This is a genomic window from Streptomyces sp. NRRL S-118 (assembly GCF_000716335.1).
Taxonomy (GTDB): domain Bacteria; phylum Actinomycetota; class Actinomycetes; order Streptomycetales; family Streptomycetaceae; genus Streptomyces.
Genome location: NZ_JOBL01000104.1, coordinates 56385 through 111093, shown reverse-complemented (window position 1 = coordinate 111093; position 54709 = coordinate 56385). Strand labels below are relative to the sequence as shown.

Genomic DNA, 54709 nt, shown 5'->3' with positions numbered 1-54709 from the left:
TCCTCGAGAACCTGGTCGAAAGCGCGGATGAAATCGAGCTGCCGAATGTCTCCGATTTGCGTGAGGGACGAGGAGACGCCGCGCCGGTAGAAGAGGGAGAGCGAGCTCACCGCCGCGAAGGAATCCGCTTCCCGGTGCAGCCGCCATATCCACGGCCGGTCCTCCGCGGTCCGCAGTCCGTCGGTGAAATGCAGCAGCCCCCGCTCGGCGAGGCGCCGGTGGTACATGCCGGCCCAGGCGTACGGGTAGTCCACCGAAGTGGACCGCCCGGTCGGCAGGATCGCGTCCCTGGGCCGCAGCACCTCCCCGCGCCGGCCCACCGGGACGCGGTGCACCGTCCGCGTCCTGCCGGTGCACTGCACATGGTCCGTGCGGACGAAGTCGCACCCCAACTCCTCGATGGCGGCGAGGAGTCGGGCGAAGTGGCCGGGCGCCAGCCAGTCGTCGCCGTCGAGGAAGGCGAGGTACTCGCCGCGCGCCGCGTCGATGCCGGTGTTGCGGGCGGTGGCGAGCCCGGCGTTGCGCGCGTGTCTCAGCAGCACCGCGCCCGGGACCTCGCGGGCCGCGCGCTGCAGGATCTCCTGCGTTCCGTCGGTCGAACAGTCGTCGACCAGGAGGAATTCGAAATCGTCCCGCGCATTGGCACGCAGGCTTTCGAGGGCGTCGGGAGCGTATGTCTGCACGTTGAAGAACGGCACGACGACGGAGAGCTTGACCACTCGCGAGACGGTAGGGGGCCGTTCCGGCATTCGTCCTGGCCGGTGGACGGATGTGCGGTGAACACTGAGCGGCGCGCTTATTAACCGGATTGCTGCCAGGTGCTGTTCACCGTTTGTTGCCGCCCAGTTGGGCCGCGAAGCGGAACGCCTTCCTAACGTCCTCGGCGTGCCATCACGAACCAGTGCAGCGGTGCGGATCGCGGTTCTCGCGGATTCCGACACCCGATGGAAGTGGGGCGCGCTGACGGCGCGCCGCATCGCCCCCGAGGACGGCCGGGTCACCGGCTTCGTGCTGCGCGGCCGCGCCACCCCGACCGCGCGCCAGCTCGCCGAGACCGGCGCCGGCGTGGGCGCGCCGCGGGAGGTGACGGGAGCCGGGTTCCTGCGGGTGCTGCGGGAGGAGGCGTACGACGTCGTCGTCCTCGCGCTCGTCGGCGGCACCGTGCAGGCGATGCTGCACGCCCTCGCCGGGGCGCCGCCGCACCCGCGGCCGGTCGTCGTCACCGGGTACGTCGGCGTCGTCTACGAGAAGCTCGCCGACGGGCTGCTGCTGCGGCACGGCGCGGACCTCGTCCTCGCCAACTCGCGCCACGACGCCGAGCGGTTCCGCGCCGTGTACGAGGGCGTCGGCGCCGACCCCTCGGCGGTGGTCGAGGCGGCGCTGCCGTTCCTCGGCGGGGCGCCGTACACGCCCCGCGAGGACCGCGACACGGTGGTCTTCGCCGCGCAGCCCTCCGTACCGGCGACCCGCGAGGAGCGCGCGTACCTGCTGCGCCGGCTGACCGGGCACGCCCTGCTGCACCCCCACCGCGAGGTGCTGCTGAAGCTGCGCTCCCGGCCCGGCGAGCACACCACGCACCTCGAGGAGCACCCGTACCAGAAGCTGGCGCGCGGCCCCCTGCCGCCCAACCTGAGACTGGTCCACGGCCACATGGGCGAGGTCCTCGACCGTACGGACCTGCTGGTCACGGTCTCGTCGACGGCCGCGCTGGAGGCCCTGCACCGGCGCGTCCCCACCGCGGTGCTGACCGACCTCGGCGTCCGCGAGGCGCTCGGCAACCACCACTTCATCGGCTCCGGGCTGCTCACCTCCTGGGACGCCCTCGACGGCGGGCACCGCCCGGTGCCGGACGAGGCGTGGCTGGCGGCGCAGGGCGTCGCGTCGCACGGCGCGTACGAGCGGGCCTTCGACGCGGCCCGCGCCCGGGTGCTCGACCTGCTCGCCGGGCCGCCGCTGCCGCCCCCCGCGCCCTGGTACACGCGGGCGACGGCCCCCGGCTACCTTCCCGGCGTCCTGGCCCGCCACCGCCTGGACAGCGCGGCCGCGGCGCCCGCCGCCGGCCCGGTTCGGCGCGCCCTGCGCGACGCGGCGCGCTCGGTGTACCGCCACGGGGTGCAGCGCGTGGCCCCGGTGGTCCGCCGGCTGGGGGAGCTGTGAGCCGCCCCGGGACGCGGGACGCGGGGGACGGGCGTCCCACCGTGCTGGCCGTGATCCCCGCCCGCGGCGGTTCGAAGGGCGTGCCCGCCAAGAACCTCGCACCGGTGGGCGGCGTCCCGCTGGTCGCCCGTGCCGTGCGCGCCTGCCGGGGCGCCCGCCTCGTGACGGACGTCGTCGTCTCGACCGACGACCCCCGGACCGCCGCCGCGGCGCGCGCCGCGGGCGCCGAGGCCGTACCGCGCCCCGCCGCCCTGTCCGGCGACACCGCGACCAGCGAGTCGGCGGTGCTCCACGCGATGGACGCCTTCGAAGCGCTGCACGGCCGCCGCGCCGACGTGGTCCTCCTGGTCCAGTGCACCAGCCCGTTCCTGACCGCGGCGGACGTCGACGGCGTGGCGGCCGAGATCCTGGACCGCGGCGCCGACACCGCCCTGACCGTCGCCCCGTCGCACGCCTTCCTGTGGCGGCGGTCCGCCGCCGGGCCGGACGGCTCCCGCGGCGCCCTCGGCGTCAACCACGACACGGCGCGCCGTCCCCGCCGGCAGGAGCGGGAGCCCGAGTACCTGGAGACCGGTGCCGCGTACGGCATGGAGGCGCGCGGCTTCCGTACGCACCGGCACCGGTTCTTCGGACGCACCGCGCTGGTCGTCACCGACCCGGCCCGGGTGCTGGAGATCGACGACCCGCACGACCTCGCCCGCGCCCGCGCGCTCGCCCCGCTGCTGGACGAGCCGGCCACGCCGACCGCCGCGGACGTCGACGCCGTCGTCCTCGACTTCGACGGCACCCAGACCGACGACCGGGTGCTCGTCGACGCCGACGGGCACGAGTTCGTCGCCGTGCACCGCGGCGACGGCCTGGGCATCGCCGCGCTGCGCCGCGCGGGTGTGCGGCTGCTGATCCTGTCCACGGAGCGCAACGCGGTCGTGGCCGCCCGCGCCCGCAAGCTCGCCGTGCCCGTCCTGCACGGCGTCGACCGCAAGGACCTCGCACTCAAGCAGTGGTGCGACGACCACGCCATCGATCCCGGGCGCGTGCTCTACGCCGGGAACGACGTCAACGACCTGCCCTGCTTCGGACTCGTCGGCTGGCCCGTCGCCGTCGCGAGCGCCCACGAGGCCGTACGGGCCGCCGCCCGTGCCGTCACCGGAGCGCCGGGCGGCGCCGGGGCGATCCGCGAGATCGCCGGCTGGCTCCTCGGACCCGAGCTGCAGACCCTCCCCACCACCTAAGGAACCATGACCGTGAACTCCCGCCTGCGCACCCTCGGCCGCAAGACCGTCGGCCCCGGCAGTCCCGTCTACATCACGGGCGAGATCGGCATCAACCACAACGGCGACCTCGACAAGGCCCTCGCCCTCGTCGACGCGGCCGCCGACGCCGGCTGCGACGCCGTGAAGTTCCAGAAGCGCACCCCCGAGATCTGCACCCCGCGCGACCAGTGGGACATCGAGCGCGACACCCCCTGGGGCCGGATGACGTACATCGACTACCGCCACCGCGTCGAGTTCGGCGAGGACGAGTACCGCGCCATCGACGCGCACTGCCGCGAGCGCGGCATCGACTGGTTCGCCTCCCCCTGGGACACCGAGGCCGTCGCCTTCCTGGAGAAGTTCGGCCCGCCCGCCCACAAGGTCGCCTCCGCGTCCCTCACCGACGACGAGCTGCTGCGCACCCTGCGCGCCACCGGCCGCACGGTCGTGCTGTCCACCGGCATGTCCACCCCGCGCCAGATCCGGCACGCCGTCGAGGTGCTCGGCAGCGACAACATCCTGCTCTGCCACGCCACCTCCACCTACCCGGCGAAGGCCGAGGAGCTGAACCTGCGGGTGATCGAGTCGCTCATGCGGGACTACCCCAACATCCCCATCGGCTACAGCGGCCACGAGACCGGCCTGCAGACCACGCTCGCCGCCGTCGCCCTGGGCGCCTGCTTCGTCGAGCGGCACATCACCCTCGACCGCGCCATGTGGGGCTCCGACCAGGCGGCCTCCGTGGAGCCGCAGGGCCTCACCCGGCTCGTGCGCGACATCCGCACCATCGAGACCGCGCTCGGCGACGGCGTCAAGAGGGTGTACGAGTCGGAGCTGGCCCCCATGAAGAAGCTCCGCCGCGTCGTGGCCGCGGTATGACGGCCGCCGACCCGGCGGCGGCAGCGAACCTGGCCTTCGTCGAGAGCCCCGTCCAGCTCCTGAACGTCCTGGAGTGGAGCCACCACACCGGGCGGCGGGACCTGACCGTCGTCGTCCTGTCGCCCACCGACCCCATGTCCCGCGGTCAGCTGCGCCGCATGGCCGGGATCGCCCGCGACGAGGGCGTGGCCGTCCGCTGGCAGGAGGCCCGCGCCGGGCGGGGCTCCCTGCCGCGGACCCTGCGGGACCTCGCGCCGCTGCTGCGCGCCGCCGAGCGCGTGATCGTCGGCGACCCGTTCTCGCGGTACGTGCAGCTGCTGCTGACGCTCTTCGGGCCGCGCGCGCTCACCGTGGTGGACGACGGCACCGCGACGATGGAGTTCACGGCGCAGCTGGCGCGCGGCGAGCGTCTCGTGCGCTGGCACCGCCCCGGTGGCCTGCGTGCGCCGCGGGAGCTTGCCCTCGCCCCCGTCACGGCACTGGCGCGGCGGCGGCTCGCCCCCGCGGGCCGGCGCAGCGTGGAGGTCTTCACGGCGCTGCCGGTCGAGGCGCCGCCGGGCACCACCGTCACCCCCAACCGGTTCGCGTGGACCCGCGCCCGCTTCGGTCCGCCCCGCCTCACCCGGGGCGCGGACCTGGTCGGCACCTCGCTGGTCGAGACCGGCGTGGTGGACCCCGACCGGTACGCGCAGGCGGTCGCCGCCCTCGCGGCGGCGCACGGCGCGACCCGGTACTTCGCCCACCGCCGCGAGAGCGTCGAGAAGCTGCACCGGATCGCCGTCACGACGGGCCTGGAGATCGTCCGCCCCGAGCTGCCGCTGGAGCTGATCGCCCGGCGCGGCCCGATCGGGCGCACGGTCCTCAGCTTCCCGTCCACGGTCGTGCACACCCTGCCGCCGGCGCTCGCCGGCACCGGGATCACCATCACGGTCTGCGCGATCGCGCCGGAGTGGCTGCGCGCGACCGCTTCCCCCCGGGCGCGGGGCTTCCTGGCCGGGGTCACGGAGTCGGCACGCAGCGCGCACGGGCTGTCGCTGACGGGTGCGTGACGCCCGCCCGCCTACCACCGAACGAAAGATCGACAAAAGGCCGAAAAACCGTGAGCTTACCCACTTGGTGTGCCGCTCAAGCCCGTCCAACCAGGTTTCTTTCCCCTATCGGGCTGAAGTTTTGTAGATCACACGTTAGTTGAGGGCGAAACGCGCCTACCCTTTCAGGGGTGAACAAGTTGATGTCCCGCGACCCCGAAACCGACGTTCCCGGCGAAACGCCCCTCCTCGGTACGCTGCCCGAGCAGCTGCGTGCCGAGCTGATCGCGTTCCGCCGGGATGTGCACATGCATCCCGAGCTCGGTTTCCAGGAGTTCCGTACGACGGCCGCGCTCAAGACCCGCCTGGAGGCGGCCGGGCTGCGCCCGCGGGTCCTCCCGGGCGGTACGGGGCTCACGTGCGACATCGGCACCTGGGACGGCGTACGTCCCATGCTCGCCATCCGGGCGGACATCGACGCGCTGCCCATCCCCGACACCAAGACCGACGTGCCGTACCGGTCGACCGTGCCCGACCGCGCCCACGCGTGCGGCCACGACGTCCACACCACGTGCGCCCTGGGCGCCGCGCTGGTCCTCGCCGACCTCGACCGCCAGGGCCTGCTGCCGAACGCGGTCCGGGTGGTCTTCCAGCCCGCCGAGGAGGTGCTGCCCGGCGGTGCGGTCGACGCGGTCGAGGCGGGCGTCCTGGACGGCGTGGGGCGGATCATCGCGGTGCACTGCGACCCCCGGGTGGACGCCGGGCGCATCGGGTTGCGCACCGGGGCCATCACCTCGGCGTGCGACCGCCTGGAGGTCACCCTCGCCGGTCCCGGCGGCCACACCGCCCGGCCGCACCTGACGACGGACCTCGTCACCGCGGCCGCCCGCGTGGCGACCGACGCGCCCGCCGTGCTGGCCCGCCGCATCGACGCCCGCGCGGGACTCGCCCTCACCTGGGGACGCATCGAGTGCGGTCACGCCCCCAACGTCATCCCGCAGCACGCCGAACTCGGCGGCACCGTGCGCTGCCTGGACCTGGCGGCCTGGCGGGAGGCCCCCGACCAGGTGTACGCCGCCATCGACGAGGTGGCGACGCTGCACGGCGCCAAGTGCCAGATCGAGTACGTGCGCGGCGTCCCGCCGGTCGTCAACGACCCGGCGGTCACGGAGCTGCTGCACGACGCGATGGCCGAGCGGTGCGGGGCGTACGCCATCGAGGACACCGAGCAGAGCCTCGGCGGCGAGGACTTCTCCTGGTACCTGGAGCACGTGCCGGGCGCCATGGCGCGCCTGGGCGTCCGCCGCCCGGGTGACCCCGCCAAGCATGACCTGCACCGCGGCGACTTCGACGTGGACGAGTCCGCGATCAAGGTCGGCGTCGAACTCTTCACGGCCGCGGCCCTCCTCGACGGCCGCCGCCCCTCCTGACACGGGCGCGGGGGCCTCCGGACCGGCCGGCTCCGGCCCGGTGCCGGAGGCCGGTTCCCGGCCCCGCGCGCCCGCCGAGCGCCACGCGGCGTGGCCGCCGGGTGACACTGTGCCGCACGGCCGAAAGGGTTCGAACGCGTGTCGCCGCGTCCTCGATCCCCCGCGGCCATCCGCTGTTCGCGTCGATCTGGTAACGGCTACCGAACAGGCCTTTACCTGACATCTACGCGCGTTACGATCGCCGCGAAACCAGCGCCGAAGTGGCGCTTCGGTCAGGTCGAAGGAGCCCCCCTTGCGCCGGATCACCAGGATCGCAACCGTGAGCGTCGCGTCCGCGGCACTCGCGCTCAGCGCCACCGCGTGTGGCGGAAAGTCGTCGGACACCGCTTCCGACGGCGAGCCCAAGGCAGCCATCGCGTACGACATCGGCGGCCGCGGTGACCAGTCCTTCAACGACGCCGCCTACGCCGGCCTGGAGAAGGCCGAGAAGGAGCTGGGCGTCAAGGGTGCCGAAGCCGAGCCCAGCGAGGGAGAGGGCGACCCGGACAAGGTCCAGCGCCTCACCGAGCTGGCCCGCGCCGGCAACAACCCCGTCATCGGTGTCGGCTTCGCCTACGCGCCGGCCATCGCCGAGGTCGCCCCGAAGTTCCCGAAGACCACCTTCGGCCTCATCGACGACACCTCGAAGACCGGCAAGAACATCGCCAACCTGGTCTTCAACGAGGAGCAGGGCTCCTACCTGGCCGGCGTCGCCGCCGCCAAGGTGACCAAGTCCAACACCGTCGGCTTCATCGGCGGCGTGGAGACCCCGCTCATCAAGAAGTTCGAGGCGGGCTTCGTCCAGGGCGTCAAGGACACCAACAAGAGCGTCAACGTCAAGGTCCAGTACCTGACGCAGCCGCCGGACTTCGGTGGCTTCTCCAAGCCGGACCTCGGCAAGGCCGCCGCGCAGGGCCAGATCGACGCGGGCGCCGACGTGATCTACGCGGCCGCCGGTCTCGCCGGCTCCGGCTCCATCGAGGCCGCCGCCAAGGCCAAGAAGTGGGCCATCGGCGTCGACTCCGACCAGTACAACCAGAAGGGCCTCGCGGCCTACAAGGAGTACATCCTCACCTCGGTGACCAAGGACGTCGCGGACTCCGTCTACAACCTGATCAAGTCGGTCAAGGACGGCAAGCCGCAGTCCGGTGAGATCCGCTACGGCCTGGACAAGGACGGCGTGGGCCTGGCCACCTCCAACCCGGCCTTCACCAAGATGACCGACGTGACCGCCGCGGTCGACAAGGCCAAGGCGGCCATCATCGCCGGCACCATCAAGGTCAAGACCGCCCCGTAACCGCGCGGCCGGTACCGGTACCGCGGGTCCGGAGAGCGCGGCGAGAGCCGCCTCTCCGGACCCGGACCACGTTCCGGCCCCGCTTTTTCCCCTTCGTTGTCGCTACGCGCGTAGAGCCCCGTGCCGCGCGGTAACTTCGGCACCTGCCCACCCGCCCTCCGCTCCTGAAGCTCCTTTCCCGCCAAGGAGAGTGCGTCATCAACGCGTCCAGTCCGTCATCGCCGCCGGCTGCCGCCGCCGTAGAACTGCGCGGCATCACCAAGCGCTTCCCCGGCGTCGTCGCCAACCACGACATCGACATCACCATCCGCAAGGGCACGGTCCACGCCCTGATCGGTGAGAACGGTGCCGGCAAGTCGACCCTGATGAAGATCCTCTACGGCATGCAGAAGCCGGACGAGGGCACCATCACGATCGACGGCAAGCAGGTCTCCTTCTCCAGCCCCGCCGACGCCATCGCCATCGGCATCGGCATGGTCCACCAGCACTTCATGCTGGCCGACAACCTCACCGTGCTGGAGAACGTCGTCCTCGGCAGCGAGAAGCTGTACGGCATCGGCGCCAAGGCCCGTAAGAAGATCATGGAGATCTCGGACGCGTACGGGCTGAACATCCGCCCGGACGTCCTCGTGGAGCAGCTCGGCGTCGCCGACCGCCAGCGCGTGGAGATCCTCAAGGTCCTGTTCCGCGGGGCCCGCACCCTCATCCTGGACGAGCCGACCGCCGTGCTCGTCCCGCAGGAGGTCGACGCGCTCTTCGCCAACCTGCGCGAGCTCAAGGCCGAGGGCCTGACGGTCATCTTCATCTCGCACAAGCTGGGCGAGGTGCTGTCCGTCGCCGACGACATCACCGTCATCCGGCGCGGCACCACCGTCGGCACCGCCGACCCGCGCACCGCCACCACCAAGCAGCTCGCCGAGCTGATGGTCGGCGCCGAGCTGCCGTCGCCCGAGACCCGCGAGTCCACGGTCACCGACGTACCCATGCTGACGGTCGAGGACCTGCGCCTCACCGAGACCGACCCCGACGGCATCGTCCGCGAGGTCCTCGCCGGCATCGGCTTCACCATCCACAAGGGCGAGGTCATGGGCATCGCCGGTGTGGAGGGCAACGGCCAGACCGAGCTCATCGAGGCGCTGATCGGCCTGCGCGCCCTCGACGGCGGCGTGATCACCCTCGACGGCGCCGACATCTCGCAGGCGCCGACCCGCAAGCGCCGCGAGGGCGGCATCGGCTACATCCCCGAGGACCGTCACCGCCACGGCCTGCTGCTGGAGTCCCCGCTGTGGGAGAACCGCATCCTCGGCCACGTCACCGAGGCGCCCAACAGCAAGCACGGCATCCTCAACCTCAAGGCCGCCCGCAAGGACACCGAGCGGATCGTGCGCGAGTACGACGTGCGCACCCCCGGCATCGAGGTCACCGCGGCCTCCCTCTCCGGCGGCAACCAGCAGAAGCTGATCGTCGGCCGTGAGATGAGCCACGCCCCCAAGCTCCTCATCGCCGCCCACCCCACCCGCGGCGTGGACGTCGGCGCACAGGCGCAGATCTGGGACCAGATCCGCGAGGCCCGCCACGAGGGCCTGGCGGTGCTGCTGATCTCCGCCGACCTGGACGAGCTCATCGGGCTCTCCGACACCCTGCGGGTGATGTACCGCGGCCGGCTGGTCGCGGACGCCGACCCCGCCACGATCACTCCGGAGGAGCTGGGCTCGGCCATGACCGGCGCCGCCACCGGCCACCTTGAGCACCACGACGAGAACCCGAACGGTGAGGGCCGATGAAGAAGTTCGACAAGGACCGGCTGATCCTGGGCCTCGCCGGCCCGGCGCTCGCGCTGGTCGTGGCCTTCCTGCTCACCTCGGTGGTGCTGCTGGCCTCGGACCGTGATCCGTTCGAGCCGTACCGGATCATGTTCCAGAGCCTGGAGTACACCGACATCCAGGTCCTCATCCTCAACCAGACCGGCACGTACTACCTCGCCGCGCTGGCGGTCGCCATCGGCTTCCGGATGAACCTGTTCAACATCGGTGTGGACGGCCAGTACCGCCTCGCCGTGATGCTCGCCGCGGTCGTCGGTGCGGCCGTCGAGCTGCCCGGCCCGCTGCACATCCTGCTGATCGTCCTCGTCGCGATGCTCGTCGGCGCCCTGTGGGCCGGCATCGCGGGCGTGCTGAAGACCACCCGCGGCGTCAGCGAGGTCGTCTCCACGATCATGCTGAACGCCATCGCGACCAGCCTCATCGCCTGGATGATCCTGCCCGCCAACCTCGGCGTGCAGCCCCCCGGCTCCAACGACCTGACCACCGGTGAGATCGCCGAGTCCGGCTGGATGCCCGGTCTGGACGTGGACGGCGGCACCATCTACGGCTTCACCTTCGTCGCCTTCGCCCTCGGCATCGTCTACTGGTTCGTCCTCAACCGCACCCGCTTCGGCTTCGACCTGCGCGCCACCGGCGCCAGCGGGTCCGCCGCCCAGGCGAGCGGCGTGGACGCCAAGAGGATGATCCTCACGGCCATGCTGATCTCGGGTGCGGTCGCCGGTCTCGCCGGTATGCCGATGCTGCTCGGCCAGACCCACACGTACAGCCTGAGCTTCCCGGTCGGCGTCGGCTTCACGGGCATCACCATCGCCCTGCTCGGCCGCAACAGCCCGGTCGGCATCTTCTTCGCCGCGCTGCTCATCGCCTTCCTCGACAAGGCGTCCGCGTCGCTGGACCAGTACGGCTTCGAGAAGGAGATCGCCACGATCATGCAGGGCCTGATCGTGATCTCCGTCGTCGTGGCGTACGAACTCGTCCGCCAGTACGGGCTGCGCCGTCAGCAGCAGAAGGTCGGCGAGGAGCTTGCCGCCCAGGCCCGCAAGAACAAGGAGGAAGTGGCGGCATGAGCGAGTCCACGAGCACTGTCACGGCCGCTGCCGCGGCGCCCAGGAAGGGCGGCGGCCGCCGCCGGCTCTCCCTGCCCGTCATCCTGCTGATCATCGCCGGCGGACTGGCCCTGTTCTCCCTGGTCCGCGTGATCAGCGGCGCCAACGACCTCACCTCCGTGGGCCAGGTCTCCGGCGCCCTCCAGCTGGCCGTCCCGATCGGTCTGGCGGGCCTCGGCGGCCTGTGGTCCGAGCGGGCCGGCGTGGTCAACATCGGCCTCGAAGGCATGATGATCGTCGGCACCTGGTTCGGTGCCTGGGCCGGCTACCAGTGGGGGCCGTGGACCGGTGTCCTGCTGGGCATCGCCGGCGGCGCGCTCGGCGGCCTGCTGCACGCGCTCATGACGGTCACCTTCAACGTGAACCACATCGTCTCCGGTGTGGCCATCACCATCCTCGCCACCGGCGCCACCCGCTACCTGTCGAACTTCACGTTCGCCGAGGCCCCGGGCGGCTCCTCCAAGCAGTCCCCGCGCATCGACCGGATCACCGACATCACCATCCCGGGGCTGTCGGACGGACTGGCCGATCTCCAGGCCAAGCACTGGTTCTTCGTCTCCGACCTCGCGGGCGTGCTCGGCGGCCTGGTCACCAACCTGTCGCTGCTGACCGTCGTCGCGCTGCTGCTCGTCCCGGCCACCTGGTGGATCCTGTGGCGCACCGGCTTCGGCCTGCGCCTGCGCTCCTGCGGTGAGAACCCCGTCGCCGCCGAGTCCCTCGGCGTCAACGTCTACAAGTACAAGTACATCGCCGTGATCGTCTCCGGCGGCCTCGCGGGCCTCGGCGGCGCCTTCCTCGCCATCGTCTCCACCGGCATCTACCAGGAGGGCCAGACCGGCGGCCGCGGCTACATCGGTCTCGCCGCGATGATCTTCGGCAACTGGATGCCCGGCGGCATGGCGCTCGGTGCCGGACTGTTCGGCTTCACCGACAGCCTCAAGCTGCGCGGCGGCGCCGAGAACGTCCACGCCATGCTCCTGCTGCTGGCGATCCTGCTCGTCGCCTTCCTCGTCTGGCAGCTGTACAAGAAGAAGTACGTCGCCGCCGGCGTCTCCGCCGTCGTCGCGGCCGGCCTGCTCCTCTGGTACGTCAACACCGACCGGCTGCCCAGCCAGTTCGTGGACGCCGCGCCGTACGTCGCCACCCTGCTGGTGCTGGCGCTGTCCGCGCAGCGGCTGCGCATGCCGAAGGCGGACGGCCTGCCCTACAAGAGGGGCCAGGGCAAGTGACGCCCGACGTCTGGGAGGGCCTGCGCGAGGCGGCCCGGGACGCCATGTCCCGGGCGTACGCCCCGTACTCGGGCTACCCGGTCGGCGCGGCCGCCCGCGTGGACGACGGGCGCACGGTCACCGGCTGCAACGTGGAGAACGCCTCGTACGGCATCGGCCTGTGCGCCGAGTGCGGGCTGGTCTCGCAGCTCCAGGCCACGGGCGGCGGCAGGCTCACGCACTTCGTGTGCGTGGACGGCCGCGGCCGGGTGCTGGTGCCGTGCGGCCGGTGCCGCCAGCTGTTGTACGAGTTCGGCGGCGACGAGCTGCTGCTGGACACCCCCGCCGGGGTGCTCACCCTCGGCGAGATGCTGCCGCAGGCCTTCGGGCCGCAGCACCTCGCCCAGTAAGCCACTGGAAGGAAACACCTCACCCATGGACGCGATTTCCGTCATCCGCACCAAGCGGGACGGGGGCGAGCTGAGCCCCGAGCAGATCGACTGGGTCATCGACGCGTACACGCGCGGCGAGGTCGCCGACGAGCAGATGTCGGCGCTGGCGATGGCGATCCTGCTCAACGGCATGAACCGGACGGAGATCGCCCGCTGGACCGCCGCGATGATCGCGAGCGGCGAGCGCATGGACTTCTCGTCCCTCTCCCGCCCGACCGCCGACAAGCACTCCACGGGCGGCGTCGGTGACAAGATCACGCTGCCGCTCGCGCCGCTGGTCGCCGCCTGCGGCGCGGCCGTGCCGCAGCTGTCCGGCCGGGGACTCGGCCACACGGGTGGCACGCTCGACAAGCTGGAGTCCATCCCCGGCTGGCGGGCGCTGCTGTCGAACGAGGAGATGCTGCACGTCCTCGACACGACGGGCGCCGTGATCTGTGCGGCGGGCGACGGTCTGGCGCCGGCCGACAAGAAGCTGTACGCGCTGCGCGACGTCACCGGCACGGTCGAGGCCATCCCGCTGATCGCCTCCTCGATCATGTCCAAGAAGATCGCCGAGGGGACGGGTTCCCTGGTCCTGGACGTGAAGGTCGGCACCGGCGCGTTCATGAAGACCATCGAGGACGCCCGCGAGCTCGCCTCCACCATGGTGGCGCTGGGCACCGACAGCGGTGTGAGGACGGTCGCGCTGCTGACCGACATGTCCACGCCGCTCGGCCTGACCGCGGGCAACGCCCTGGAGGTCCGCGAGTCCGTCGAGGTCCTCGCCGGCGGTGGCCCCGCCGACGTCGTGGAGCTGACCGTCGCCCTCGCCCGCGAGATGCTCGACGCGGCCGGCATCAAGGACGCCGACCCGGCGAAGGCCCTCGCCGACGGCTCCGCGATGGACGTCTGGCGCCGCATGATCGCCGCGCAGGGCGGCGACCCGGACGCCACGCTCCCGGTCGCCCGTGAGCAGCACGTCGTCACGGCCCCCTCCTCGGGCGTGCTCACCCGCCTGGACGCCTACGGCGTCGGTGTCGCCGCCTGGCGCCTCGGCGCGGGCCGCGCCCGCAAGGAGGACCCGGTGCAGGCGGGCGCCGGCGTGGAGATCCACGCCAAGCCGGGCGACACCGTCACGGCGGGCCAGCCCCTGCTGACCCTCCACACGGACACCCCCGAGCGCTTCGAGTACGCGCTGAAGTCCCTGGACGGCAGCTACGACATCGCCGCCGAGGGCACGGCCCACGAGCCGACCCCGGTGGTGCTGGAACGTATCGCCTGACCTCGTCACGGGTGAACGGGACCGATGGACCTCCATCGGTCCCGTTCGGCATGCTGGGACCGGTGTCACAGCCGAAGAAGGAGACCTCCATGGAGCTGGAGGGGAGCGAGGCCGCCCCCCTCATGGCGGTCGAACTGATCGTGGAGTTCACGACCCTCTCCAACGCGAGCCACGACCGGTTGAACAAAGCCGCTGCCTACGCGGAGGCCAAGGTCCCGCTCTACCTGCTCATCGACCGCTTCGCTCCCGCCGGACCGGCCGTCACCCTCTGCGGTGAGCCCGAGGGCGACGTCCACCGCGTCCTCAGCTCGGTGAAGTCCGGCGAGGACATCCACCTTCCCGCCCCCTTCGACCTGACCCTGGAGACCAGCGCCTTCCCCGTCGGCTGATCCGCCCGCGTACACGGCGGCCATCGATGAGTTCCGCTCCCGGCGCGGGTCCTTCTCCCTGTGGACACCACGGATCCGAAAGTCTTCCGCGTCGTCGGCGTGATCGAGCCCGGCGACGTCCCGCGCCTCTGCGAGGAGCTGGGCGGCCTGCTCGCCGGACAGCCGCGGGCCGGAGTACCCGTCGAGTGCGACGTCGGCGGGGTCACGCGGCCGAACCTCGCCCTGCTCGACGCCCTCGCCCGGCTGCGGCTCACCGCCCAGCGGCTCGGTCACCCGCTGACCGTGAGGAACGCCCCACCTGCCCTGTGCGCGCTGCTGGAGCTCACCGGGCTGGGCGCGGTCCTCATGCCTCCAGCCGCTCCGGAAGGTCGAACAGGGGGAACCAGCGCTGCACGTCCAGGAACGACGTGATCCCCGCGACCTTTCCGCCGGTGATCTCGATGACCATGAGCGCCCACGGACTGAAGCCGCCCTCGGGGTCCGGGTGGTAGTGCGCGAACGCCGGCGTGCCGTTCGCCACGACCGGCAGCAGCCGCGAGCCCCGGCACACCTCGCCGACGCCCAGCATCCAGCCGGTGATGTCGTCGTGGCCACGGAGCCACAGGTCGTAGGGCGGCATGGACAGCGTCGCGTCCTCGTGGAGCAGCGCGGTCAGCGCCGCCATGTCGTAGCCCTCGAAGGCCGCCACGTACCGCTCCAGGAGCTTCCGCTGCTCCTCGTCGAGCGGGTCGGCCACGTCGGTGTCGGCCGGCGCCGACTCCGCGAGCGTCGCGCGCGCCCGCTGGAGCGCGCTGTTCACCGAGGCGACCGAGGTGTCCAGCAGCTCGGCGACCTCGCTCGCCTTCCACGCCAGCACCTCGCGCAGGAGCAGCACCACCCGCTGCTTCGGCGGCAGGTGCTGCAGGGCCGCCACGAACGCCAGCCGGACCGTCTCGCGGGACACGGCCGTCTCCGCCGGATCGGCCGTGGACGGCAGCACCCGCCCGTCGGGCACCGGCTCCAGCCAGGTGACCTCCGGGCGGGCGTTGAGCTGCGCCTGCGCCACCGGTGTCGCCGCCGTCAGATCCATCGGGCGGGCCCGCCGGTTCCCGGCGTTCAGCGCGTCCAGGCAGACGTTCGTCGCGATGCGGTACAGCCAGGAGCGCAGGCTGGCGCGGCCCTCGAACTTCTCGATGCCGCGCCAGGCCCGCACCATCGTGTCCTGGACCGCGTCCTCCGCCTCGAAGGCGGAGCCCAGCATGCGGTAGCAGTACCCGGTCAGCTCGGTGCGGTACCGCTCCAGCTCGTCCAGCCGCTCCCGCTGTGCCACGTCGCCCATCGTGTCCACCCCTGTCGCGCTTCCCCTTGCCTCACTCACGGAAGCTACAGGAGCCCACTGACAACGGGCGTCAGGTTCCCGGCTTGCGTCCCCAGACGTGGACGTCGTCGCCGTTGCGCAGCAGCTTCCAGTACGCCTTGGCGTCCGCGTCCCGCATGTTCACGCAGCCGGCGGAGCCGGGCGGGTTCCACATGGACTTGTTCACCGAGTGGAAGGCCTGCCCGCCGTCGAAGAACTGCGCGTACGGCATCCACACCTTGTAGAGCGTCGACCAGTGCTTGATGTTGCGGTGGTAGATCTTCTTCGCACCGGTCCGGGTCTCGGAGCCGTCCCGCCCGGTGCGCACCGGCACCGGCCCGTACGTCAGCTTCGCCCCGTCCTGGATCCAGCTCAGCTGCCGGGTGAGGTCGACGCAGGCGATGCGGCCCTTGTTCGTCGGGCAGAGACCCGCCTTGTTGGGAGTCTTCCCGGCCGCGCGCTGCTTCAGCATCGTGTCCATCGTGCGCCAGGTGAGCGGCCCGGCGTACCCGGCGGAGGGCGTGATGCCGTGCGTCTTCTGGAACGTCTGGATCGCCTTGCAGTCGGCCGCCGACTGCCTGCCGTCCACGGGCCGCCCCAGGAACTTCTCCACCTGCTTCTGGTACGGCCCCGCCGACGTCGTGCAGGACGCGGCCTGGGCGGGCGAGGCGCCCAGCGCGACCGTCAGCGGTACGACCAGTCCGGTCAGGCCGAGGACGGTCCCCATCCGTCCGCGTATGCGTGTCCCACCCACGTGTTCCCCCTCTGCTCCCATGCGACTGTCATGCCCTTAGGACGCTCGGGGACGCCGCGTGGTTGTACATCTCGCGCGACGTGCGTTCCCGCACCCGCGCGGCGTGCGTCCCGTACAGGGTGAGGGACACGACACCGAGCACGGCGACCAGCCCCAGCAGGACCGTTCCGGCCCAGCCGCCGGCGTGGAAGGCGACCGCGCCGAGCGTGCCGCCCGCGCTGCTGCCCAGGTAGTACGCGGACTGGTAGAGCGCCGACGCCTGGGCGCGGCCCGTCTTCGCCGTACGGCTGACCGAGGACGAGGCGACCGCGTGGCCCGCGAAGAACCCGGCCGTGATCAGGACCAGTCCGGCCAGGACGGCGGTCAGGGTGTCGGCCAGCGACAGCAGCAGCCCGGCGGCGGTGGTGGTCACCGCGAGGTACAGCGCCCCGCGCCGCCCGAGCCGCCCGACGAGCCGGCCGGCCGCGGCGGACGACACCGTACCGACCAGGTAGACGAGGAAGACCGAGCCGATCACGCCCTGCGGGAGCGAGAACGGCGCCTCGACGAGCCGGTAGCCGATCACCGTGTACACGGCGCCGAACACGGTCATGAACAGCGCGCCGATCGCATACAGACGCATCAGCAGCGGGTCCGACAGATGGGTGCGCACGTTCCGTGCCAGCGCGCGGGGCCGGAGCGACCCGGCGGTGAAGTGCCGCGCCCTCGGCAGCAGCAGCCGGAAGACCACCGCGCAGACCAGCGCCAGCACGCCGACCGCGGCCAGCGCCGCCCGCCAGCCCCACAGCTGCGCCGCCCAGCCGGTGACGATCCGGCCGCTCATGCCGCCGATGCTGTTGCCCGCGACGAAGAGGCCGATCGCGGCGATCAGCGCCTTGGGCCGTACCTCCTCCGCCAGGTACGCCATCGCCGACGCGGGCAGGCCCGCGAGCGCGGCGCCCTGCACCGCGCGCAGCGCCACCAGCCACGGGAGGTCCGGCGCGAACGGCACGAGGAGGCCGACGGCCACGGCGACCGCGAGGGAGGCGGTCATCAGGGCGCGGCGCCCGAACCGCTCGGACAGGGCGCTCAGCGGCAGCACGCACAGGGCGAGCGCGCCGGTGGCGGCGGAGACGGTCCAACTGGCCGCCGAGGCGCTCACGCCGAAGTCGGCGGAGACGGCAGGGAGCAGGGCCTGCGTCGAGTAGAGGAGGGCGAAGGCGGCGACTCCGGCGGCGAAGAGCGCGAAGCTCATCCGGCGGTGACCGGGGCGGCCGGGGGAAAGACGGGTGTCGGCGACCGCGTCGGTGGCGGCCGCCTTGGTACTGGCGGAAGGCATACCCCGACCGTAGGCACCGGGGGTTGATGCGTCCAATGCATGGAACGGCTTTAATCGTTCCCATGGCGCATCAACGCAGCTCAGAGGATTGGCTGTCACCGAACAGTAACGAAGAAGACATGGGGCTGCTGCTCGCGCCGCGCCTCGCCCACTTCGCGGCGGTCGCCCGCCACGAGCACGTGACGCGCGCCGCGCAGGAACTTGGCGTCCCGCAGTCGACGTTGTCGCGGGCGGTCGTGCGGCTGGAGGAGGACCTGGGCGTGGCCCTGTTCGCCCGCAAGGGCCGTACCGTCTCGCTCACCCCGGCCGGCCGGACCTTCCTCGCCTCCGCCGAGCGGGCGCTGGGCGAAGTGCAGCGCGCCGCCGAGTCCGTGCGCGCCGACGCGGACCCCTCCGCGGGGCGGGTCGCCTTCGGCTTCCTGCACACCATGGGCTCGGAGACGGTACCGGAGCTGATCCGCGCCTTCCGGGTCGACCACCCCCGGGTCCGCTTCACGCTCGTGCAGAACTACGGCGAAGCCATGATCGAGCGCCTGCGCTCCGGCGAGCTGGACCTGTGCCTGACCTCGCCGGTCCCCGACGCCCCGGACCTCGTCGCCCGCCGCCTGGACGAGCAGCGGCTGCGGCTCGTCGTCCCCGACGACCACCGGCTGGCCGGCCGCAAGCGCGTCCGGCTCGCGGAGGCCGCCGACGAGTCGTTCGTCACCCTGGAGCCCGGCTACGGGCTGCGCCGCATCACCGACGCGCTGTGCGCCGAAGCGGGCTTCACACCGCGTGTCGCGTTCGAGGGCGAGGAGGCCGAGACCCTGCGCGGTCTGGTCGCCGCCGGTCTGGGCGTCGCGCTCCTGCCGCCTCCGGCGGTCCCGCGGCCGGGTGTCGTCGAGCTGACGGTGACGGCTCCGCGCGCGGCCCGCGAGATCGGCGTGGCCTGGCTCGACGGCCACCCCGACACCCCGCCGGTGGCGGCCTTCAAGCGGTTCCTCCTCTCCCGCCGCGGGCGGCTCCTGAACGAAGCGGCGCAGCTCCCTGCGTGAGCGTGCGGGCACCCGGCGGGCTCCTCCGGCGCGCTACCGCCGCCGCAGGGCGTGGCGGAAGCCGGCGGCGAGGGGCATGCGCAGGCCCAGGGGCGGCGGGGCCGCCAGGGCGTCGGCGACCGGGCGGGACCAGGGGCGGGCGAACAGCGCGCCCAGGACGAAGTCGGCGGCCAGCGCGAGCACTTCGGCGCGGTGCTCGCGCAGCGCGTGGCCGTCCGAGTGGACCTCGAAGCGGCAGGTGTCGCGGTTCGCCTTCTTCGCGCGCACGGCCAGCCGGTACGACAACTCCGGGTCCGTACGGGCGTCGTTCGTGCCGTGCACGATCATCACGTGGCGGCCCACGAGCTGCTTCACCGGTTCCGGCGCGGCCGCCACGTCGTCCTCCGGCAGCCAGGGGGCCAGTGCCAGCACGGATCCGACGGCGGTGTGGCCGGCCGCGCGCAGCGCCGCCCGGCCGCCCATGCCGCGGCCCACGAGGCACACCGGGACGTCGCCGTAACGGCGCACCACTTCCGACGCCGCCCACGCCGCGTCCGCCGCGAGCCGCGCGTCGGCGCCGTTCCACCCGCGGCCCCGGTACCGCACCACGTGCGCGACGAGCCCCTCGTCCCGGCCCTCCCGCACCAGCCGCCGCGCCAGCGGCAGGGCCGCCGCGTGCGCCACCGCCGAGGGGCCGCGCCCCGACTCCGGTTCGCCGTCCGGGAGCAGGAGCACCACACCGCCCACCGCTCCCGCATCCGTCCCCGCGGCCCGGCCGAGCCGGGGCCCCCGCGCGCTGCCCGTCCCCACGAGCGCCTGGTTCGCCATGGCAGAACAGTCTCAGAAGACCAGATGTCCGCCAGCGGTACGTGCGGTCACTGTTACGTATCGACGCGCCTTCTACGCGCGTAGGGGCTAGAGTTCGACAATGACGAGCCCCACCACCGACCTCCCCACCACCGACCAGATCCGCCGCGCCCCGAAGGTGCTGCTCCACGATCACCTCGACGGCGGTCTGCGGCCCGGCACGATCATCGACCTGGCCCGCGAGACGGGCTACACGGCACTTCCCGAGAGCCGGCCCGACAAGCTGGGCACCTGGTTCCGCGAAGCCGCCGACTCCGGCTCCCTGGAGCGCTACCTGGAGACGTTCGCCCACACCTGCGCCGTCATGCAGACGCGTGAGGCGCTCGTCCGCGTCGCCGCCGAGTGCGCCGAGGACCTCGCGGAGGACGGCGTCGTCTACGCCGAAGTGCGTTACGCGCCCGAGCAGCACCTGGAGAAGGGCCTCACCCTGGAGCAGGTGGTCGAAGCCGTGAACGAGGGCTTCCGCCTCGGTGAGCGGCGCGCCCGCGAAAGCGGCCACCGCATCCGCGTCGGCGCCCTGCTCACCGCCATGCGCCACGCGGCCCGCGCCCTGGAGATCGCCGAACTCGCCAACCGGTACCGGGACAGCGGCGTCGTCGGCTTCGACATCGCGGGCGCCGAGGCCGGCTACCCGCCCACCCGCCACCTCGACGCCTTCGAGTACCTCAAGCGGGAGAACAACCACTTCACCATCCACGCCGGCGAAGCCTTCGGGCTGCCCTCCATCTGGCAGGCCCTCCAGTGGTGCGGAGCCGACCGCCTCGGCCACGGCGTGCGCATCATCGACGACATCAAGGTCGCCGACGACGGCACCGTCACGCTCGGCCGCCTCGCCGCGTACGTGCGCGACAAGCGGATCCCCCTGGAGCTGTGCCCGACGTCCAACCTCCAGACGGGCGCCGCCGCCTCGTACGCCGAGCACCCCATCGGCCTGCTGCGGCGCCTGCACTTCCGGGCCACGGTGAACACCGACAACCGCCTGATGTCCGGCACCAGCATGAGCAATGAATTCGAGCGGCTGATCGGGACGTTCGGCTACACCCTCGATGACATGCAGTGGTTCACGGTCAATGCGATGAAATCAGCATTCATTCCTTTCGACGAACGCCTGGCCATGATCAATGAAGTCATCAAACCGGGTTACGCCGAGCTGAAGTCCGAATGGCTGTTCACGCAGACGGCTGCGACCAGGGGTTAAGCCGCTCGCAAGGTCCGCGGACCTTATCAGGAACGGCCGGGGCGAGCACGACCCGGCCGTTTCAGGTGTTTGCGGAGATCGCCACCGGCTGACTAGCTTGCAGAGCCGCTCAATCTCCCCCGAGAACCCCAAGGACGATTTTCGATGAAGCAGTCCGCCGCCAAGACTCTCGGTGTCGCCGCTCTCGGTGCCGCTTTCGCCGCCACTGCTGCCGGAAGCGCCTCCGCGGTCGTGGGCCCCTCCAACGCCGCTCTGGAAACCACCAACAAGGTGCTGCCGGTCGCCATGCCGCTCGCCGGCTCCGCCGTCCAGCAGCTCCCGAGCCAGCTCCCCGAGGTGCTCGCCACCGCCCAGGGTCTCACCGGAGCCGTCCAGGGGCTCCCCGTCGACCCGAGCACGGTCACCAGCCTCGTCGGCGGCCTGCCCGTCGGCGGCAGCCTGGGCTCCGCCGGCATCGGCGCCTGACACTCCGCACGGCAACGGGGCGCACACCCTCCCCAGGGTGCGCGCCCCGTCGTCGTACACCCCGGCGGGTCACCACGCCGGCTTCGCCGACCGCTCCGCCGGCAGCAGCATCCACAGCGCCAGGTACAGCAGGAACTGCGGACCGGGCAGCAGACAGGACACGAGGAAGATCGCGCGCATCGTCGTCGCGGAGGTGCCGAAGCGCCGTGCCAGCGCCGCGCACACTCCACCGATCATGCGTCCGTCGCGGGGGCGGGTCAGTGCGGCCATGGTGGCCTCCTTGGTGAGTCGTCGTCGTTGCATCCATACTCACCCGGTACACGGGGACAAAGCGTCGGACTACGGGGCGATACCGACCCTGGGAATCGTCGGGGTCGCACCCTGAGACCCCTCGTCCCGGCGGACCACCGGCCCCCGGCGCAGCCGCGCCCGCGCGGCCGGCACCACGGCCAGATGGGTCAGCGCCACCCCGGTCGTGTTCAGCAGCAGCGCGTCGACGTCCACCACCCGCCCGGGCACCACGGTCTGCAGCAGCTCGATCGCCAGCGACACCAGGGCTCCCGCCGCGACCGTACGGGCCAGCGAGGCCCAGGGGGAGACGTCCAGCCTGCCGCCCGCCACCGGCAGCAGCACACCCAGCGGCGCCAGCAGCAGCAGCCCTTCGCCGATCCGCCGGGCCGCCTCGGCAGGCCCCAGCGCCAGATCCGCCTTGATGCCCGCGAACAGCTCCAGGTTGTCCGCGTTCACCCACATCACATCCAGCGGCCGCAGCGTCAGCCAGCCCACCAGCACCATATGCGCGAGGAGGAGGACGAGCCCCGCCGCGCGGAAGCCGATGCGGAAGCGGATGGCGGCACTGCCGCCCGAACCATGACGCTGCACGCCCCACAAGACGCGTGGAGCGGCAGGATCGGTTCCGCGTGGCACCCGCGGTCTCGCCACACACGTCCTCACGGCACCACACACCTCCACACGACCGCACACGTCCTCACGACCGCACACGTACTCACGGCGCGGCACACGGCCCCGGGCTCAGGCCGCCGGTGTCCCGGCGCGGGACGAGCCCGTCGGCACCGCCGAGTCCGGGCGCTCCTTGACCTCGGTCGTGCAGGTGTACCGGCGCGCCGGGTAGTCCCCGGGACCGCCCAGCACGACCGTCCCGCCCCCGGCGTCCGTCGCGCCGTTCTCCGCGTACGTGCACACCAGCTGGGACAGCGCGGCCGGCGGCAGGTCGTCCGGCTGACGGCTCAGCCGCAGCGTCCCCGCGGGGTCGCCCTCGCGCCCCGCCGAGACGGTGAGGGGCGGCTGCACGTACGTCAGGAAGCCCGCCTGCCGCTCGTCCGCCGACGGCTCCGCCGTCAGCTGCGCCAGCAGCGCCCTGGCCACCGGGAGCCGGCCGTCGCTGCCCTTGGGGTCCGTGAGCGCCGGACCGGCCGCGCGCTGCACCGCCTCCAGCCCCGACGCGCACACCAGGTACACCGTCACCGGCATGCCCTGCCCGTCCTCGTCCGCCTCCGCGTCGCGGGACAGGCTGCACGGCATCCGCGAGGGCGCGGCGCCCGCGTCGACCGGGACCGTCGGGCGGATGCCGCAGCCCGCGGCGACGGCGGCGATCACGGCGGCCCCCGCGAGCCCGGCCATGCCCCGCCGCAGCTCACGCACCCTCATGCCCGCCACCCTTCTGCTGCTGTTCCTGCGGGTCGACCGTGTGCGACGCGTCGCGCGGCAGCCGCAGCACGAACACCGCGCCGTCGCCGTCGGGCGAGTTCGCCGCCGTGATGTCACCGCCGTGGATCAGCGCGTTCTCCATCGCGATCGACAGTCCGAGACCGCTGCCCTCGGACCGCGGACGGGACGCGCTCGCCTTGTAGAACCGGTCGAACACGTGCGGCAGGACGTCCTCGGGGATGCCCGGCCCGTGGTCGCGCACCTCGATGAACAGGTCGTCCCCTTCGGTCCGCACCGCCACGCGCACCGGCGAACCGCCGTGTTTGAGCGCGTTGCCGATGAGGTTCGCGAGGATCACGTCGAGCCGGCGGGGATCGAGCCGCGCCACGATCCCGCGCTCGGCGTCCAGCTCCACCGCGTCCAGCCAGGCGCGCGTGTCGATGCAGGCGGTGACCTGGTCGGCCACGTCCACGTCGTCGAGCACCAGGCGGGCCGTACCGGCGTCGAAGCGGGTGACCTCCATGAGGTTGTCGACCAGGGTGTTGAGCCGCCGCGTCTCGCTGACCACCAGCGCCACGGCCGGCGCGATCATCGGGTCGAGGCCGTCCTGCTCCTCCTCCAGGACCTCCGTCACCGCGGTCAGCGCCGTCATGGGCGTGCGCAGCTCGTGCGACATGTCGGCGACGAACCGGCGGCTGGACTCCTCGCGGGCGCTCATGTCCGCGACCTTCTTCTGGAGGCTCTCGGCGGCCGCGTTGAACGTGCGGGACAGTTCGGCCAGTTCGTCCGTGCCCGACACCTGGAGCCGGGTGTCCAGCTCGCCCTCACCCAGCCGCCGCGCCGCCTCCCCGAGCCGGTGCACCGGCTTCAGCACGGTCGTGGCGGCGGCCTGCGCCAGCAGCGCCGAACCCAGCAGCGCCAGCAGCGTGGCGATCCCCAGCGACCAGGCCAGCGAGTTGAGGTCCTGCCGCTCGGGCTCCAGGGACTTGAACATGTACCCGGTCGGCCCGCCGCCCGCTATCCGCGTACCGCCCACCAGGTACGGCGTCTGACCGCGCGTCGTGCGCTGCCAGAACAGGTGGTACGGGTACGGGTTGGAGTCGTCCACCTCGTGCTGCTTGTCCACCGCGGCCCGCAGGGACTGCGGCACGTCCTCCAGCGTGAACCGGTCCGGGTCGGACACCCCCACGATCGGCTTGCCCTCGGCCCGCTCGGCCAGCAGCACCACGCCGTACCCGACGCCGTTGGACGACATCTCCTCGGCGGTGCGCCGCAGCTCCTCCTCGGTGGGCCGCAGCGGCAGCGACGCGGCCCGGTTCTGCATCTCCTGCCGGAAGTCGTTCAGCGCCGAGTCCTGCGTACGCGTCAGCACGGCCTCGCGGTTGAGCCAGTACGCGATGCCGGACGCGGACACCGCGGCGGTGAGCGCCACCAGGGCGAACACGACGACCAGGCGCAGCCGCAGGCTCGTCCAGCGAAGTCCCGCCCCCGGTCCCTTTCTCGCGGACTCGGTCACGAAGGGACGTCCAGCCGGTAGCCCACACCCCGGACCGTACGGATCAGGGTCGGCGAGGACGGCACGTCCTCCACCTTCGCGCGCAGGCGCTGCACGCACGCGTCGACCAGGCGCGAGTCGCCCAGGTAGTCGTGCTCCCACACCAGCCGCAGCAACTGCTGGCGCGACAGCGCCTGGCCGGGCCTGCGGCTGAGCTCCAGCAGCAGCCGCAGCTCGGTGGGCGTCAGCTGGAGGTCCTCGCCGTTCTTCGTCACGGTCATCGCCGACCGGTCGATGACCAGCGCGCCGAACGTCGCCGAGTCCGTCGACTCGCGCTCGCCGCGCCGCAGCACCGCCCGGATGCGGGCGTCCAGCACCCGTCCCTGCACCGGCTTGACCACGTAGTCGTCCGCACCGGACTCCAGCCCCACCACGACGTCGATGTCGTCGCTGCGCGCGGTCAGCAGGATGATCGGCAGCTGGTCGGTGCGCCGGATGCGGCGGCACACCTCGAAACCGTCGATGCCGGGCAGCATCACGTCCAGCACGATCAGGTCGGGCCGCTGCTCGCGCAGCAGTTTCAGGCCGTCCTCACCCGTCGCCGCGGTGGCCACTTTGTGGCCCTGGCGTGACAGGGAGAGTTCGAGGGCCGTGCGGATGGCGTCGTCGTCCTCGATCAGCAACAGGAAAGGCACGCCGTCATTCTGTCCCATGGTGGAGGGGGAGTTCGACCGCTCGCCCCTGTGACAGGTCTGTGACAGTCGGCGGACACCGCCATGAAGTCCCCCCGGCAAGCTTTTTCGCACCGGACCGAGCCAGACTCCAACCGACGGGGGGCGTGAGATGAACGCACTGCACAGCACCACCTCAAACGCAGTTGTCACGCGTCTCCACGACGTCACGCGGAGCACCGAGAAGTCCGGCGCCGTGAACGGGCGGGGGTGCGTTCGCGGCGCCGGGCGTCAGCACAAGTCGCCGTACATGGCGGCCGTGCCTGACGGGGGAGAGGCGTACGGAGGGGCACCGGGGGAGCGGACGAGCCGTACGGACGTGGAGTTCACCACGTACGTGCAGGAGCGCCGCGCCTCTCTGTACGCCACCGCCTACCACCTCACCGGTGACCGGTTCGAGGCGGAGGACCTGCTCCAGAGCGCGCTGTTCTCGACGTACCGCGCCTGGGACCGCATCAGCGACAAGGCCGCGGTCGGCGGATACCTGCGCCGCACCATGACCAACCTGCACATCAGCGCCTGGCGGCGGCGGAAGATCGACGAGTACCCGACCGAGGAGCTCCCCGAGTCCGCCGGCGACACCGACGCGATGCGCGGCACGGAGCTGCGCGCCGTGCTGTGGCAGGCGCTGGCCCGGCTGCCCGAGCTCCAGCGCACGATGCTGGTGCTGCGCTACTACGAGGGCCGTACGGACCCGGAGATCGCGGAGATCCTGGACATCAGTGTCGGCACGGTGAAGTCGAGCATCTGGCGCTCCCTGCGCCGGCTGCGCGAGGACGACGTCCTCAGCTTCGGCCGTGACGAGGAGGAGTCCTTCGGCCAGCTCGTGGCCTGAAGGTACGGGGGAAGCACGGGGGAACGGGGGGCGGCCGGCCGCGGTCTCGGGGGAGGCGGCGGCGGGCCGGGGTACGGGGGTGCCCACCACGGGGGGAACCGGGGGTAGCGGGGCAACGGGGGAGCGGGCCGGACAGGACGGGGGGTCTTGTCCGGCCTCGCGCGTTGTCCGGGGCCTGGAGTCCGTGCCGGCGTCCGGGCGCGTTCCGGGTGCCCGGGCCGGCGTGCGTTACGCGCGCTCCCGGCCCGCCGCCGTGGGCGTGCGGTGCCGGCCGGCCGCCGCGGCGGCCAGGCGGCCCAGGGCCTCGGCCTTGTCGCACGCGTGGGCGCCCAGGGCGGTCTGGCGGGCCACGATGGAGCGCTCGGCGCGCATCAGGCGCCAGCCGCGGCGCAGCAGGAACGGCACCGACTTGCGGCCCTCCCGCAGGTCCCGCAGGAGCCGGCGGCGGAACGTGGTGGAGGGGCGGCCGCGCAGGCACAGGGCGTCGGCGAGGACCCCGAGCTCCTGGCACCGCGCCACGATGTCCGCCGCGAAGATGCCCTCCGCCACGAAGAGCGGGGTGCGCCCGATGGCGAAGGCCTCGTGGTCCACGCGGCTGCTGGTGGCGATGTCGTACACGGGGACCGTCGTGCTTCCCGTACCGCACAGGTCGGCGATCGCGGCCACCGCGGCGTCGGCGTCCCACGACAGCGGGGAGTCCCAGTCGATGTCCGAACTGCCCGGCACGAGCGGGAGTGTCGGGTCGTCGGCCTCCTTGTAGAAGTCGTCGAGGCGCAGGACGGGCAGGCCGGTGCGGGCCGCGAGGGAGGACTTGCCGGAGCCGGAGGGCCCCGCGAGCAGCACGACGCGGGCCGGGATGGGTTGGGAACTCACGGGACACCAGTCTGAGGCATGCACCCGGTCGGGGGACCCCGCCGGGGACCCGTTGGTATCGAGCATCACACCTCAAATACGCTGCGTACTCGACCGATCACGCCTCTCACGCTGCGCGGCAGGAGCCCTCGTCCATGGCACGTCACACGTTTCTGAAGGCCGGGCTGGCCCTTTCGGCCCTCGGCACCGCCCTCGGTGCCACCGGCGGCACGGCCCAGGCGGTCCCGTCGCCGGTGGGCGACCTCGACGCGGCGGCCGCGATGCAGGGGGTGTCGGCGGCGGCGCCGCACGTCGTGGGCACCGCCAAGAACCTGAAGATCAACCCCCTCGCGCAGACCGGGGTCGACCCGCTCGACAACGGGGTCGGCACGCAGGTGGGCGACTTCCGGCCGGTGGACACGACCAGCGTGACCGGCTCGCTGACCAGTGCGCCGAACCTGCCGGTGGTCGGCCCTGCGCTGGGGGGCGCGCTCCCCGGCTAGGGCCGCCCGTCCTCGGACGCGAGAACGGCTCCGCATCCCCCGGACGGAGGGGACGCGGAGCCGTTCGGCGTGGACCGGCTCAGTAGGACGAGCCGGAGGCGCCCAGGGAGCCGGTGGGGTGCCAGACCGTCTTGGTCTCCAGGAACGCGGTCATGCGGTGCGTGCCCGGGTCCCCGGTGAAGTCCCCCTCGCCGTCCACAGCCTGTGGACGCAGGACGCGCTTGAGGTTGTCCGCGGCCGCGATCTCCAGCTCCCGCGCCAGCTCGGCGTCCGCGCCCGTCAGGTCGAGGGCGTTGACGTCCTGGTGCGCGGCGAGCGGGCCGGCGATCTCCGCCGCCTTGCCGGACAGGACGTTGACGACACCGCCGGGCAGATCGGAGGTGGCCAGCACCTCGCCGAGCGAGAGCGCGGGCAGCGGCGCCTTCTCGGAGGCGACGACGACGGCCGTGTTGCCGGTGGCGATCACCGGGGCGATGACCGAGACCAGGCCCAGGAAGGACGACTCCCGCGGGGCGACGATCGCGACCACGCCCGTCGGCTCGGGGGTGGACAGGTTGAAGAACGGGCCCGCCACCGGGTTCGCCCCGCCCATGACCTGGGCGATCTTGTCCGTCCAGCCCGCGTACCAGACCCAGCGGTCGATGGCCGCCTCGACGACCTCGGCCGCCTGCGACTTGGACAGGCCCTCCGCGTGCGCCACCTCGTGCACGAACTGGCTCCTGCGGCCCTCCAGCATCTCCGCGATGCGGTAGAGGATCTGGCCCCGGTTGTAGGCCGTCGCGCCCGACCACCCGCCGAACGCCTTGCGCGCCGCCACGACCGCGTCCCGCGCGTCCTTGCGCGACGAGAGCGGCGCGTTCGCCAGCCACTTGCCCTTGTGGTCCTGCACTTCGTACACCCGGCCGCTCTCGCTGCGGGGGAACTTGCCCCCGACGTACAGCTTGTAGGTCTTGAAGACGCTCAGACGGTTCGTCGTGTCAGACATCGAGGTACGCCTCCAGGCCGTGGCGGCCGCCCTCGCGGCCGAAGCCCGACTCCTTGTAGCCGCCGAAGGGCGAGGTCGGGTCGAACTTGTTGAACGTGTTGGCCCACACGACGCCCGCGCGGAGCTTGTTCGCCACCGCGAGGATGCGGGAGCCCTTCTCCGTCCAGATGCCGGCGGACAGGCCGTACTGGCTGTTGTTGGCCTTGGCGACGGCCTCGTCGGGCGTGCGGAACGTCAGGACCGACAGGACCGGGCCGAAGATCTCGTCGCGGGCGATGGTGTGCGCCTGGGTGACGTTGGTGAACAGCGTCGGGGCGAACCAGTAGCCGGTGGAGGGGATCTCGCAGGCCGGGGACCAGCGCTCGGCGCCCTCGGCCTCGCCGGTCTCCGCGAGCGCCGTGATCCGGGCCAGCTGCTCGGCCGAGTTGATCGCGCCGATGTCGGTGTTCTTGTCCAGCGGGTCGCCGAGGCGCAGCGTGGACAGGCGGCGCTTGAGGGCATCCAGCAGCTCGTCCTGAATGGACTCCTGGACCAGCAGGCGGGAGCCCGCGCAGCAGACCTGGCCCTGGTTGAAGAAGATGCCGGTGACGATGCCCTCGACGGCCTGGTCGATGGGGGCGTCGTCGAAGACGATGTTGGCGCCCTTGCCGCCGAGCTCCAGGGTGAGCTTCTTGCGGGTGCCGGCGACCTGGCGGGCGATGGCCTTGCCGACCCCTGTGGAGCCGGTGAAGGCGACCTTGTCGACGCCCGGGTGCTCGACGAGCGCGGCGCCGGTGTCCCCGTAACCGGGGATGATGTTCACGACGCCCTTGGGCAGACCGGCCTGGCGGCAGATGTCCGCGAAGAACAGCGCCGACAGCGGGGTCGTCTCGGCGGGCTTGAGCACCACCGTGTTGCCGGTGGCGAGCGCCGGGGCGATCTTCCACGCCAGCATCAGCAGCGGGAAGTTCCACGGGATGACCTGGCCGGCCACGCCCAGCGGCCTGGGGTCGCGCCCGTAGCCGGCGTGGTCGAGCTTGTCGGCCCAGCCCGCGTAGTAGAAGAAGTGCGCGGCGACCAGGGGGAGGTCCGCGTCGCGGGTCTCCTTGATCGGCTTGCCGTTGTCCAGCGTCTCCAGGACCGCCAGCTCGCGGCTGCGCTCCTGGATGATCCGGGCGATGCGGAAGAGGTACTTGGCGCGCTCGGCGCCCGGCAGCGCCGACCACTTCTCGAACGCCTTGCGGGCGGCCTTCACGGCCCGGTCCACGTCCTCGGCGCCGGCCTGGGCGACCTCGGAGAGCACCTCCTCGGAGGCGGGCGAGACGGTCTTGAAGACCTTGCCGTCGGCGGCCTCGGTGAACTCGCCGTCGATGAACAGGCCGTAGGACGGCGCGATGTCGACGACCGAGCGGGACTCGGGGGCGGGTGCGTACTCGAACTTGGTCATGGTGATCAGTCCACCGTCACGTAGTCGGGACCGGAGTAACGTCCGGTGGCCAGCTTCTGACGCTGCATCAGCAGGTCGTTGAGCAGGCTCGACGCGCCGAACCGGAACCAGTGGTTGTCCAGCCAGTCCTCGCCGACGGTCTCGTTGACCAGCACCAGGAACTTGATGGCGTCCTTGGTGGTCCGGATGCCGCCCGCGGGCTTCACCCCGACCTGTACCCCGGTCTGGGCGCGGAAGTCGCGCACCGCCTCCAGCATGAGCAGCGTGTTCGCGGGGGTGGCGTTGACGCCGACCTTGCCGGTCGAGGTCTTGATGAAGTCCGCCCCGGCGATCATGCCGAGCCAGGAGGCGCGGCGGATGTTGTCGTACGTGGAGAGCTCGCCGGTCTCGAAGATGACCTTCAGGCGCGCGGCGCCCGAGGCCTCCTTCACGGCGCGGATCTCCTCGTACACCTTCAGGTAGTCGCCCGCGAGGAACGCCCCGCGGTCGATCACCATGTCGATCTCGTCCGCCCCGGCGGCGACGGCGTCCCGCGTGTCGGCGAGCTTGACGTCGAGGGCGGCGCGGCCGGCCGGGAAGGCGGTCGCGACGGAGGCGACCTTGACGTCGGTGCCGGCGAGGGCGGCCTTCGCGGTCGCCACCATGTCCGGGTAGACGCAGACCGCGGCGGTGCGCGGGCTGGTGCGGTCGGTCGGGTCGGGATTGACGGCCTTGGCGGCGAGCGCCCGGACCTTGCCCGGGGTGTCCGCGCCTTCGAGCGTCGTCAGGTCGATCATCGAGATGGCCAGGTCGATGGCGTACGCCTTGGCCGTCGTCTTGATCGAACGGGTACCGAGAGACGCGGCGCGCGCTTCGAGGCCGACGGGGTCCACGCCGGGAAGCCCGTGGAGGAAGCGGCGCAGTGTGCTGTCGGACGCGGTCACGTCAGCGAATGCAGATGCGGTGGGCATGGTCACCACTCGAGCATATCTACGCGCGTAGCTGCCTGTACAGCCCCGGCTCGGAGGTCTGTGCGAAACCCCTGGTGGGCGCGTGCACCGGAGCTGTTCGTGAGGCCTGTCACACGCCTGTGACGCGGAGGGCATCGCACCCGCACACAAGATCCATAACGTTGTCCGTGCAGCCCCGCCCCACACTCAGCGGCCACACCGACGAGGCAAGGCAGGCATGCGGCTCTCCCTTCGAAACCGACCTGTTGCAGGAGTCGTTATGCGTTCCGCCCTTCGTGCCGCCCTCGCCGGCGGCGTCCTCGCCGGTGTCGCCCTCGTCCCGGCCGTCACCGCGGGAGCGGCCTCCGCGGCGGACGGCACCCCTCCCGCCACCGCCGGGCGCGAGCACCTGCGGACCGAGACCCTCGCCGACGGCACCGTCGTCAGGATCGACCGGATCAACGCCCTGCACCACCGCGCCGAGTCCTTCGTGAACGGCCGCTCCATCGGCGTCATCGACGCCAACACCCGCCCCGCCGCCCGCAACGACAACGGCCGCTTCCTGGTCCTGCACGAGGACGGCACCACGCACCACTGGACCGGCAACCTCGCCACCGGCGCCGAGCCCGGCCGGTACGAGCTGGCCGACGGCACCGTCCTGGAGCTGGGCAGGAAGAACGGCGAGTACGGCCTGCAACTCGTCGAGAACGGCACGGGCCGCGGGTTCTCGTACACCAACGGCGAGGACCGCCGCGTCCTGCGGTTCGGCGACGCGCTCGTGGTGCTGGGGCGGGACGGCGGCCTCGCCGCGTACATCGCCGGCGGGAAGAAGCAGGCCGCTCCCGCCCTCATCGGGACGAGCACCGGCCCGGCCGGTTCCACGGGCGGCGCCACGCCGCAGGGCGGCACCGAGGAGCCCGCGCGGACCTCCATCACCCAGACGACCATCGTCCCCAAGGGCGGTGTCGCCGCCGGTGCCGAGGTGCAGGAGGGCGACAACCTCATGGTCGTCGCCGGTGCGGGCGCCGCCGCCGTCGGCGCGGCCGGGCTCGGCTTCGTCGCCCTGCGCCGCCGCACGTCCGGCACCCGCGCCTGACCCCTCCTCGTACGCCCTGCCCGACCCGGGCAGGAGCGCCACCACCCCACCCCGAGCCGGGCGGGCCGCCGCATACTGCGACGGCCCGCCTCGCTACGTCCCCTGGAGCCCCACCCGTGTCTGCCTCCGCCCGCCGCTCCGCCGCCGCGCTGCTCGCGCTCGCCGCCCCGGCCGCCCTGGCCGGCTGCGGCTCCGCCGCGACGAGCCCGCCCGGCTCACCCCCCGCGCACATCGTGCCGGCCACCGCCTCCCCGGCGGCCGCGCAGGGCCGGTCCGCCGCACCCATGGCCCGCTCGGAGCCGGTGCGCGTGCGGGTGCCCGCCGCCGGGGTCGACACCGGCCCCGTCCTCGCCCTCGGCCTCGCCGCGGACGGCACGGTCGAGGTGCCGTCCGTCGCCGACGCCGGCCGGATCGGCTGGTACGACAAGGGCGTCACGCCCGGCGAGACCGGACCCGCCGTGCTCATCGGCCACTTCGACACCGCCCGGGGCCCCGCCGTGCTCAAGGACATCGCCAAGGTGCGCACCGGCGACGAGATCAGCGTCCGGCGGGCCGACGGCACGACCGCGGTCTTCCGCGTGCGGGAGCTGGAACAGGTCGACAAGAAGGCGTTCCCGACCCGGAAGGTGTACGGCGACACCACGCGCCCCGAGCTGCGGCTGATCACCTGCGGCGGGGAACCGGTCGACGGGCACCGGCCCGACAACATCATCCTGTACGCCGATCTCGTCGCGTGAGCCCGTGACGGGTGAGGCAGAATCGGCCGCATGACGACCCCGCCGAAGCCCGAGTACGCCGACCGGTCCTACCGCTCGCCCCACGGCATCGTGGGTGGTCTTCTGCTGCTCGCCTTCGCCGCCTGGCTCGGCGGAGACGCGCTGGTCACCGGTGAGGGGCGGACGCCCTGGATCGCGCTCGCCGGGCTGCTGTTCGTCGTCCCGCTGGTCGTCGCGTTCACCTTCCGGCCCGCCGTGCACGCCAACGAGGACCGCATGCGCGTGCGCAACCCGTTCCGCACGATCCACCTGCCCTGGGCGTCGGTCGCGGGCGTGCGCGCCGGGTACTCCAGCGAGGTCTTCACCCAGGACGGCACCAAGTACCAGCTCTGGTCGGTGCCCGTCTCGCTGCGCGAGCGCAAGCGCGCCGCCCGCCGGCAGGCGCGGGCCGGGGCGGACGCCCCGCCCGTGCGGTCCTCGGGCGCCGACCAGACCGTCGCCGACCTCCAGGAACTGGCCGAGCGGTGCGCGTCGCGGCCGTCCGCGCAGGGCGAGCCCCGGATCCGCTGGGCGTACGAGATCCTCGGGCCCTCGCTCGCCGGCCTGGTGCTGCTGATCGTGCTGATCGTCACCGGCTGACCGCGCCCGTCGCGTCCTACGGCGGCCCCGGCCACACCAGCAGCATGTACCCGCCCAGCCACGCCGACGTCAGCGCCGCCCCGCCCAGCACCAGCGCCGCCACCACGCGCCCGGCCCGGCACACCGCCGCCGCGAGCGGCAGCAGCAGCGGGAAGGCGGGCACCAGGAAGCGGGCGCGCGGGAAGTACACCCCGTCGCTGCCCAGCACCACCAGCAGCAGGACCCCGCTGAAGACGAGCAGCACCGGCGGCTGCCGGTCGGCCAGGCACACGACGTACGCCGCCGCCGACAGCACCAGCACCGCCGACACGGCGACCAGGAACAGCTGCGGGTTCCGGTCGTAGACGAGCAGGTTCCGCAGCTCGCGCAGCGTGCCCGCGCCGCCGTCCCACTCGTTGCGCCACAGCCGCTGCACGGCGAAGTAGCCGTCCCAGCGCCCCACCCGGGCGCCCACCCACGCCACGTACGCCAGCCAGCCGAGCGGGGCGGTGAGCGCCGCGGCCAGCGGTGCCCGCCCGCGGGTGCGCGCCGCCGCGAGCAGGCCGGTGACGGACACGGCCGCTGCCACCGCGATCCCGGTGGGGCGGGTCAGCCCGGCCAGTACCGCGAGGGCGGCCGCCGTGTGCCAGCGGCCGGTGAGGACGGCGTACAGCGCCCAGGCGGCGAGGGCCGTGAACAGCGACTCGGTGTAGCCCATCCACTGGACCACCGCGACGGGCAGGGCGCCCCACAGCACCGTGAGGACGGTGGCGACCCGGCGCCCGCACAGCCGGTCGCCGACCGCGAAGACGCCCCAGGCCGCGACGAGCGAGAAACCGGCCGCCAGGACCAGCCCCACCGAGGCGCGCGAGCCGGGCGTGACGCCCGCGACCGCCTTCACCAGCACCGGGTAGAGCGGGAAGAACGCCAGGTTGTTGGAGTCCATCCGGGTGCCCAGGTCGTCCTGGTAGCCGTGGTCCGCGATGCCCAGGTACCAGTCGGAGTCCCACGAGGTGGCGAGCGTCGGCCACACGCCGTGGCCCTTGAGGTGCGCCCAGCGGGCCAGCACCAGCAGCCCGAGGAGCCGCACCGCCAGGTACCCCGTCAGCGCGGGTGCGGCGTACCGCAGCGAGCGGGCCGAGCGGGCGGCCCCGCCGCGGACGCGCCCGGCCACCGGGGAGGGGGGCCGCCGGGACGCGGGGACGGTCGGACGTGCGGTGATCACCGACGGCGGCACGGTGGGGCTCCAGGGGCTGCTCGGCTGCGGTACCGGGTCACCCTGCTCGGCGGACCGGGTCGCGTACCGGAGCCGTGCGTCACCTGCCGTACGAGATTCACCCGTACGGGAAAAGCCGTGCCCGTACGGAACTTCTCCGTACGGGCGCGTGAAGGGCAGGGCCGAGGGGGCCGGGCCGTCAGATCCCGGCGGCGGCCGCCAGGTCCCGCTTGATCGCCCCGAGCACGCCGTCGGCCTCGGCGCGCGCGGCGGCGAGCCCGCTCGCGTCGGCGACCGGCACGACGACCTCCAGGTAGCACTTCAGCTTCGGCTCGGTGCCGCTCGGGCGGACGATGACACGGGCCTTGAAGGCGCCGTCCAGGTGGTACCGCAGACCGTCGGTGGGCGGGAGCGCGCCGCTGCCCCGCGTCAGGTCCTCGGCGGACGTCACCGTCAGCCCCGCGAGCGCGGCCGGCGGCTGCTCGCGCAGCCGGCGCATGGCGTTCGCGATGACGCCCAGGTCCTCCACCCGGACGGACAGCTGGTCCGTGGCGTGCAGGCCGTGCGCGACGGCCAGGTCGTCCAGCAGGTCGGACAGCGTCCGGCCCTCCTCCTTGAGCACCGAGGCCAGCTCGGCGACGAGCAGCGCCGCCGTGATGCCGTCCTTGTCGCGCACACCTTCGGGGTCGACGCAGTAGCCGAGCGCCTCCTCGTAGCCGTAGGCCAGGCCCTCGACGCGGGCGATCCACTTGAAGCCCGTCAGGGTCTCCTCGTGGCGCAGCCCGGCCGCCTCCGCGATCCGGCCCAGCAGGGACGACGACACGATCGACTCGGCGAAGGCACCGGTGACGCCCTTGCGCACCAGGTGCTCGGCGAGCAGCGCGCCGACCTCGTCGCCGCGCAGCATCCGCCAGTCGCCGTCGTGCGGGACGGCGACGGCGCAGCGGTCGGCGTCGGGGTCGTTGGCGATCACGATGTCCGGCGCGGTCTCCCGCGCCCGGGCGAAGGCCAGGTCCATCGCGCCCGGTTCCTCCGGATTGGGGAAGGCGACGGTCGGGAACGCCGGGTCCGGCTCGGCCTGCTCCTCGACCAGCACGGGCGCCGGGAAGCCGGCCCGCTCCCAGGCCGCCAGGACCACGTCCTTGCCGACGCCGTGCATGGCCGTGTAGACGACGTTCGCGGTGCGCGGGGAGCCGGGGGTCAGCACGGCGTCCGTACGCTCCAGGTAGGCCCGCAGGACCTCGTCCCCGAGCGTTTCCCAGCCGCTGTCCGGCCGGGGCACGTCGTGCAGGCTCGCGACCCCGGCGATCTCGGCGGCGATCTCCGCGTCGGCGGGCGGCACGATCTGGGAGCCGTCGCCCAGGTACACCTTGTAGCCGTTGTCCCGGGGCGGGTTGTGGCTGGCGGTCACCTCGACACCGGCGACCGCGCCCAGGTGCCTTATGGCGTACGCGAGGACGGGCGTCGGCAGCGGGCGGGGCAGGACCGCCGCGCGCAGCCCGGCGCCGGTCATCACGGCCGCGGTGTCCCGTGCGAAGTCGGCGGACTTGTAGCGGGCGTCGTAGCCGATGACGACCAGGCCACCGGTGTGGCCCTGCGCCTTCAGGTACGCGGCCAGCCCGGCGGCGGCCCGGATGACCACGGCCCGGTTCATCCGCATGGGCCCGGCGCCGAGCTCCCCGCGCAGCCCGGCCGTCCCGAACTGGAGCGTGCCGCCGAACCGGTCCGCGAGCGCGTCGAGGTCCCGCGCCTCGATGAGCTTGGCCAGCTCGTCGCGGGTCTCGCTGTCCGGGTCCTCGGCCAGCCACGCCTCCGCCTGCGCGATGAGGTTCTGCTGCACGGTGGTCTGCCTCTCTGGATGTCGTACGGGATGTGTCTGCGCTACGGGTACCCCGCGCCGCCTGCGCGGCCGCCGGCCCGTGGGTCCGGATGGCCGCCCGGGGCGCGCGCCTGCGCCCTGCCGCGGTGCCCGCGGCACGGCGCGGCCCCGGGGCCGGCGAGGGCTCCGGGGCCGGGCCCGGCGAGGCCCGCCGCGCACGGAACGTGCGTGCGGGCGGGGCCGGTGGCCGGGTCGTGTCCGCGCGGTCCGCCCCCGCCGGGCGGTGCGGCCGCGCGGACACCTCGCTAGATGCGGTCCAGGACCCGGGTGAGGAGCTCACCCATGCGGGCGGCGGAGTCGCGGCCCGCCTGGAGGACCTCCTCGTGGTTCAGCGGTTCGCCCGACAGGCCCGCGGCCAGGTTGGTGACCAGGGAGATGCCGAGGACCTCGGCGCCCGCCTCGCGGGCCGCGATGGCCTCCAGGACCGTGGACATGCCGACCAGGTCGCCGCCCATCACGCGGACCATGTTGATCTCGGCCGGGGTCTCGTAGTGCGGGCCGGGGAACTGGACGTACACGCCCTCCTCCAGCGTCTCGTCGACCTCCTTGCACAGCGCGCGCAGCCGCGGCGAGTACAGGTCGGTCAGGTCGACGAAGTTGGCGCCCACGATCGGGGAGGTGGCCGTGAGGTTGATGTGGTCGCTGATCAGGACCGGCTGGCCGGGGCGCATGCCCTCGCGCAGGCCGCCGCAGCCGTTGGTCAGCACGACGGTCTTGCAGCCGGCGGCCACCGCGGTGCGCACGCCGTGGGCCACGGCGGCGACGCCGCGTCCCTCGTAGAAGTGGGTGCGGCCCAGGAAGACCAGCGCCCGCTTGGCACCGATCCGGTACGAGCGGATGCGGCCGCCGTGGCCCTCGACCGCCGGCGGCGGGAAGCCCGGGAGCTCCGTGACCGGGAACTCGGCCTCGGGAGCGCCGAGCGCGTCCACGGCCGGCGCCCAGCCGGAGCCCATCACGAGGGCGACGTCGTGGGTCTCGGCGCCGGTCAGCGCGCGCAGGCGCGCGGCGGCGTCGGCGGCGGCGGCGTAGGGGTCGCCCTGGAGGTGGTCCGGGGTGGCAGTTGCGTTCACAGAGTCTCTCGCCTCGCGAAGTAACAGTCGCCCCGGACCGCTCGCTGAGGACCCGGGGGTCCGGGGGCCGGCCCCGGAGAAATGCAGTACGCACAAGAGCCTAGCCCGAGATTGCCTACGCGCGTAGATGACGATGCCCACGGAGCCGCGATCGTTGCCTTGTCGTTTCCGACGAAAGCCGCGGACGCCCGCTAGCAGGGGCGCTTGCGCAGCTCCATCACATAGTCGTGCGGCGCGCCCGCCGACTCCGCCGCGTCCGCGATCTCCCCCAGGTAGCGCGCGGACGGCAGCCCGCCCTCGTAGCCGTTGAGCACGTACACCCAGGCCGGCTCCTCGCCGTCCAGCGTGTGCACGCGCACGCGCATGCGCCGGTAGATGTCCAGGCCGACACCCTCCCAGCGGTCCATGGAGTCCTCGTCCAGCGGAGCGATGTCGTACAGCGCGACGAAGACCTGCGAGCGCGGCGCCTCCACGATCGTGGCCAGCGCCCCCTCCCAGCCCATCTGCTCGCCGCCGAACGTCAGCCGCCAGCCGTTGAGCCAGCCCGTGCTGCGCAGCGGGGAGTGCGGTGCGCGGCGCGTCATCAGCCGCGCGTCGAGGTTGCCGGCGTACGCGGCGTAGAGCGACATGGGTCCGAGGGTACGGGAGCGGCCGGTGCGGGTGCTGTTCCCCGGGGAGGGGACCCGGCGGGAAGCACGCCGGACCGTGCGGGACAATGGGGTACGTACTTGCATCCCTGCCGTGACGAGAGCGCGAGGCGTAACCCCTGTGACCCGGATCGTGATCATCGGTGGCGGACCCGGCGGATACGAGGCGGCCCTGGTGGCCGCCCAGCTCGGCGCGGAGGTGACCGTCGTCGACACCGACGGCCTCGGCGGAGCATCCGTCCTGACCGACTGCGTACCCTCGAAGACCCTCATCGCCACGGCCGAGGTGATGACCACCTTCGACTCCTCCCACGAGGAGCTCGGCATCATCGTCGCGGACGACACTCCGCACATCGACCAGGCGGCCAGGATCGTCGGCGTCGACCTCGGCAAGGTCAACCGGCGCGTCAAGCGGCTCGCCCTCGCCCAGTCGCACGACATCACCGCGTCCGTCACGCGGGCGGGCGCGCGCGTGCTGCGCGGCCGGGGCCGGCTCGACGGCCGCCAGGCCCTGGACGGCTCCCGCCAGGTGATCGTCACCGCCGCCGACGGCACGGAGGAGACGCTCACCGCCGACGCCGTCCTGATCGCGACCGGCGGCCACCCGCGCGAGATCCCCGACGCCCTGCCGGACGGCGAGCGCATCCTCAACTGGACGCAGGTGTACGACCTGGACGAGCTCCCCGAGGAGCTCATCGTGGTCGGTTCCGGTGTCACGGGCGCCGAGTTCGCCGGCGCCTACCAGGCGCTCGGCTCCCGGGTCACGCTCGTCTCGTCCCGCGACCGGGTGCTGCCCGGCGAGGACCCCGACGCGGCGGCCGTCCTGGAGGACGTCTTCCGGCGCCGCGGCATGAACGTCATGGCCCGCTCCCGGGCCCAGTCCGCCAAGCGGGTCGGCGACCGGGTCGAGGTCACCCTCGCCGACGGGCGGGTCATCTCCGGCACGCACTGCCTGATGGCCGTCGGTGCCATCCCGAACACCGAGGGGATGGGGCTGGAGGAGGCCGGCGTACGGCTCAAGGACTCCGGCCACATCTGGACCGACAAGGTCTCCCGCACCTCGGCGCCCGGCGTGTACGCGGCCGGTGACGTCACCGGCGTCTTCGCCCTCGCCTCGGTCGCCGCCATGCAGGGCCGCATCGCGATGTACCACTTCCTCGGCGACGCGGTCACGCCGCTGAACCTGAAGACCGTGTCGTCCAACGTGTTCACCGACCCGGAGATCGCGACGGTCGGCTACACGCAGGCCGACGTCGACGCCGGCAAGATCGACGCCCGGGTGGTCAAGCTGCCGCTGCTGCGCAACCCGCGCGCCAAGATGCAGGGCATCCGGGACGGCTTCGTCAAGATCTTCTGCCGTCCGGGCACCGGCATCGTGGTCGGCGGCGTGGTCGTCTCGCCGCGGGCCAGCGAACTGATCCACCCGATCTCGATCGCGGTCGACAACAATCTGACCGTCGAACAGATCGCAAACGCTTTCACGGTGTACCCGTCGCTGTCGGGCTCGATCGCCGAGGTGGCACGGCAGTTGCACACCCGGAAGACGTCGGCCGAGGTCTAGGGCGGCCCGGTACAAGGACAACACCCGGCAACCCCCGGCAAGTCGGGACATCGGCCGGTCGTAGTACGTACACGGACGGGGCCGCCCATACCACTTGGCGGTCCCGTCTGTTCGCAACTTCTCGTAATGGGCGCATACTGCTGCAAACATGCCGCGGCTGGGGTTACTGTCAGTTTCGTGTTCGCTGCAGAACGTCGTCAGTTGATCCTCGAAATGGTGCGCGCCAACGGAGCGGTATCGCTCCGGGAGCTCGCCCGCGTCGTCCAGACCTCCGAAGTGACCGTACGGCGAGACGTGCGGGCCCTGGAGGCGGAAGGACTCCTCGACCGCCGGCACGGCGGTGCGGTACTGCCGGGCGGTTTTACGCGAGAGTCCGGCTTCCCGCAGAAATCCCATCTCGCGACCGCGGAGAAGACGGCCATCGCCGATGTGGCCGCGGCTCTCGTCGAAGAGGGCGAGGCGATCGTCGTCGGCGCCGGGACGACCACCCAGGAGCTGGCCCGCCGGCTCGCCCGCGTCCCCGGGCTGACCGTCGTGACCAACTCGCTGCTGGTGGCCCAGGCGCTGGCGCACGCCAACCGTGTCGAGGTCGTCATGACCGGCGGCACCCTGCGCGGCTCCAACTACGCACTGGTGGGCAGCGGGGCGGAGCAGTCCCTCCAGGGGCTCCGGGTCTCGCGGGCGTTCCTGTCCGGGAGCGGGCTGACCGCCGAGCGGGGCCTGTCCACGTCCAACATGCTCTCGGCGAGCGTGGACCGGGCACTGGTCCAGGCGGCCGCGGAGGTCGTGGTGCTCGCCGACCACACCAAGCTCGGCACGGACACCATGTTCCAGACCGTGCCGACGGACGTGATCACCCGGCTGGTCACCGACGAGCCGCCCGCCCATGACGAGCGGGCCGCCACGGAGCTCCAGGCCCTCGCCGACCAGGGCGTCCAGATCACGGTCGCCGGCGCCGGGCCCTCCGGCACCGAGGGCGCCCCACCGGGCCGCCAGCACCGCCGTGACGTTCCGCTCCCCGGCCAGCGCGGCGGCGCCCGGCACCCCGGCGGCACCCTGCGCTCGGCCGCGGCGGCGTCCCTGGCGGCGGAGGACCGGGCTCCGGAGCGCGGCGCCCGCGTGGCGGACCTGCGCCGCCGCTGACGCGGCCGGTACGGGACCGGGGTGTGACCGGGACCGGGGCGTGACCAGGACGGGGCCGGGATCTGGGGCGGACCCGGGCGTGACCGGGACCGGGGTGTGACCGGGACCGGGGTGTGACCGGGCGACGTGCCGTGGGCCGGGCCCGCGTCACACAGGCAAGGCAAGTCGGACCGGCAAGGCTCAGGCCCGCAAGGGGGCAGGCCGGCAAGGTCCAGGCCCGCAAGGGGTCAGGCCCGCAAGGGGCCAAGACGGCAAGGGCTCAGGCCTTCAGACCGCGCAGGGTCAGCATCAGCAGGCGGTCGGCCAACTCGGGATCGTCCTGCGACTGCTCGGCCGCCAGGGCGATCGCGTTCGTCAGCTGCATCAGGTCGTCGATCGAGACCCCGCCCCGCACGGCACCGCTGCTCACCGCCCGCTCCAGCAGCCGGGCGCCCGCCTCCCGCAGCGGTACGTTGCACGCCGACAAGGCCGAACTCCGGTCGTGCGACGCCGACATGAGCGCCCTCGCCAGGCCCCGGTACTCGCCCGCGTGCGTGACGATGGCGCGCAGCCACTCCACGAGCGCCTCGCACGGCCTGTCCGCGTCGGCGAGCTGCCGCGACCGCTCCAGCAGCGCGGCCAGCGCCTCCTGGAAGACCGCGCTCATCAGCGCGTGCCGGTTCGGGAAGTGCCGGTACAGAGTGCCGATCCCCACCCCCGCGCGCCGCGCGATGTCCTCCAGCGCCGCGTCGGTGCCGTGCTCGGCGAAGGCGGAGCGGGCCTCGGCCAGCAGACGCTCGTAGTTGCGGCGCGCGTCGGCCCGCATGGGCCGCACCGCAGCGCCCGCTGCCGTGCTCGTCGTCATGGCGCCGTCCTCCCTGGCTCCTCCTCGTGCCTCCAGCATGCCATTGCGACAGCAGGGGGCCTGCCCGGAGAGATTCCGGGCAGGCCCCCTGCCGGTGGCGCTGCTGACCCGCCGGGTCAGTCCTTGATCTCGCAGATGGCGGCGCCGGAGGTCACCGAGGCGCCGACCTCGGCGGACAGGCCCTTGACGGTGCCCGCGCGGTGCGCGTTGAGCGGCTGCTCCATCTTCATGGCCTCCAGGACCACGATGAGGTCGCCCTCCTTGACCTCCTGGCCCTCCTCCACGGCGACCTTGACGATCGTGCCCTGCATCGGGGAGGCGAGGGTGTCGCCCGAGGCGGCGGAGGCGGACTTCTTCGCGGCGCGGCGCTTGGGCTTGGCACCGGCGGCCAGGCCCGTGCGGGCCAGGCTCATGCCGAGCGAAGAGGGCAGGGAGACCTCCAGACGCTTGCCGCCGACCTCGACGACGACCGTCTCGCGGCCCGGCTCCTCCTCGGCCTCGCCACCCGCGGGCGCGGCGAAGGGCTTGATGTCGTTGACGAACTCGGTCTCGATCCAGCGGGTGTGGACCGTGAACGGGCCCTCGGCCGGGGCGAACGCGGGGTCGGTGACGACCTTGCGGTGGAAGGGGATGGCCGTGGCCATGCCCTCGACCTGGAACTCCTCCAGCGCCCGCGCCGCGCGCTGGAGCGCCTGCTCGCGGGTGGCACCGGTGACGATCAGCTTGGCGAGCAGCGAGTCCCACGCCGGGCCGATGACGCTGCCGGACTCCACGCCCGCGTCCAGGCGCACGCCCGGACCCGACGGCGGCGCGAAGGTGGTCACCGTGCCGGGGGCCGGCAGGAAGTTGCGGCCCGGGTCCTCGCCGTTGATGCGGAACTCGAAGGAGTGGCCGCGCAGCGGCGGGTCGTCGTAGCCCAGCTCCTCGCCGTCGGCGATGCGGAACATCTCGCGGACCAGGTCGATGCCGCTGACCTCTTCGGTGACCGGGTGCTCGACCTGGAGGCGGGTGTTGACCTCCAGGAAGGAGATGGTCCCGTCCATGCCGACCAGGAACTCGACGGTACCGGCGCCGACGTAACCGGCCTCCTTGAGGATCGCCTTGGAGGCGCGGTACAGCTCGGCGTTCTGCTCGTCGCTCAGGAACGGCGCGGGGGCCTCCTCCACCAGCTTCTGGTGGCGGCGCTGGAGCGAGCAGTCACGCGTCGACACGACCACGACGTTGCCGTGCTGGTCGGCGAGGCACTGGGTCTCGACGTGGCGCGGCTTGTCGAGGTAGCGCTCGACGAAGCACTCGCCGCGGCCGAAGGCGGCGACGGCCTCGCGGACGGCCGAGTCGTACAGCTCCGGCACTTCCTCCAGCGTGCGGGCGACCTTCAGGCCGCGCCCGCCACCGCCGAAAGCGGCCTTGATGGCGATCGGCAGCCCGTGCTCCTCGGCGAAGGCGACGACCTCGTCGGCGCCCGACACCGGGTCGGGGGTGCCCGCGACCAGCGGTGCACCCGCCCGCTGGGCGATGTGCCGGGCGGCGACCTTGTCCCCCAGATCGCGGATCGCCTGCGGCGGCGGACCGATCCAGGTCAGCCCGGCGTCGATCACCGCCTGCGCGAACTCCGCGTTCTCGGAGAGGAACCCGTAACCGGGGTGGATGGCGTCCGCGCCGGAGTCGGCCGCGGCCTGGAGCACCTTGGCCATGTCCAGATAACTGGCGGCCGGAGTGTCACCGCCCAGGGCGAACGCCTCGTCGGCCGCACGGACGTGCAGGGCGTCCCGGTCCGGATCGGCGTAGACGGCTACGCTCGCGATCCCGGCGTCCCGGCAGGCACGGGCGACACGGACAGCGATTTCGCCACGGTTGGCGATGAGCACCTTGCGCACGATGGCTCCCTCCTTGAAACAAGCTGAGTTTAGGGACTGCCGACACGGCCTTTCGACCCGTCCCCACTAGTGAGCTTGCCCACACGGAGCGTGATCCGAGGCGGTACCGAGGCGGGAAACCCCTTGTCGCACCACGTTACGCAGGGCTTCTTCACGGCACAGTAACCCCGGGGTGTGGTCAAGGTCTCTGTCCGGCGGGTCAGCGCGGTATCCCGTTTCTTTGTGGAGTCCCTACGAATGGGCGAATGATTCTTTGCGGCGGTGTCAGGACCCTTGTCCAAAGGTTTACCAGTCAGTAGCCTTCGCGTCGTCGTCCGTACTGCTGGTAACAGTCAGGGGGTACCCGTGGTGACCCGCAGACCGATAGCCCTGGCGGCGGGGATCGCGCTGCTCATCGAGGCGGTGGGCGTCGTCGCGGTCCACGCGGTGCTGACCGAGGTCCTCGGCAACCAGCGGATGTCCCTGGCCGACCTGGACCCCGACGCCATGATCGCCGGCACCTGGGCGATGGGCGGCGTCCTGGGCGCGTTCCTGGCCCTGTGCGGCGTCCTGCTGCTCGTCCTGTGCTTCCGGGACCGCTCGCCCGGCCGCGCGGTGCGCATCCTGCTCATCTCCTGCGCCATCACCCACGGCGTCCTCGGCGCCCTGGCGGTCGGCCTGGTGGGCTGGGCCGCCTTCGCGTTCATGATGGCCATGCTGGGGCTGCTGGTGGCGTCGCTGGTGCTGTACGCGCCGGAGGCGGTGGCGCCGGGGAGCGCGGGGGAGGCGGCGGCGTAGCCATCCGGCCGAGGACCACGATGTCGTTGCGCATGCCGACGACGATGTCGCTGCCGTGGGCGGCGAGGGCGTCCACCGGGAGCGGGAACTCGATCACGTCCACCGGCCGGTCGAGGGCAAGGTCCCGGATGCGCGCCGACCGGACGCCCAGGTACTCCTGGTGCGCCCCGGCGCGCGGCCGGGCCAGCGCCTCGGCGAGGGCGTCCACGAAGGCGTTCTCGTAGGCCCGCTCCTCCCCACGCGCCGACGCCAGCACCCAGCGCCCGGCCGCCCCGCGCTGGGTACGGGCGAGCTCGGCGGCCAGGACGGCGATGTCCCCGGCGCCCGCACCGCGTAGCACGTGTCGAGCAGGGTCACCCTCCGTGCGGGAAACCGTAGTGGCGGGCGGGCCGAGGAATCCGGCGAACCGGGGAAGTCACGCCCACAAGGCGGTGATCCCGATGCCCAGCTGCCCCAGCAGCTTGCGCAGCAGGGGGAGGGACAGGCCGATGACGTTGCCCGGGTCGCCGTCGATGCCGTCGATGAAGGGGGCCGAGCGGCCGTCGAGGGTGAAGGCGCCCGCCACGTGGAGGGGCTCCCCGCTGGCCACGTACGCGGCGATCTCCTCGTCCGTCGGCTCGCCGAACCGGACCAGGGTGGAGGCGGTGGCCGACGCGTAGCGCTTGGCGGCCGTGTCGTACACGCAGTGGCCGGTCTGGAGGACGCCCACCCGCCCGCGCATCGCCTTCCAGCGTGCCGTGGCCTCCTCCGCGTCGGCGGGCTTGCCGAGGGCCTGCTTGTCGAGCTCCAGGACCGAGTCGCAGCCGATGACCAGCGCGCCGGAGACCTCCGGGCGGGCGGCGACGTGGGCGGCCTTGGCCTCGGCGAGGGCGAGGGCCAGCTCGGCCGGGGTCGGAGCGGTGACCTTGGACTCGTCGATGCCGCTGACGATCACCTCGGGGGCGAGTCCGGCCTGCCGCAGCAGACCGAGGCGGGCGGGGGACGCGGACGCGAGGACGAGGCGGCGGCGCTGATCAGTCATGGGCGTCATCGTACGGAAGGCCGACCGGGCGGCGCAGGTCGTGGCGGTCGGGCCGGGGCGCCGGCCGTCAGTGCAGGCCCGCGACGAACATGGCCAGCACCATCGCCAGGGCCAGCAGGATCCCCGCGCGGCGCAGCATCGCCTGCATGTCCCGCATCTCTTGTGGGGGTTCGTTCTCCGGGTCGGACCACAGCATGGCTTCGATCCTGAGGCCGGAAAGCCGTGCCCGCCTGAGTATCCGTACTCAGGCGCCCCGGTGCCGTCGGACTATTCGCCCGCGGCGGGATGCGGAGCCCGCGGGCGGGGCGACGACGGCCCCCACCCGTCGGTGGAGGCCGTCGTGCCGGTCCCGGTGCCGGTCCCGGTGCCGGTGCCAGTGCCGGTACCGGCCGAACGCCGGGTGTCGCGCCGTGTCCTAGAGGGGCCAGTAGGAGCGCGTCCACGACCGCGGGCCGGGGTGCGGGCCCCGGGTACGGGCGATCCTGGACGGGTCCGACCAGCCCTCGGGGACGCTCTCCGCGCCGCCGGAGGCCGCCGAGGCGGTCGCGGCGGCGCGCGCCTGGACCACCGCCAGGGCGGCGGCCAGCTCCTCCGGGGTGGGATTGCCCCGCAGAACCTTGATCATGGGGGCTCCTTAGAGGGGGATGTTGCCGTGCTTCTTCGGAGGGAGGTTTTCCCGCTTCGTACGCAGCTGACGCAGGCCCCGCACCAGGTGCGAGCGCGTCTGGGACGGCATGACCACCGCGTCGATGTAGCCGCGCTCGGCCGCCGTGTACGGGTTGAGCAGGGCGTCCTCGTACTCCTGGATCAGCCGCGCCCGCGTCGCCTCGACATCCTCCGCCTCGGCGATCGTGCGGCGGTGCAGGATGTTCACCGCGCCCTGCGCGCCCATCACCGCGATCTGCGCCGTCGGCCACGCCAGGTTCAGGTCGGCGCCCAGGTGCTTGGAGCCCATGACGTCGTACGCGCCGCCGAACGCCTTCCGCGTGATGACGGTGATCAGCGGGACCGTCGCCTCGGCGTACGCGTAGATCAGCTTGGCGCCGCGCCGGATGATGCCTTCGTGCTCCTGGCCGACGCCCGGCAGGAAGCCCGGCACGTCGACGAAGGTCAGCACCGGGATGTTGAACGCGTCGCAGGTGCGCACGAACCGCGCGGCCTTCTCGCTCGCGTCGATGTCGAGGCACCCGGCGAACTGCATGGGCTGGTTGGCGACGACGCCGACCGGGTAGCCCTCGACCCGCCCGAAGCCGGTGAGGATGTTCGGCGCGAACATCCCCTGCGTCTCCAGGAATTCACCGTCGTCCAGCACGTGCTCGATGACGGTGTGCATGTCGTACGGCTGGTTCGCGCTGTCCGGGATGAGGGTGTCGAGCTCCCGGTCCTCGTCCGACAGCTCCAGGTCCGCCTCCTCCGGGAAGGCGGGCGGCTCGGACAGGTTGTTCGACGGGAGGTAGGCGAGCAGCGACTTGACGTACTCGATGGCGTCCTTCTCGTCGCCGGCCATGTGGTGCGCGACGCCCGAGGTGGTGTTGTGGGTGCGCGCGCCGCCCAGCTCCTCGAAGCCGACGTCCTCGCCCGTCACCGTCTTGATGACGTCGGGGCCGGTGATGAACATGTGCGAGGTCTGGTCGACCATCACCGTGAAGTCCGTGATGGCGGGGGAGTAGACGGCCCCGCCGGCACACGGACCGACCACCAGGCTGATCTGCGGGATGACGCCCGAGGCGTGGGTGTTGCGGCGGAAGATCTCGCCGTACATGCCGAGGGCCATGACGCCCTCCTGGATGCGGGCGCCACCGGAGTCGTTGATGCCGACGACCGGGCAGCCGGTCTTCAGCGCGAAGTCCATCACCTTGACGATCTTCTGGCCGAAGACCTCGCCGAGGGCCCCGCCGAACACCGTGAAGTCCTGGGAGAAGACCGCCACCGGCCGTCCGTCGACGGTTCCGTATCCGGTGACGACACCGTCTCCGTACGGTCGGTTCTTCTCCAGCCCGAAGTTGGTGGAGCGGTGCCGGGCGAACTCGTCGAGCTCCACGAACGAGCCCTCGTCCAGGAGGAGCTCGATGCGTTCGCGGGCGGTCAGCTTGCCCTTGGCGTGCTGCTTCTCGACGGCGCGCTCGGAGCCGGCGTGCGTCGCCTCGTGGATACGGCGCTGCAGGTCCGCGAGCTTCCCCGCGGTGGTGTGGATGTCGATCTGGGGCTGGGACTCTTGGCGCTCTGCCGGCTCGGACATCGGGATGCGGCTCCCTGCCTGGTCACGGGTTCGTTGGCTACTGACCCGTAGCGTATCGGCGCGGATACCGTTCGGCAGTGCGGTGTTTGCCACACCTACGCTGGCTTGCATGACGCCCACACATGGTCCATTGCACGGCCCCTCTCCGCGTTCCGGAAACCGTTGGTCGGATCTCGAACGGCCTCCCCTGAACGCCGCCGCGCTGCGCCGCGCGCTCGTCCTGCCCGGCGGCCTGTGGACCTCCCTGGACGTCGTGGCCGCCACCGGCTCCACCAACTCCGACCTGGCGGCCCGGGCGGGGGCGCTGACCGAGGGGGCCGTGCTCGTCGCCGAGGAGCAGACCGCGGGCCGCGGCCGCCTCGACCGCACCTGGTCCGCGCCCGCCCGCTCCGGCCTCTTCTTCTCCGTGCTGCTCAAGCCGCGGGTGCCCGCGGAGCGCCTGGCGTGGCTGCCGCTGCTGACCGGGGTCGCCGCCGCCACCGGGCTGGCCCGCGCGGCCGGCGTCGACATGTCGCTGAAATGGCCCAACGACCTGCTGGTGAAAGTTCCCGGGCCCCAGGGCAAGGAGGAACGCAAGACCGGCGGCATCCTCGCCGAGCGCGCCGGGGACGACGGCATCGTCGTCGGCCTCGGGCTCAACGTCACGCTGCGCGCCGACGAACTGCCCGTGCCGACCGCCGGGTCGCTCGCCCTGGCGAACGCCGTCTCCACCGACCGGGACCCGCTGCTGCGCGCGGTCCTGCGCTCGCTGGAGCAGTGGTACCGCAGGTGGACGGCGGCCGAGGGGGACCCGGCCGCCAGCGGACTGCAGGAGGCGTACGCCGCGGGCTGCGCGACCCTCGGACGCAGCGTCCGGGCCGAGCTGCCCGGCGACCGCACGCTGACCGGCGAGGCCGTCGCGATCGACGGCGGGGGGCGGCTGGTCGTCGCCCGCGCGAACGGAGGCGGACGGGAGGCGGTCGGCGCCGGCGACATCGTCCATCTGCGCCCGGCGGACTGAACGCGCTGTCGTACGAGGACGTGAGCCAGGGCACACCTGCCGTATCGTTGAGGCGATCCAGCGACAGATCGGCAGGGCAGTGCGCAGGGAACGGGCAGGAGGCGGCCGGTGACCGTCGACGACGCGAATTCGCGCGGGTCCGGATCCAGCGGGTCGGGCTCCGGTGACTCCGGGCCGGGCGGGCCGGGCGACTCCCAGGAGCCGGGCCATGCGTCCGGCGGGTCCCGCGAGGCGGGACCGGGGGGCGGCGGCGCCGACTACCCGACCCCCCACCACGTCGTGGACCACACGGCGGAGCCGACCGACGACCCCCTCGCCATCCGTCTGGAGCAACTGATCCTGGGCGCCGACCGGCGCTACACGCCGTTCCAGGCCGCCCGCACGGCCGGCGTCTCCATGGACCTCGCCTCCCGCTTCTGGCGGGCCATGGGTTTCGCCGACATCGGCCAGGCCAAGGCGCTCACGGAGGCCGACGTACTGGCGCTGCGCCGGCTGGCCGGTCTGGTGGAGGCGGGGCTGCTGAGCGAGCCGATGGCGGTGCAGGTGGCGCGCTCCACCGGCCAGACCACGGCGAGGCTCGCGGAGTGGCAGATCGACTCGTTCCTGGAGGGACTCACCGAGCCGCCCGAGCCCGGCATGACCCGGACCGAAGTGACGTATCCCCTGGTGGAGCTGTTGCTGCCGGAGCTCCAGGAGTTCCTGGTGTACGTGTGGCGGCGGCAGCTCGCCGCCGCGACCGGGCGCGTGGTGCAGGCCGCCGACGACGAGGAGATGGTCGACCGGCGTCTCGCGGTCGGCTTCGCGGACCTGGTCGGCTTCACCCGGCTGACCCGGCGGCTGGAGGAGGAGGAGCTCGGCGAGCTCGTCGAGGCGTTCGAGACGACCTGTGCGGACCTGGTCGCCGCGCACGGCGGGCGGCTGATCAAGACGCTGGGTGACGAGGTCCTCTACGCGGCGGACGACGCCGGCACGGCGGCGGAGATCGCGCTGCGGCTCATCGAGACCCTGGCGCACGACGAGACCATGCCCGCGCTGCGCGTCGGCATCGCCTTCGGGACGGTGACGACCCGGATGGGCGACGTGTTCGGTACGACGGTGAACCTGGCGAGCCGGCTCACCTCGATAGCGCCGAAGGACGCGGTCCTCGTGGACGGCGCGCTCGCCCAGGAGCTGTCGCGCACGGGGGAGGCGCCGGTGTCCGAGGCCCAGGTGGCGGAGGAGATCGCCCGCGCGGAGAAGGAGGGCGAGGCTCCGCCGTCGTACCGCTTCGCGCTCCAGCCGATGTGGCAGCGGCCGGTGCGCGGGCTCGGGGTGATCGAGCCCTGGCTGCTGACGCGGCGGGAGCCTAAGATCCCCGGATAGCGGTCGCTAACGCTCGTTAACCGGGAGGGTCTGAGGTATGTCGGAGCAGCGCTTCGGAGAATTCGTCGCCGTACGCCGTCATGAGCACGTGGCGGAGCTGGTGCTCGACCGGCCCAAGGCCATGAACGCCGTCTCCACGGAGATGGCCCGCTCGATCGGCGCCGCGTGCGCCGCGCTGGGGGCCGATCCCTCCGTGCGCGTGACCGTGCTGACCTCCTCCAACGACAAGGCGTTCTGCGTCGGCGCCGACCTCAAGGAGCGCAACTCCTTCACGGACGCCGAGCTGGTGCGCCAGCGCCCCGTGGCGCGCGGCGCCTACACCGGCGTGCTGGAGCTGCCGATGCCCGCCGTCGCTGCGGTGCACGGCTTCGCGCTGGGCGGCGGGTACGAGCTGGCGCTCGCGTGCGACATCATCCTGGCCGACTCGACGGCGGTCATCGGACTGCCCGAGGTGTCGGTGGGCGTGATCCCGGGCGGCGGGGGTACGCAGCTCCTGCCGCGCCGGGTCGGGGCGGCGCGGGCGGCGCAGCTGGTCTACACGGCGGAGCGCCTGCGGGCGCAGGAGGCCGAGCGGTGGGGGCTGGTCGACGGGATCGTCGACGACGCCCGTACGGGTGCGCTGGAGCTGGCCGCGCGCATCGCCGCCAACTCGCCGGTCGGGCTGCGGGCCGCCAAGCGCGCCATGCGCCTGGGCCAGGGGCTGGACCTGCGGGCGGGCCTGGAGGTCGAGGACGCGGCGTGGCGGTCGGTGGCCTTCTCGGGCGACCGGGCGGAGGGCGTGGCGGCCTTCAACGAGAAGCGCACGCCGCAGTGGCCGGGGGAGTGACGGGCTCGCGGACGGCCGCGGGGGACGCTCCCCCGCGGCCCGGTGACGGTTCGCGCGGCCGGGTGGCGCATCCCGGACGGCCGGGAGGCGGAACCGGGCGGCGGGGTTCGCGGACGATGCGTGAGCGGGCCCGCCAAGTGAAAAGTTCCGGGGCGTCCCTAAGCTTGAGGAATGGGTGAGGATGTCCGGCTACGCGCTGTAGTGGCGCTGGCGCAGTCGATGGCGGCGGCGCACACTCCGCGCGAGTCGTGGCGGGCGGCGGCGCTGGGCGCGCGGGACGCGCTCGGTGGCACGTTCGCCGCGCTCTCCACGTGGGAGCGCGACCTGGGCCGGCTGAGGGTGCTGGTGAACGCGGGGGAGCGGGACGCCGGGGAGGAGGAGTTCCCCGACGCGGAGACCTACCCGGTGCACCAGTTCTCCGAGATCACCGAGTTCCTGCACGAGCAGTGGGCCGGCGGCGGGGAGCCCCACGCCTGGGTGGAGACCGCGGAGGGGCCGGGCCCCGGGGCGCACGGCTACTGCCAGCAGCGGGTGGCCGCCCTGCGGCGGCGGGGGCGCGGCTGCTGCGTGGTCGCCCCGATCGTGCTGCACGGGCGGGCCTGGGGCGAGCTGTACGTGGCCCGGCCGGCCGGTGCGCCGGTCTTCGGCCGGGACGACGCCAAGTTCGCCACCGTGCTGGCGTCCGTCGTGGCGGCCGGGATCGCGCAGACCGAGCGGCTGGAGGAGGTCCGCAAGCTGGCCTTCACGGACCCGCTGACGGGTCTGGCGAACCGGCGGGCGGTCGACATGCGGCTGGACGAGGCGGTGGAGCGCTTCCTGCTGGACGGCTCCGTGGTCTCCCTGGTGGTCTGCGACCTGAACGGCCTCAAGCGGGTCAACGACACGCACGGCCACGCGGTGGGCGACCGGCTGCTGGAGCGGTTCGGCTCGGTGCTGTCGTACTGCGGGGCGATGCTGCCGGGCGCGCTGGCGGCGCGCCTCGGCGGTGACGAGTTCTGCCTGGTCTCGGTGGGCCCGGAGGCGGACGAGGTGGTCGCGGCCGCGGAGGAGCTGTGCGTCCGGGCCGGGGAGCTGGAGCTCGGTGAGGGCGTGGCGTGCGGCGTGGCGTCGACGGGCGACCCGATCGGCCCCGTCCCCTCGGCCCGGCGGCTGTTCCGGCTCGCGGACGCGGCGCAGTACCGCGCGAAGGCGGCGCGCTCCCCGAAACCGGTGGTGGCGGGCCGCGACGGCACGGTGATCGCGCTGGCGGACCACCCGCCCGCCGCGACCCGCGACCGCCGCCGCTTCCGTGACGCCCGGCCGGACCCGGTGCTCCTCCCGGAGCCCGGTCCGCTGCCCGAGCCTGCGGCGCCCGCCGGGCCCGCGCGGCCGGGCGACGGCGACGGCCCGGAGTCCGGGCGGTCCGGGGCCGGGCGGTCCGGGCCGGCCGGTGAGCCGGAGGGTCCGGCGGGGCGGGGCGGTGAGCCCGGAGGAACGTAAGGGGCGCCGGGGAAGCAGGGTAGTGACACGTTGGGATTCAGTCCGTACGCTGCTGAATATGGATATGCACACAGTCGTGGTGGGGACGTCCGGCACCACCGCACAGGACGTCATCGCCGTGGCCCGCGGCAACGCCCGCGTCGAGTTGTCGCAGGACGCGCTCGCCGCCCTCGCCAAGGCCCGGGAGATCGTCGACGCCCTGGCCGCCAAGCCCGAACCGGTGTACGGCGTGTCGACCGGCTTCGGAGCCCTTGCCACCCGGCACATCAGCCGGGAGCTGCGCGCCCAGCTGCAGCGCAACATCGTGCGGTCGCACGCCGCCGGCATGGGCGCGCCCGTCGAGCGCGAGGTCGTGCGGGCCCTGATGTTCCTGCGGCTCAAGACCGTCTGCTCCGGGCACACCGGCGTCCGGCCCCAGGTCGCGCAGACCATGGCGGACGTGCTGAACGCCGGCATCACCCCGGTCGTCCACGAGTACGGCTCGCTCGGCTGCTCCGGCGACCTCGCGCCGCTCAGCCACTGCGCCCTCACGCTCATGGGCGAGGGCGACGCCGAGGGCCCCGACGGTGTGGTCCGCCCCGCCGGGGAGCTGCTCGCCGCCCACGGCATCGAACCGGTCGAGCTGCGCGAGAAGGAGGGGCTCGCCCTCCTCAACGGCACCGACGGCATGCTCGGCATGCTGATCATGGCCCTCGACGACCTCGACACGCTCTACAAGTCCGCCGACATCACCGCCGCCCTGTCGCTGGAGGCGCTGCTCGGGACGGACAAGGTCCTCGCGCCCGAGCTGCACGCCATCCGCCCGCACCCCGGGCAGGGCGCCGCCGCCGCGAACATGCTCGCCGTCCTCCGCGACTCCGGCCTGACCGGCCACTTCCAGGAGGACGAGGCCCCGCGCGTCCAGGACGCCTACTCCGTGCGCTGCGCCCCGCAGGTCGCCGGCGCCGGCCGCGACACCATGGCGCACGCCCGCCTCGTCGCCGAGCGCGAGCTCGCCTCCGCCGTCGACAACCCGGTCGTCCTGCCCGACGGGCGCGTCGAGTCCAACGGCAACTTCCACGGCGCGCCCGTCGCGTACGTCCTGGACTTCCTCGCCATCGCCGCCGCCGACCTCGGCTCGATCGCCGAGCGGCGCACCGACCGGCTGCTGGACAAGAACCGCAGCCACGGCCTGCCGCCGTTCCTGGCCGACGACGCCGGTGTCGACTCCGGCCTGATGATCGCCCAGTACACGCAGGCGGCCCTGGTCAGCGAGCTGAAGCGGCTCGCCGTCCCGGCCTCCGCCGACTCCATCCCGTCCTCCGCGATGCAGGAGGACCACGTCTCCATGGGCTGGTCGGCCGCCCGCAAGCTGCGCACCGCCGTCGGCAACCTCAACCGGATCATCGCCGTCGAGCTGTACGCCGCGACCCGCGCCATCGAGCTGCGCGACGGCCTCGCCCCGGCCCCCGCCTCCCGCGCCGCCATCGACGCGCTGCGCGCGGCCGGCGTCCAGGGCCCCGGGCCGGACCGTTTCCTCGCCCCCGACCTGGAGGCCGCGGACGCCTTCGTACGGGAGGGGAAGCTCGTCGCGGCCGTGGAGCGGGTCACCGGCCCGCTGGCCTGACGGGCACCGCCCGGGCCGCCGTGACGAACGGGGCGTACGCCGTCAGAGCGCGGTGTGCGCCCCGCGGCGTACCGCGAAGGCCACCAGACCCGCGCCGAGGCCCAGGAAGGCCGTGCCGCCGATCAGGTACGGGGTGGTGTCCACGCTGCCCGTGTCGGCGAGCGCGAGACCGTCCCGGGCCTGCGCCGGGGCCCCGGCCGGGACCTGCGACGGGGCGGGTGCGGCGGACGTTCCCGTCCGCCCGCGGGCGGACGACTGCTCCACCGTGTCGACGGTGGCGTTGGCCGAAGGGACGAACCACAGCGCACAGAGCAGGCTCCCGGCGGCGGTGGCGGTCAGCAGCGGTCGACGTGCGACGGACACAGATTCAGATCCCCTTGCGGAACCGAGAATTGGCGGGTGCGCCGATGCTAATGAACACAGCGGGTCGCAGGAAAGTCGCGTGCCCAGGCAGCTTACGCTCCGTCATATGACCCCTTCTGAGACATCACGGTATGTACGGCTTCGGGTGGAACTGACGCTGGAGATCACGGACGCCGGTGAACTCACCGCCGCCGCCCTGGACCGCATCGACGCCGACGCATTCATGCCGGACGACGAGCGCACGCACGCCCGCGCGGCCGTCCGCGAGGACGAAGCGGAAGCTCTCGCGTACCTCGTCGAGCCCGACGATCTGCTCGGCGACCTGCCCGGCACCGGCCTCGTCCAGGCCTCCTGGACCAGCGAGCAGGTCGAGTACGACCCCGAGGCCGGGGAATGGGATCTGGACGACGACGACGAGGACGAGGACGAGAGCGCGGAGGCGGACGAGGAGGAGCGGGTGTAGGCGCCGGGGACTGGCGAGAACGAGCCGGTTTACGGGCCCCGGATCACTCGTCCGGGGCCCGTACCCGCATCCTGGGAACCAGCAGCCGCCCTCCGCGCGTCGATCAGTGGTGTTCCCCACATCCTTCGCGGATTCGGAACCGGACGGGTTGTTATGGGTGTTGTTGAGACAGTTGGCAGGGATTCGGCGACGATGGAGAAGCGTGTGAT

Annotated in this window: 57 protein-coding genes (2 of these 57 only partly in view); 31 read left to right on the top strand and 26 right to left on the bottom strand. The window is 72.8% G+C overall.

Translation table 11 applies throughout. The features are described from left to right. A protein-coding gene (locus tag IH00_RS0101605; protein ID WP_031068709.1) for a glycosyltransferase family 2 protein crosses the window boundary here: on the bottom strand, positions 1-719 show its 5' portion. It extends 256 nt beyond the left edge of the window; the window shows 719 of its 975 coding nt (coding positions 1-719); its start codon is at positions 717-719; its stop codon lies off the left edge, out of view. Between the two features lie 166 nt (positions 720-885). On the opposite strand from IH00_RS0101605, the gene IH00_RS0101600 reads away from it, so the two are divergent. From IH00_RS0101600 to IH00_RS39715, 13 genes are all read left to right on the top strand, one after another. After that, positions 886-2157, top strand: a complete 1272-nt coding sequence (locus IH00_RS0101600) for a DUF6716 putative glycosyltransferase (protein WP_031068708.1) — start codon at positions 886-888, stop codon at positions 2155-2157. After that, positions 2154-3389 carry an acylneuraminate cytidylyltransferase gene (locus IH00_RS0101595; protein WP_234334725.1) on the top strand — a complete coding sequence of 412 codons (1236 nt, stop codon included), beginning with the start codon at positions 2154-2156 and terminating at the stop codon, positions 3387-3389. The genes IH00_RS0101600 and IH00_RS0101595 overlap by 4 nt, the downstream gene beginning before the upstream one ends. Positions 3390-3395: 6 nt before the next feature. Next, positions 3396-4289, top strand: coding sequence for an N-acetylneuraminate synthase family protein (locus IH00_RS0101590; protein ID WP_031068706.1), 894 nt, complete (start codon positions 3396-3398; stop codon positions 4287-4289). Then, positions 4286-5338, top strand: a complete 1053-nt coding sequence (locus IH00_RS0101585) for a hypothetical protein (RefSeq protein ID WP_031068705.1) — start codon at positions 4286-4288, stop codon at positions 5336-5338. Before IH00_RS0101590 ends, IH00_RS0101585 begins: the two co-directional genes overlap by 4 nt. A 182-nt stretch (positions 5339-5520) precedes the next feature. Continuing rightward, the gene (locus IH00_RS0101580; protein WP_031068703.1) at positions 5521-6747 is read left to right on the top strand and encodes an amidohydrolase; all 1227 of its coding nucleotides are present in this window, start codon (positions 5521-5523) and stop codon (positions 6745-6747) included. 292 nt (positions 6748-7039) lie between these two features. Further along, complete coding sequence (locus tag IH00_RS0101575) at positions 7040-8083, top strand: BMP family lipoprotein (protein ID WP_031068702.1); 1044 nt, start codon at positions 7040-7042, stop codon at positions 8081-8083. Between the two features lie 197 nt (positions 8084-8280). Then, positions 8281-9867, top strand: coding sequence for an ABC transporter ATP-binding protein (locus tag IH00_RS0101570; RefSeq protein WP_107064380.1), 1587 nt, complete (start codon positions 8281-8283; stop codon positions 9865-9867). After that, a complete protein-coding gene (locus IH00_RS0101565; protein ID WP_031068697.1) occupies positions 9864-10973 on the top strand; it encodes an ABC transporter permease in 1110 nt (369 codons plus the stop codon). The genes IH00_RS0101570 and IH00_RS0101565 overlap by 4 nt, the downstream gene beginning before the upstream one ends. Continuing rightward, positions 10970-12241: an ABC transporter permease gene (locus IH00_RS0101560; protein WP_031068695.1), complete on the top strand. Its 1272-nt coding sequence runs from the start codon at positions 10970-10972 to the stop codon at positions 12239-12241. Before IH00_RS0101565 ends, IH00_RS0101560 begins: the two co-directional genes overlap by 4 nt. After that, positions 12238-12630 carry a cytidine deaminase gene (locus IH00_RS0101555; protein WP_031068693.1) on the top strand — a complete coding sequence of 131 codons (393 nt, stop codon included), beginning with the start codon at positions 12238-12240 and terminating at the stop codon, positions 12628-12630. Before IH00_RS0101560 ends, IH00_RS0101555 begins: the two co-directional genes overlap by 4 nt. 25 nt (positions 12631-12655) lie before the next feature. Next, positions 12656-13933, top strand: a complete 1278-nt coding sequence (locus tag IH00_RS0101550) for a thymidine phosphorylase (RefSeq protein WP_031068690.1) — start codon at positions 12656-12658, stop codon at positions 13931-13933. A 62-nt stretch (positions 13934-13995) separates the two neighbouring features. Beyond that, positions 13996-14322: a Uma2 family endonuclease gene (locus IH00_RS0101545; RefSeq protein ID WP_324615766.1), complete on the top strand. Its 327-nt coding sequence runs from the start codon at positions 13996-13998 to the stop codon at positions 14320-14322. A gap of 60 nt (positions 14323-14382) precedes the next feature. After that, a complete protein-coding gene (locus IH00_RS39715; RefSeq protein ID WP_078887495.1) occupies positions 14383-14733 on the top strand; it encodes an STAS domain-containing protein in 351 nt (116 codons plus the stop codon). On the opposite strand, the gene IH00_RS0101540 is transcribed toward IH00_RS39715, so the two are convergent. From IH00_RS0101540 to IH00_RS0101530, 3 genes are all read right to left on the bottom strand, one after another. Next, positions 14666-15640, bottom strand: coding sequence for a sigma-70 family RNA polymerase sigma factor (locus IH00_RS0101540; protein WP_031068686.1), 975 nt, complete (start codon positions 15638-15640; stop codon positions 14666-14668). The two genes, IH00_RS39715 and IH00_RS0101540, sit on opposite strands and share 68 nt — an antisense overlap. Positions 15641-15710: 70 nt before the next feature. Next, on the bottom strand, positions 15711-16385 hold the full coding sequence (locus IH00_RS0101535; protein WP_031068684.1) for a L,D-transpeptidase family protein: 675 nt from the start codon (positions 16383-16385) through the stop codon (positions 15711-15713). A gap of 55 nt (positions 16386-16440) precedes the next feature. Further along, positions 16441-17730 carry an MFS transporter gene (locus tag IH00_RS0101530; RefSeq protein WP_031068682.1) on the bottom strand — a complete coding sequence of 430 codons (1290 nt, stop codon included), beginning with the start codon at positions 17728-17730 and terminating at the stop codon, positions 16441-16443. 62 nt (positions 17731-17792) lie between these two features. Here IH00_RS0101530 and IH00_RS0101525 point away from each other — a divergent pair, with 62 nt between their 5' ends. Then, positions 17793-18764: a LysR family transcriptional regulator gene (locus IH00_RS0101525; protein ID WP_031068680.1), complete on the top strand. Its 972-nt coding sequence runs from the start codon at positions 17793-17795 to the stop codon at positions 18762-18764. A gap of 33 nt (positions 18765-18797) precedes the next feature. Here IH00_RS0101525 and IH00_RS0101520 read toward each other — a convergent pair whose 3' ends face one another. Then, on the bottom strand, positions 18798-19571 hold the full coding sequence (locus IH00_RS0101520) for an alpha/beta hydrolase (protein WP_031068678.1): 774 nt from the start codon (positions 19569-19571) through the stop codon (positions 18798-18800). A 100-nt stretch (positions 19572-19671) separates the two neighbouring features. Here IH00_RS0101520 and IH00_RS0101515 point away from each other — a divergent pair, with 100 nt between their 5' ends. Both IH00_RS0101515 and IH00_RS0101510 read left to right on the top strand, forming a co-directional pair. Next, on the top strand, positions 19672-20808 hold the full coding sequence (locus IH00_RS0101515; protein WP_031068677.1) for an adenosine deaminase: 1137 nt from the start codon (positions 19672-19674) through the stop codon (positions 20806-20808). A 144-nt stretch (positions 20809-20952) separates the two neighbouring features. After that, on the top strand, positions 20953-21273 hold the full coding sequence (locus tag IH00_RS0101510) for a hypothetical protein (RefSeq protein WP_031068675.1): 321 nt from the start codon (positions 20953-20955) through the stop codon (positions 21271-21273). 69 nt (positions 21274-21342) lie between these two features. Here the strand turns inward: IH00_RS0101510 and IH00_RS0101505 are convergent, their stop codons facing one another. From IH00_RS0101505 to afsQ1, 5 genes are all read right to left on the bottom strand, one after another. Further along, positions 21343-21543, bottom strand: a complete 201-nt coding sequence (locus IH00_RS0101505) for a PspC domain-containing protein (RefSeq protein ID WP_031068673.1) — start codon at positions 21541-21543, stop codon at positions 21343-21345. A gap of 69 nt (positions 21544-21612) precedes the next feature. After that, entirely contained in the window at positions 21613-22155 is a 543-nt protein-coding gene (locus tag IH00_RS0101500; protein WP_031068671.1) for a VanZ family protein, read from the bottom strand. 150 nt (positions 22156-22305) lie between these two features. Further along, on the bottom strand, positions 22306-22941 hold the full coding sequence (locus tag IH00_RS0101495; protein ID WP_039945986.1) for a hypothetical protein: 636 nt from the start codon (positions 22939-22941) through the stop codon (positions 22306-22308). After that, a complete protein-coding gene (locus IH00_RS0101490; protein WP_039945976.1) occupies positions 22928-24457 on the bottom strand; it encodes a sensor histidine kinase in 1530 nt (509 codons plus the stop codon). The genes IH00_RS0101495 and IH00_RS0101490 overlap by 14 nt, the downstream gene beginning before the upstream one ends. Then, the gene (afsQ1, locus tag IH00_RS0101485; RefSeq protein ID WP_199819673.1) at positions 24454-25131 is read right to left on the bottom strand and encodes a two-component system response regulator AfsQ1; all 678 of its coding nucleotides are present in this window, start codon (positions 25129-25131) and stop codon (positions 24454-24456) included. Before afsQ1 ends, IH00_RS0101490 begins: the two co-directional genes overlap by 4 nt. Positions 25132-25279: 148 nt before the next feature. Here afsQ1 and IH00_RS36825 point away from each other — a divergent pair, with 148 nt between their 5' ends. Beyond that, positions 25280-26002: a SigE family RNA polymerase sigma factor gene (locus IH00_RS36825; RefSeq protein ID WP_031068664.1), complete on the top strand. Its 723-nt coding sequence runs from the start codon at positions 25280-25282 to the stop codon at positions 26000-26002. 228 nt (positions 26003-26230) lie between these two features. Here the strand turns inward: IH00_RS36825 and IH00_RS0101475 are convergent, their stop codons facing one another. After that, complete coding sequence (locus IH00_RS0101475) at positions 26231-26941, bottom strand: hypothetical protein (RefSeq protein WP_031068662.1); 711 nt, start codon at positions 26939-26941, stop codon at positions 26231-26233. Between the two features lie 68 nt (positions 26942-27009). Here IH00_RS0101475 and IH00_RS0101470 point away from each other — a divergent pair, with 68 nt between their 5' ends. Further along, positions 27010-27357, top strand: coding sequence for a hypothetical protein (locus IH00_RS0101470; RefSeq protein ID WP_031068659.1), 348 nt, complete (start codon positions 27010-27012; stop codon positions 27355-27357). A 79-nt stretch (positions 27358-27436) separates the two neighbouring features. Here the strand turns inward: IH00_RS0101470 and IH00_RS0101465 are convergent, their stop codons facing one another. From IH00_RS0101465 to deoC, 3 genes are read right to left on the bottom strand one after another with little or no spacing between them, the layout of a single operon-like run. After that, positions 27437-28342: an aldehyde dehydrogenase family protein gene (locus IH00_RS0101465; protein ID WP_031068656.1), complete on the bottom strand. Its 906-nt coding sequence runs from the start codon at positions 28340-28342 to the stop codon at positions 27437-27439. Next, the gene (locus IH00_RS0101460; protein ID WP_031068655.1) at positions 28335-29768 is read right to left on the bottom strand and encodes an aldehyde dehydrogenase family protein; all 1434 of its coding nucleotides are present in this window, start codon (positions 29766-29768) and stop codon (positions 28335-28337) included. Before IH00_RS0101460 ends, IH00_RS0101465 begins: the two co-directional genes overlap by 8 nt. A gap of 5 nt (positions 29769-29773) precedes the next feature. Further along, complete coding sequence (gene deoC / locus IH00_RS0101455; protein ID WP_078887493.1) at positions 29774-30724, bottom strand: deoxyribose-phosphate aldolase; 951 nt, start codon at positions 30722-30724, stop codon at positions 29774-29776. Between the two features lie 253 nt (positions 30725-30977). On the opposite strand from deoC, the gene IH00_RS0101450 reads away from it, so the two are divergent. From IH00_RS0101450 to IH00_RS0101440, 3 genes are all read left to right on the top strand, one after another. After that, on the top strand, positions 30978-31793 hold the full coding sequence (locus IH00_RS0101450) for a hypothetical protein (RefSeq protein ID WP_031068651.1): 816 nt from the start codon (positions 30978-30980) through the stop codon (positions 31791-31793). A gap of 116 nt (positions 31794-31909) precedes the next feature. Further along, a complete protein-coding gene (locus IH00_RS0101445; protein ID WP_031068649.1) occupies positions 31910-32530 on the top strand; it encodes a class F sortase in 621 nt (206 codons plus the stop codon). A gap of 30 nt (positions 32531-32560) precedes the next feature. After that, entirely contained in the window at positions 32561-33148 is a 588-nt protein-coding gene (locus IH00_RS0101440) for a PH domain-containing protein (protein ID WP_031068647.1), read from the top strand. 16 nt (positions 33149-33164) lie between these two features. Here the strand turns inward: IH00_RS0101440 and IH00_RS0101435 are convergent, their stop codons facing one another. From IH00_RS0101435 to IH00_RS0101420, 4 genes are all read right to left on the bottom strand, one after another. Continuing rightward, complete coding sequence (locus tag IH00_RS0101435) at positions 33165-34352, bottom strand: hypothetical protein (RefSeq protein ID WP_234334724.1); 1188 nt, start codon at positions 34350-34352, stop codon at positions 33165-33167. A 190-nt stretch (positions 34353-34542) separates the two neighbouring features. Next, a complete protein-coding gene (locus IH00_RS0101430; protein ID WP_031068642.1) occupies positions 34543-36183 on the bottom strand; it encodes a phospho-sugar mutase in 1641 nt (546 codons plus the stop codon). A 284-nt stretch (positions 36184-36467) separates the two neighbouring features. Then, the gene (locus IH00_RS0101425) at positions 36468-37292 is read right to left on the bottom strand and encodes a purine-nucleoside phosphorylase (protein WP_031068641.1); all 825 of its coding nucleotides are present in this window, start codon (positions 37290-37292) and stop codon (positions 36468-36470) included. Positions 37293-37483: 191 nt separating this feature from the next. Next, the gene (locus IH00_RS0101420) at positions 37484-37921 is read right to left on the bottom strand and encodes a gamma-glutamylcyclotransferase family protein (protein ID WP_031068638.1); all 438 of its coding nucleotides are present in this window, start codon (positions 37919-37921) and stop codon (positions 37484-37486) included. Between IH00_RS0101420 and IH00_RS0101415 the strand changes: the two genes are divergently transcribed. Both IH00_RS0101415 and IH00_RS0101410 read left to right on the top strand, forming a co-directional pair. After that, complete coding sequence (locus IH00_RS0101415; protein WP_391813059.1) at positions 37920-39500, top strand: NAD(P)H-quinone dehydrogenase; 1581 nt, start codon at positions 37920-37922, stop codon at positions 39498-39500. The two genes, IH00_RS0101420 and IH00_RS0101415, sit on opposite strands and share 2 nt — an antisense overlap. Before the next feature lie 213 nt (positions 39501-39713). Continuing rightward, a complete protein-coding gene (locus IH00_RS0101410) occupies positions 39714-40643 on the top strand; it encodes a DeoR/GlpR family DNA-binding transcription regulator (RefSeq protein WP_031068634.1) in 930 nt (309 codons plus the stop codon). Positions 40644-40902: 259 nt separating this feature from the next. On the opposite strand, the gene IH00_RS0101405 is transcribed toward IH00_RS0101410, so the two are convergent. Next, positions 40903-41487, bottom strand: a complete 585-nt coding sequence (locus tag IH00_RS0101405; protein WP_031068632.1) for a TetR/AcrR family transcriptional regulator — start codon at positions 41485-41487, stop codon at positions 40903-40905. A 116-nt stretch (positions 41488-41603) separates the two neighbouring features. Continuing rightward, complete coding sequence (locus IH00_RS0101400) at positions 41604-43364, bottom strand: acetyl/propionyl/methylcrotonyl-CoA carboxylase subunit alpha (protein ID WP_031068630.1); 1761 nt, start codon at positions 43362-43364, stop codon at positions 41604-41606. Between the two features lie 345 nt (positions 43365-43709). Between IH00_RS0101400 and IH00_RS41555 the strand changes: the two genes are divergently transcribed. Further along, the gene (locus IH00_RS41555) at positions 43710-44141 is read left to right on the top strand and encodes a hypothetical protein (protein WP_324615765.1); all 432 of its coding nucleotides are present in this window, start codon (positions 43710-43712) and stop codon (positions 44139-44141) included. Here IH00_RS41555 and IH00_RS42515 read toward each other — a convergent pair. The 5 genes from IH00_RS42515 to IH00_RS0101370 all read right to left on the bottom strand — a co-directional run bounded on the left by IH00_RS42515 (position 44047) and on the right by IH00_RS0101370 (position 47401). Beyond that, positions 44047-44481, bottom strand: a complete 435-nt coding sequence (locus IH00_RS42515; protein WP_158827600.1) for a hypothetical protein — start codon at positions 44479-44481, stop codon at positions 44047-44049. The two genes, IH00_RS41555 and IH00_RS42515, sit on opposite strands and share 95 nt — an antisense overlap. 75 nt (positions 44482-44556) lie before the next feature. Further along, positions 44557-45162 carry a Maf family protein gene (locus IH00_RS0101385; protein ID WP_031068625.1) on the bottom strand — a complete coding sequence of 202 codons (606 nt, stop codon included), beginning with the start codon at positions 45160-45162 and terminating at the stop codon, positions 44557-44559. Between the two features lie 67 nt (positions 45163-45229). Continuing rightward, positions 45230-45358, bottom strand: coding sequence for a morphogenic membrane protein MmpB (gene mmpB / locus IH00_RS44950; RefSeq protein WP_267882533.1), 129 nt, complete (start codon positions 45356-45358; stop codon positions 45230-45232). A 219-nt stretch (positions 45359-45577) separates the two neighbouring features. Next, the gene (locus IH00_RS0101375) at positions 45578-45787 is read right to left on the bottom strand and encodes an acyl-CoA carboxylase epsilon subunit (protein WP_031068623.1); all 210 of its coding nucleotides are present in this window, start codon (positions 45785-45787) and stop codon (positions 45578-45580) included. A gap of 9 nt (positions 45788-45796) precedes the next feature. Next, a complete protein-coding gene (locus tag IH00_RS0101370) occupies positions 45797-47401 on the bottom strand; it encodes an acyl-CoA carboxylase subunit beta (RefSeq protein ID WP_031068621.1) in 1605 nt (534 codons plus the stop codon). Between the two features lie 109 nt (positions 47402-47510). Between IH00_RS0101370 and IH00_RS0101365 the strand changes: the two genes are divergently transcribed. The 5 genes from IH00_RS0101365 to hutH all read left to right on the top strand — a co-directional run bounded on the left by IH00_RS0101365 (position 47511) and on the right by hutH (position 53674). After that, positions 47511-48401: a biotin--[acetyl-CoA-carboxylase] ligase gene (locus IH00_RS0101365; RefSeq protein ID WP_031068620.1), complete on the top strand. Its 891-nt coding sequence runs from the start codon at positions 47511-47513 to the stop codon at positions 48399-48401. Positions 48402-48509: 108 nt separating this feature from the next. Continuing rightward, positions 48510-49763 carry an adenylate/guanylate cyclase domain-containing protein gene (locus tag IH00_RS0101360; protein ID WP_031068617.1) on the top strand — a complete coding sequence of 418 codons (1254 nt, stop codon included), beginning with the start codon at positions 48510-48512 and terminating at the stop codon, positions 49761-49763. 37 nt (positions 49764-49800) lie between these two features. Beyond that, positions 49801-50589, top strand: a complete 789-nt coding sequence (locus tag IH00_RS0101355) for an enoyl-CoA hydratase/isomerase family protein (protein WP_031068614.1) — start codon at positions 49801-49803, stop codon at positions 50587-50589. A gap of 171 nt (positions 50590-50760) precedes the next feature. Beyond that, positions 50761-52068, top strand: coding sequence for a GGDEF domain-containing protein (locus tag IH00_RS0101350; RefSeq protein ID WP_078887490.1), 1308 nt, complete (start codon positions 50761-50763; stop codon positions 52066-52068). A 64-nt stretch (positions 52069-52132) separates the two neighbouring features. Continuing rightward, positions 52133-53674 carry a histidine ammonia-lyase gene (gene hutH, locus IH00_RS0101345; protein WP_031068611.1) on the top strand — a complete coding sequence of 514 codons (1542 nt, stop codon included), beginning with the start codon at positions 52133-52135 and terminating at the stop codon, positions 53672-53674. A 42-nt stretch (positions 53675-53716) separates the two neighbouring features. Here the strand turns inward: hutH and IH00_RS0101340 are convergent, their stop codons facing one another. Then, the gene (locus IH00_RS0101340; RefSeq protein ID WP_031068609.1) at positions 53717-54037 is read right to left on the bottom strand and encodes a hypothetical protein; all 321 of its coding nucleotides are present in this window, start codon (positions 54035-54037) and stop codon (positions 53717-53719) included. A 106-nt stretch (positions 54038-54143) separates the two neighbouring features. On the opposite strand from IH00_RS0101340, the gene IH00_RS0101335 reads away from it, so the two are divergent. Both IH00_RS0101335 and IH00_RS0101330 read left to right on the top strand, forming a co-directional pair. Next, a complete protein-coding gene (locus IH00_RS0101335; RefSeq protein ID WP_052411111.1) occupies positions 54144-54500 on the top strand; it encodes a hypothetical protein in 357 nt (118 codons plus the stop codon). Between the two features lie 192 nt (positions 54501-54692). Continuing rightward, positions 54693-54709, top strand: partial view of a L,D-transpeptidase gene (locus tag IH00_RS0101330; protein WP_031068605.1) — the beginning only. It continues 1249 nt past the right edge of the window; only the first 17 of its 1266 coding nucleotides appear in the window; the start codon lies at positions 54693-54695; the stop codon falls past the right edge of the window.

What these genes read in the sequence shown, in the direction of transcription:
- IH00_RS0101590 (WP_031068706.1), top strand. Translation starts at nt 3,396, where the DNA reads ATGACCGTGAACTCCCGCCTGCGCACCCTCGGCCGCAAGACCGTCGGC.
- IH00_RS0101585 (WP_031068705.1), top strand. Translation starts at nt 4,286, where the DNA reads ATGACGGCCGCCGACCCGGCGGCGGCAGCGAACCTGGCCTTCGTCGAG.
- IH00_RS0101580 (WP_031068703.1), top strand. Translation starts at nt 5,521, where the DNA reads ATGTCCCGCGACCCCGAAACCGACGTTCCCGGCGAAACGCCCCTCCTC.
- IH00_RS0101565 (WP_031068697.1), top strand. Translation starts at nt 9,864, where the DNA reads ATGAAGAAGTTCGACAAGGACCGGCTGATCCTGGGCCTCGCCGGCCCG.
- IH00_RS0101560 (WP_031068695.1), top strand. Translation starts at nt 10,970, where the DNA reads ATGAGCGAGTCCACGAGCACTGTCACGGCCGCTGCCGCGGCGCCCAGG.
- IH00_RS0101550 (WP_031068690.1), top strand. Translation starts at nt 12,656, where the DNA reads ATGGACGCGATTTCCGTCATCCGCACCAAGCGGGACGGGGGCGAGCTG.
- IH00_RS0101540 (WP_031068686.1), bottom strand. Translation starts at nt 15,640, where the DNA reads ATGGGCGACGTGGCACAGCGGGAGCGGCTGGACGAGCTGGAGCGGTAC.
- IH00_RS0101535 (WP_031068684.1), bottom strand. Translation starts at nt 16,385, where the DNA reads ATGGGGACCGTCCTCGGCCTGACCGGACTGGTCGTACCGCTGACGGTC.
- IH00_RS0101530 (WP_031068682.1), bottom strand. Translation starts at nt 17,730, where the DNA reads ATGCCTTCCGCCAGTACCAAGGCGGCCGCCACCGACGCGGTCGCCGAC.
- IH00_RS0101525 (WP_031068680.1), top strand. Translation starts at nt 17,793, where the DNA reads ATGGCGCATCAACGCAGCTCAGAGGATTGGCTGTCACCGAACAGTAAC.
- IH00_RS0101520 (WP_031068678.1), bottom strand. Translation starts at nt 19,571, where the DNA reads ATGGCGAACCAGGCGCTCGTGGGGACGGGCAGCGCGCGGGGGCCCCGG.
- IH00_RS0101515 (WP_031068677.1), top strand. Translation starts at nt 19,672, where the DNA reads ATGACGAGCCCCACCACCGACCTCCCCACCACCGACCAGATCCGCCGC.
- IH00_RS0101510 (WP_031068675.1), top strand. Translation starts at nt 20,953, where the DNA reads ATGAAGCAGTCCGCCGCCAAGACTCTCGGTGTCGCCGCTCTCGGTGCC.
- IH00_RS0101505 (WP_031068673.1), bottom strand. Translation starts at nt 21,543, where the DNA reads ATGGCCGCACTGACCCGCCCCCGCGACGGACGCATGATCGGTGGAGTG.
- IH00_RS0101495 (WP_039945986.1), bottom strand. Translation starts at nt 22,941, where the DNA reads ATGAGGGTGCGTGAGCTGCGGCGGGGCATGGCCGGGCTCGCGGGGGCC.
- IH00_RS36825 (WP_031068664.1), top strand. Translation starts at nt 25,280, where the DNA reads ATGAACGCACTGCACAGCACCACCTCAAACGCAGTTGTCACGCGTCTC.
- IH00_RS0101475 (WP_031068662.1), bottom strand. Translation starts at nt 26,941, where the DNA reads ATGCTCGATACCAACGGGTCCCCGGCGGGGTCCCCCGACCGGGTGCAT.
- IH00_RS0101470 (WP_031068659.1), top strand. Translation starts at nt 27,010, where the DNA reads ATGGCACGTCACACGTTTCTGAAGGCCGGGCTGGCCCTTTCGGCCCTC.
- IH00_RS0101465 (WP_031068656.1), bottom strand. Translation starts at nt 28,342, where the DNA reads ATGTCTGACACGACGAACCGTCTGAGCGTCTTCAAGACCTACAAGCTG.
- IH00_RS0101460 (WP_031068655.1), bottom strand. Translation starts at nt 29,768, where the DNA reads ATGACCAAGTTCGAGTACGCACCCGCCCCCGAGTCCCGCTCGGTCGTC.
- IH00_RS0101450 (WP_031068651.1), top strand. Translation starts at nt 30,978, where the DNA reads ATGCGTTCCGCCCTTCGTGCCGCCCTCGCCGGCGGCGTCCTCGCCGGT.
- IH00_RS0101440 (WP_031068647.1), top strand. Translation starts at nt 32,561, where the DNA reads ATGACGACCCCGCCGAAGCCCGAGTACGCCGACCGGTCCTACCGCTCG.
- IH00_RS0101415 (WP_391813059.1), top strand. Translation starts at nt 37,920, where the DNA reads ATGGGTCCGAGGGTACGGGAGCGGCCGGTGCGGGTGCTGTTCCCCGGG.
- IH00_RS0101420 (WP_031068638.1), bottom strand. Translation starts at nt 37,921, where the DNA reads ATGTCGCTCTACGCCGCGTACGCCGGCAACCTCGACGCGCGGCTGATG.
- IH00_RS0101410 (WP_031068634.1), top strand. Translation starts at nt 39,714, where the DNA reads ATGGTGCGCGCCAACGGAGCGGTATCGCTCCGGGAGCTCGCCCGCGTC.
- IH00_RS0101405 (WP_031068632.1), bottom strand. Translation starts at nt 41,487, where the DNA reads ATGACGACGAGCACGGCAGCGGGCGCTGCGGTGCGGCCCATGCGGGCC.
- IH00_RS0101385 (WP_031068625.1), bottom strand. Translation starts at nt 45,162, where the DNA reads ATGACTGATCAGCGCCGCCGCCTCGTCCTCGCGTCCGCGTCCCCCGCC.
- mmpB (WP_267882533.1), bottom strand. Translation starts at nt 45,358, where the DNA reads ATGCTGTGGTCCGACCCGGAGAACGAACCCCCACAAGAGATGCGGGAC.
- IH00_RS0101375 (WP_031068623.1), bottom strand. Translation starts at nt 45,787, where the DNA reads ATGATCAAGGTTCTGCGGGGCAATCCCACCCCGGAGGAGCTGGCCGCC.
- IH00_RS0101370 (WP_031068621.1), bottom strand. Translation starts at nt 47,401, where the DNA reads ATGTCCGAGCCGGCAGAGCGCCAAGAGTCCCAGCCCCAGATCGACATC.
- IH00_RS0101365 (WP_031068620.1), top strand. Translation starts at nt 47,511, where the DNA reads ATGACGCCCACACATGGTCCATTGCACGGCCCCTCTCCGCGTTCCGGA.
- IH00_RS0101355 (WP_031068614.1), top strand. Translation starts at nt 49,801, where the DNA reads ATGTCGGAGCAGCGCTTCGGAGAATTCGTCGCCGTACGCCGTCATGAG.
- IH00_RS0101350 (WP_078887490.1), top strand. Translation starts at nt 50,761, where the DNA reads ATGGGTGAGGATGTCCGGCTACGCGCTGTAGTGGCGCTGGCGCAGTCG.
- hutH (WP_031068611.1), top strand. Translation starts at nt 52,133, where the DNA reads ATGCACACAGTCGTGGTGGGGACGTCCGGCACCACCGCACAGGACGTC.
- IH00_RS0101335 (WP_052411111.1), top strand. Translation starts at nt 54,144, where the DNA reads ATGACCCCTTCTGAGACATCACGGTATGTACGGCTTCGGGTGGAACTG.